Raw genomic sequence first — 57,671 nt, 5'->3', positions numbered from 1 at the left:
GAGTTCCTTCTATAACAACGGCAAATACACCCGAGTGCCTTTGCCCGCCTATCCTTTTAGAGGGGAACGCTATTGGCTGCCCAAAACAGAGCGACCGGATCGCTTGCCCAATACCCATCCCGAATTGTGGAAGGAGATGGACAAGCTTCTCGCCAAGCTGTTATGGGCGCAAATGCAGTCGATCGGGTGGTTTACTGCCAAGAGTGTGAATGTCGCCGACCTCAAGGCAAAAACAGGCTTCCCTCCGCGTTATGAAAAATGGATGGAAGAAAGTATAGCGATGTTAACTCGTCACGGCTATCTCGATGGCTATGATGGAGAGCAATGCCTGGTGGTCGATCCGACTTTGATCGAGGTAGACGCAGTATGGGAGGAATGGGATCGACGTAAGGTGGCATGGCGAGAAGATGCCAATCTGGAAGTGCGGATAAGATTGCTGGAAGCTACGATGAAATCTCTCCCGCACATTGTTACAGGCAAGCGACTTGCTACAGATGTCATGTTTCCGGGTTCGTCAATGGAATTGGTTCAACATATTTATAAAAATAACCCGGTGGCAGATCACTACAATGAAGTGCTCGCGGAAACAGTCGCAACCTATGTGGAAGAACGGGTGAAAAAAGAACCCTCTGCAAAAATTCGCATCCTAGAGATTGGTGCGGGGACGGGTGGAACGAGCACCTTTGTTTTTGAAAAGCTGAAGCCTTATCAGGAGTTTATCGAAGAATATTGCTATACGGACATCTCCAAAGCATTTTTGATGTTCGCACAAAAGGAATATGGACCGCATGTTCCGTATCTGACCTATCAAATTTTTAATGTGGAAGCGCCTTTTGCGGAGCAAGGAGTACGAGAGGGCTATTACGATCTGGTGATTGCGGCGAATGTGTTGCATGCCACCAAAGATATTCACAGAACCTTGCGCCATACCAAAGCGGTTTTACGAGAAAACGGATTGGTTCTTTTAAATGAGATTAGCAGTAATTCCTTGTTCCTTCATCTGACCTTTGGACTTTTGGAGGGATGGTGGCTGTCTGAAGATACAGATGTACGTATTCCTGGTTCTCCTGCCTTAACCCCGGCATGTTGGCAAACGGTACTGGAAAAGGAAGGATTTCACACGATCTCTTTTCCAGCTCGGGAAGCGCATGATCTGGGACAACAGATCGTCATTGGAAAAAGCGATGGCGTCCTTCACCCTGGTGTTCGTGTCGGAGCGACTGTTTCGCCTATCGCGCGCGAGACTGAACAGCAGGCAAAACCAGAAGGAAAAGTCTCTTCGCAGCCAGCGCCGCAATACATTCCAAGCGAGTCTGTGGTGACCGAGCAGACGGTGACGGATTATGTGAAGGATATGATTATTGAAAAGCTGGTTACCGCATTGGAAGTCGAGGTCGATTCGATCGATGTGGACGAGCCTTTCAGAGATTATGGATTGGATTCGATTCTTGGCGTTCGATTGGTGCAAGAGATCAATCAAGCGTTGGTGATTGAAATTGAGACGACGATTCTTTTTGATTACAGTACGGTAAATCAACTTACAGGTTATATTTTGTCAGAGTACAATGAGGTCATTGCTCGAGCGTTAGGGCAGAAGATCAGTCTATCCGAGCAGAGGGAAGAGTCCGTCTCTGCTATTCAGACCGAGCCATTCATTCAAGCAGCTCCAATGCTTTCAGCGGAAACAGGGAGCATGTCAGAAAAAGCTTCGTACCTCACTGAACCCATTGCCATTATTGGGATGAGCGGTACGTTTGCCTCCGCTGGCAACGCTGACGACTTATGGGAGCACTTGGTGAACGGATCGGATTTACTTACGAAAGTGAGACGCTGGGATTTATCGGCGTACGGCCTGGACGACGCGGAAGGCTATCAATACGGCGGACTTGTTGAAAATATTGATTTGTTTGATCCGCTGTTTTTCAACATATCCGGTCTGGAAGCTGACTATATGGACCCGCAGCAACGCTTCTTTTTGGAGGAATCCTGGAAAGCGTTGGAGGATGCTGGCTATGCGGGTCAAGGGGTGCAAGGAATCCAATGCGGCGTCTACGCAGGATGCGCCAAAGGTGATTACGACCGTCTCGTGGGAGAGAATCCTCCTGCCCAAGCCTTCTGGGGTAATATGGAGTCCATTGTGCCAGCTCGGGTTGCTTATCACCTGGACTTGCAGGGACCTGCCGTCACGATTGATACCGCTTGCTCCAGCTCCTTGGTGGCGATTCATATGGCGTGTCAAGCCTTGCGGACAGGTGAGGTCGACATGGCATTGGCAGGTGGTGTCTTCATTCAATCAACGCCGGGATTCTATTTGTCTGCCAAGCGCGCAGGTATGCTGTCACCGACGGGACGCTGCCATACGTTTGATGAGCGGGCTGATGGTTTTGCAACGGGGGAAGGCGCTGGTGTCGTTGTACTGAAACGTCTGTCGGAAGCGATGGCTTGCGGTGACCATATTTACGGTGTCATTCGAGGCTCGGGTATCAATCAGGATGGGACGACGAATGGGATTACTGCGCCGAGTGCGAAATCTCAGGAGCGCTTGGAACGCAAAGTCTACGATACATTTGACATCAATCCTGAGCAAATTACGATGGTCGAGGCTCATGGAACAGGAACCAAGCTGGGAGATCCGATTGAGTATCAAGCGCTCACTCGCGCTTTTCGGGCCTATACGGATAAAGAAGGATTTTGTGCGATTGGATCGATCAAGACGAATATTGGTCATACACAGATCGCAGCAGGCGTTGCAGGGGTCATCAAAATCCTTTTGTCATTGAAACACAAACAAATCGCACCATCCCTGCATTTTGAAACAGGGAACGCAAACATTACGTTTGATGGCAGCCCGTTTTATGTCAATACAAGCCTGAAGGAATGGTCGGTGGAGCCGCAAGTCAAACGTTGTGCGGCGATCAGTTCCTTTGGAGCCAGCGGTACAAATGCGCATATGGTAATCGAAGAGGCGCCTCAAGTAGAGCGGATTCACGCGAAAAGGCCGGGCTATTTGCTTGTGCTGTCGGCGCGCACTTTTGAGCAGCTACGCCAGCAGGTTGTCCAATTGCTTTCCTTTTGTGAAAAAGCACCGGAGACGGATTGTGGAAATATCAGCTATACGCTGCTAGTAGGAAGAAAGCATTTCCATCACCGCTTTGCTTGCATTGCTCAAAATACAGCCGAGCTTGTCCAGCTTTTGAAAAAGTGGTTGGAAACAGGAAGAGCATCTCAGGTTTTTGTTTCCGAATTAAATGAAAAAGATCATCGTGAACAAACCGCCTTGAAACGTTATGGAAATCAAAGCATCGAGAATCTGCATGTGGCGAGTCAGGCGAGCGAATATTTGGAGCAGCTATCTGTGATCGCGGAATTGTTTGTGCAGGGATATAGATTAGACTATGACAAGCTGTTTGCGAACGATCAGTATTCTCGTATTCCACTTCCTACGTATCCTTTTGCCAAGGAACGGCATTGGGTACTGGAGAGTGAAGCAAAAGCAAATGCAAGGGGAGCGGCAACTATCATCACAGCGTCCGTGATCCATCCCATGCTACATCAGAACACTTCTACTTTCTCCGAGCAACGGTTTAGCTCCACCTTCACGGGAGAAGAGTTTTTCTTGGCAGATCACGTAGTCAAAGGGCAGCGGGTGTTGCCGGGAGTTGCCTATCTGGAGATGGCAAGAAGCGCGATGGAGCACGCAATAGGAGAAAACATCCATGGGGACACGGCGATTAACCTACACAATGTCGTATGGGCTCGTCCAATCGTTGTAGGCGATCAGCCTGTTCGGGTACATACGGGACTCGTACTCGAAGAAGACGGTGAGGTATCCTACCAAATTTATAGCGAAGCAGAGGGCAGTGATGCCGAGATCGTGGTACACAGTCAAGGAAATGCTGTGCTTGCTCCGCGCTCGGAGTTGCCCATGCTTGACTTGCCCGTTTTGCAAGAGCAGTGCGGCGAGCAGGTGATTTCATCCGAGGAATTCTATGAGTTCTTCAGAGCGATTCAAATTGATTATGGACGCGGACATAAAGGAATAGACAAGGTATATGTCGGGCGTGGACAAGTCTTGGCAAAGCTGGTTTTACCGTTATCGGTCACCGGGTCAGAGGAGCAGTTTGTTTTGCATCCAAGTTTGATGGATTCAGCTTTGCAGGCGTCTGTAGAGTTGACGCTCTCTTCCCGCCACGTGATGTCGTCCGACAGTATGGCAAAACGCAAGCCAGTGATGCCTTTTGCCCTGGAGGAGATTGAAATCATCAGCCCGTGCACAACCGAGATGTGGGCATACGTGCGCTACAGTGACGGCAGCCAAGCAGGGGATAAGGTAGAAAAATATGATATAGACCTATGTGACGACAGTGGAGCGATTTGTGTACGGATGAAGGGATTCACATCCCGGGTACTGGAAAGAGAGATCCAAACCGATCCTACAGCAATAAAGGTGCCGGTTGAAACCTCCAGCGAATCGCTGATTGGAACTATGCTGCTCAGCCCTGTTTGGGAAGAGGTTGTAGTGAACCGTGGTTCGGAAACGCCACTTGCAACTGATCGTATTCTGATTGTTTGTGCGGATGACGAGAACCGAAGCCTTGTTCAACAACGCTATCCTCAGGCAGCTGTTATGGAGATTACGCCCGCGGAAAGTATAGATGAATTAGCGATAAAGCTGGAGCAGGTTGGTTCGATTGATCATATCATCTGGATTGCTCCATGGATTGATTTGGAGTACCTGGCAGAAGAGGCCCTGATCATCGAGCAGGAGCGCGGTGTATTTCATGTGTTTCGCTTGCTGAAAGCGCTGCTCAAGCTGGGCTACGATACCAAGGAGCTAGGATGGAGTCTCGTAACCTTCCAGACGCAACCGATTCATCAAAACGATGTGGTCAACCCTATTCATGCCAGTCTTTACGGATTAGTCGGTTCGATGGCAAAAGAATACACCAACTGGCGTATTCGACTTGTTGATCTGGAAGCGGATCGTGCTTGGCCAATGGAGGAGGTTTTCACACTTCCGCCAGATGCCGAGGGGAATGCAACGGTTTATCGCGGAGGGAAATGGTATCGTCAGGAATTGATTCCACTACGTCAACCGCAATGGGAACAGGCCTCTTACAGGCAGGGTGGTGTCTATGTTGTGATTGGAGGTGCTGGCGGTATTGGAGAAGTCTGGAGCGAATACATGATCAGCACGTATCAAGCGCAAATCATCTGGATAGGACGCCGAGAAAAGAATGCAGAGATCCAAGCCAAAGTGGATCGACTTGCCAAGCTCGGACCTGCTCCTGTCTATATTGCGGCGGACGCCACGAATCGCAAGTCCTTGTATTTTGCTTATGAAGAGATCAAAAAGCGATACAAACAAGTGAACGGAGTCATTCACTCCGCAATTGTCCTGCTAGATAAAAGTCTCGCGAATATGGACGAAGAGCGCTTCCGTGCCGGACTTTCGGCCAAGGTAGATGTTAGCGTGCGGATTGCTCAAGTATTTGATCGGGAGCCGTTGGATTTTGTGATGTTCTTCTCATCGATCAATTCATTTACCAAGTCGCCTGGACAAAGCAATTATGCGTCAGGTTGTACGTTTAAAGATATATTCGCGCACCAGCTTTCGTTGCATAGCCTCAGTGCAGTGAAGGTGATGAATTGGGGATACTGGGCGAACGTAGGCATTGTTGCCACCAAAGATTATCAGGAGAGGATGGCACAGGCAGGACTAGGCTCTATTGAACCTCGTGAAGCAATGACGGCTTTGGAAAGCCTGCTTGCTGGACCGATGAATCAAGTCGCGTTGGTGAAAATCACGAAATCACAGGCCATGCTTACGATAAATCCGGATAAATCCATTTACATCTATCCAGAAAAACTGGTATCCCACATCGAACGTGTAAAGAATGATATGCCCAAACTGGAGTTTTCGTCTCAACGCAGACAATCTGAAATGGAGGCTTATAAATGAATACAATGGATAAGCTTCTCAGTGAACTACTCTATGGTCAATTACAGTCAATCGGGCTGTTCACGGTAAAAAACCAGACAATAGCAGAATGCAAAGCCAAATTGCATGACAGGTACGGCAAATGGCTGGAAGAAAGTATAGCCGTTCTCGTGCAACATAAGTATCTTGCGTACGATGGAGAGTCACTCCTCGCAAACGATACCACCCCTATTCATCTCGATTCAGCATGGAAAAAATGGGAACAAGAAAAAACAGCATGGCTCAACGATCCGAATAGTAAAGCTCAGGTGATTCTCGTAGAGGCGACCATGCGCGTACTGCCAGAGATTTTGTTAGGAAAGATTCCAGCTACAGAGATCATGTTCCCGAATTCCTCGATGGAACTGGTGGAAGGGATCTATAAACACAATGAAGTGGCGGACTACTTTAACGAAGTTCTCGCCAATACGATTGTTACCTATGTGAAGCAGCGTTTGGAGCAAGATGCTTCCGCCCGGATTCGAATTTTGGAAATCGGGGCAGGTACAGGTGGAACCAGTGCGATCGTACTGCCAAGGCTAAAACCCTTTCAGAAACATATCGAGGAATATTGTTATACCGATATTTCGCAAGCCTTTTTACTTCACGCCGAAAAAGAATATGGAGCCGAAAATCCATATCTCACATATCGGATTTTTAACGTGGAAAAGCCTGTTGAGGAACAGGGGATCGCTGCGGACTCCTATGATCTGGTGATTGCCACAAACGTATTGCATGCGACGAAAAATATTGGTCAAACCTTGCTACACGCCAAAACAACGTTACAGAAAAATGGCTTGCTGATTCTGAATGAGTTAACGAGCAATACCTTGTTTGCTCACTTGACGTTTGGTTTGCTGGATGGCTGGTGGCGCTATGATGATCCAGAATGGCGTATTCCCGGCTGCCCTCTGTTAACAGTGGAAACATGGCAAAAGGTGTTGAAAAAGGCAGGGTATCGATCTGTTTTCTTGCCAGCAGAAGAGCATCTGGATTTATGCCAGCAGATTATTGTGGCAGAAAGCGATGGGGTGATTCGTCGCAGTAGCCAACCGAGGCAGTCGGCGGGAACAGTTGCGTATTCGCCTGCAAAAAAGCAAGCCTCAAATTTGAAGGCGAAGCCACTCAAAAAACAAGTGCCAGTACGCACAACACCAGCGAAAAAGTCAGGTGGAGTCACGGAGGAATGGCTTCGCGAAAAAAGCACAGCTTATATCAAAAAGTTAATTAGCGAAACGCTCAGAATTCCAACCCAACAGATAAAATCATCGGCACCATTAGAGCAATATGGAATTGATTCGATTCTGGTTGTGCAATTGACCAATTCGCTTCGTAAAGATTTTGCGAATATGAGCAGTACGATATTTTTCGAGTATCAGACGATTGATGCCTTGGTAGAGTATCTCATAGAGACGCAAAAAGAAGCGTTGCTCAAGGTAACAGGAGTAGAAGCACAAGAAGCAATTGACGAAGCTTACCCGAACGAGCTAGAGAATGAGGGTATGACCGACTCTGCTTCAACTGCGTACACCAATCTTCCTGTGAGAAAAACGAGACGCTTTTTATCCGTTCGCGAACAAGCGGGCAAGGAATCCATTACGCATTCATCTGTAGTGCGGGATGTGGCGATCATCGGACTTTCCGGGCGTTATCCCCAGGCGAAAAATGTGGATGAATTCTGGAATCGTTTAAAAGAGGGGAAAAACTGCATTTCTGAAATTCCTAAGGATCGCTGGGATTGGAAGAGCTATTTTGACGAAGAAAAAGGCAAACAGGATTCGATGTATACAAAATGGGGCGGATTTATCGAGGATATGGATAAATTCGATCCCTTATTTTTTCAAATCTCTCCCAAAGAAGCCGAGGAGATGGACCCGCAAGAACGGTTATTTTTACAAGAAGCCTATGCGAGTATTGAAGACGCTGGATATACGCCTGCAACTCTGTGTGAAAGCAGAAAAGTAGGCGTTTTTGTCGGCGTGATGAATGGCAATTATCCGACGGGAGCCACTTATTGGTCGATCGCGAATCGTCTCTCTTATCTATTAAACTTCCAAGGTCCAAGTGTGGCGGTCGATACCGCTTGCTCCGCTTCTCTTACAGCGATTCATTTCGCCTTGGAAAGCTTGTATAGCGGAACAAGCGAGTGTGCAATCGCAGGGGGAGTCAATCTCATTGTCGATCCTGTCCACTATATGAAATTGTCAGCCTTGACGATGCTCTCTCCTTCGAATCAATGCAAGTCCTTCGGCGATCAGGCGGACGGCTTTGTGGATGGAGAGGGTGTGGGCGCAATCGTCTTGAAGCCTTTGGATAAGGCGATTGCCGATGGCGACCATATTTACGGAGTCATCAAAGGAAGCATGATGAATGCCGGTGGGAAAACGAATGGCTATACCGTCCCGAATCCGCAGGCGCAGGCGCAGTTAGTGGCAGATGCCTTGCAACGTGCCAAGGTACATGCAAGAACGGTCAGTTATCTGGAAGCACACGGAACAGGAACGGAGCTGGGTGACCCGATCGAGGTTGCTGGACTTACTCGCGCCTTTGAAAAAGACACCCAGGACAAGCAGTTCTGCACATTGGGATCGGCGAAATCGAATATCGGACATTGTGAGAGTGCGGCAGGGATTGCTGGCGTAACGAAAATATTGTTGCAGCTAAAGCACGGGCAATTAGTGCCATCCTTGCATTCCAGCACGCTCAATCCGAATATTGATTTCAGCAAGACTCCGTTTGTGGTTCAGCAAGAGTTGGCGGAATGGAAACGACCGATTGTTGAGATTAATGGCACAACCAATGAATACCCGCGAATTGCAGGGATTTCCTCGTTTGGTGCAGGAGGAAGCAATGCCCATGTGATTATTGAAGAATATATTCCGGAAGAGCAACAGCGATCCAGCTTGAAAATCACACCCCAGAACCCGGCTATTTTTGTTTTGTCAGCAAAGAATGCGGAAAGGCTGTATGAAAAAGCACAGCAGTTGTTAGCTTTTATCCAGAAACACGGATTAACCGATGCGGACTTAGCCGACATGGCGTACACGCTTCAGGTAGGACGTGTAGCTATGGAAGAGCGTATTGCTGTCATCGCAGGTTCTGTGAAGGAGTTGCAACAAAAACTAACAGCCTATGTAGATGGGCAAGAGCATATTGGTGATTTGTACCGTGGTCAGATAAACCGAAATCAGGAAATGCTGGATATTTTGACGTCCGATGATGAATTGGAAGAAACGATTGCGAGATGGATGGAACGCGGTAAATACAGCAAGCTTCTCGACCTGTGGGTGAAGGGCTTATCGATCGATTGGAACAAGCTTTATCAGGAAGAGCAACCGAGACGTATCAGTTTGCCGACGTATCCTTTTGCCAAGGAATCTTATTGGATCGAAGCCAAGTCTCCTGGTAACAGCAGCGCAGGGGTGGGGGCGATTCATCCTTTCTTGCACCAGAATACATCGGATTTCATGGAGCAGCGGTTTAGTTCCACGTTTACGGGACAGGAGTTTTTCCTGAGTGACCATGTCATCAAGGGTCAACGTATCTTGCCAAGTGCGGCTTATCTGGAGATGGCACGAGCAGCCATACAGGTGGCGGCGGGAGGTCTTGATTCAGAGCAAAAACAGGAAGGACTTCGTTTTAAAAATGTGGTCTGGACGCAACCTTTGGCTGTTGGTTCAGAGCCTGTTCAGGCTCATATCGAACTCTATCCTGAGGCGAATGGTGAAATTGTTTTTGAAATTTACAGTGAGAGCAAGGAAGATCAAAATCAAACGGTAGAGACTGTACACAGTCAAGGGAGTGCCGTGTTGTGCCCCGTTCCAGATATTCCTCCATTCGATCTCAACGCACTGCGGGAACAGTGCAACCTAAACATACTCAGCGCGGAACAATGCTATGAGGTTTTCAAAAAGATGGGAGTCGACTATGGGCTTGCACATCGTGGGATCGAGCAAATTTTGATCGGTCAGGGGCAGGTGTTGGCGAAGCTGTCTCTGCCTTCTTCCGTTGCGAAAACTCAAGGACAATTTGGTCTGCATCCGAGTTTGATCGACGCAGCTCTACAGGCGTCGCTTGGCTTGATGATGGCAACCAGTGATTTTTCGCTCATACTTCCCTTTGCTCTTGAGGAATTGGAGATCGTCGGTGCTTGCTCCGCTTCCATGTGGGCACTCATTCGCTACAGGGAGGGCAGTAAAGCTGGAGATAAAGTGGAGAAGTTTGATATCGACTTGTGCGACGAGAACGGGAATGTCCGGGTGCGGATGAAGGGCTTTTCTACGCGCAAGATCGCAAATGAATCTGTTAAATCAGAAGGAGAAGCGCCAAAAGCTTCCGTTTCTTTTGCAGAGGAGAAGGCCGTAGATTCCACCTCACTGATGGAACAGGCAACCCATTATTTTAAAAAGCTGCTTTCCTCCGTCATCAAATTGCCAGTTGCTAAAATGGAAGCAGACGCCTCGTTGGAAAAATACGGTGTCGACTCCATTGTGGCTATGCAGATGACCAAGGAGTTGGAAAAGCAATTTGGTTCGTTACCCAAAACGCTATTTTTTGAATACCAAACGATAAAAGAGTTAACAGGGTACTTCCTTGAAAACCATCGTGAAAGCCTGATGCGCACACTGGGGATGGGGGAAAATGCGGAAGCCCCTCTCACGCTCGCGCAAGAGCCAGAAGCAACGATTGCGGATGAGAGGACAGTACAGCAGCCAGGGCGTAGGAACAAAAAGCGCAAGTCTCAACGGTTTGCGTCCCTTCGTATGGAAACCCAACGACAAAATGGAGCGTTGGACATTGCCATTATTGGTGTTTCTGGACGCTATCCGCAAGCGTCGAATATACATGATTTTTGGAAAAATCTGCGCGACGGCAAGGATTGTATTACCGAAATCCCAAAAGACCGTTGGGATCACAGTCTCTACTTTGATGAGACGAAGGACAAGATCGGTAAATCGTATTCCAAATGGGGCGGCTTCATAGATGGTGTCGATCAGTTTGATCCGCTGTTCTTCCATATTTCCCCACGGGAAGCAGAGCTGATGGACCCACAGGAGCGGTTATTTTTACAGTGTGTCTATGAAACGATAGAGGATGCAGGGTATACGCGCGAAACGCTGGGCAAGCTCGAAGGCTTGGGGGGGAATGTAGGTGTTTACGTAGGCGTTATGTACGAGGAATACCAGCTCTATGCGTCCGCTGAACAGGCGTTGGGCAGAGCGCTTACGATTGCGGGAAGTCCGGCTTCCATCGCGAACCGCGTCTCCTATTTTTGCAATTTCCACGGTCCGAGCATGGCGGTCGATACGATGTGTTCGTCTTCGTTGACGGGGATTCATTTAGCTTGTCACAGTTTACAGCGCGGCGAATGTGAGGTTGCGATCGCAGGTGGTGTGAATGTTTCTATTCATCCAAACAAATATCTGTATTTGTCGCAGGGCAAGTTCGCCTCCAGCAAAGGACGATGCGAAAGCTTTGGAGAAGGTGGCGACGGATATGTACCTGGCGAAGGAGTCGGAGCCGTATTGCTCAAACCACTGGCAAAAGCAATCGCCGATGGAGACCACATCTATGGCGTGATAAAAGGAAGCGCCATTAATCATGGTGGAAAAACAAACGGCTATACGGTTCCCAATCCTCATTCTCAATCAAGGGTGATTCGCCGAGCTTTTGAAGAAGCAGGCATTCATCCGAGAACAGTCAGCTATATAGAGGCACACGGTACTGGGACTTCATTGGGAGACCCCATTGAAATTGCCGGATTGACGAAGACTTTTCAGGAATACACAAAGGAGAATCAGTTCTGCGCGATTGGTTCGGCCAAGTCAAATATCGGGCATGGTGAGAGTGCGGCAGGGATAGCAGGGTTGACCAAGATATTGCTGCAAATGAAATACAAGAAGCTAGTCCCATCCCTCCATTCCAGCACACTTAACCCAAACATTGATTTCAGCAAGACTCCATTTGTGGTGCAGCAAGAGCTGGCGGAATGGAAGCGTCCCGTGATTGAAATCAACGGGGTAACGAGAGAATATCCAAGGATTGCGGGGATATCCTCTTTTGGCGCGGGAGGAGCAAATGCTCATCTCGTAATCGAAGAATACAGGGAAGAGGAACAACGCCAACCATTCAGCATCTCGGCAAAAAATCCAGCAGTCATCGTATTGTCAGCGAAAAATAAAGACCGTCTTCGGGAGCAGGTGCAACGGTTGTTGTCTGCTATTCGGGAGCAAATGCTGACGGACGCTGATCTAGCAGAGATTGCCTACACGCTCCAAGTAGGACGTGAAGCGATGGAAGAGCGGCTCGCTGTGATCGTCAAGTCGATCTCCGAGCTTGAAGCGAAGCTAACGTTTTATTTGGAAGACGAGGATGACAGACAAGACCTGTTCACGGGTCAGGTAAAGCGGAATAAAGAAACGATGGATGTTTTTGCCGCAGATGAGGATTTACAACAGGCAATCGATACATGGATCACTAAAGGGAAATATGCAAAGATTTTGCAGATGTGGGTACAGGGACTGATTTTTGACTGGAACAAGCTCTACGGGGATACGAAGCCTCGTCGAATCAGCCTACCTGCTTATCCTTTTGCAAGAGAGCGCTATTGGCTGCCAAAGGTGAAGTCACAAGCCATTGGTTATATCGGGGCAGGAGCACTGGGTACCCTTCATCCCATGCTGCATGAAAATACATCTACACTTTCGGAACAACGGCACAGCTCGACGTTTACAGGGCAGGAGTTTTTCCTTAGAGATCATGTCGTGAAGGGGCAAAAGGTATTGCCAGGGGTAGCTTATCTGGAGATGGCACGAGTGGCTGTGGATTTGGCAACAGGTGTCCGATCTGATAACCAGTCGGCGATTCAATTGAAAAATATCGTGTGGGCGAAACCAGTAATAGTGGAAGATGCGCCGATCCAAGTACACACGGGACTATACCCGGAAGAGAATGGTGAAATCGCTTTTGAAATCTACAGCCAGCCAAGAGAAGCCGAGGAGAATCTAGTAGTACATAGCCAGGGAAGAGCAGTACTACGATCAGCTATGGAGGCGCCAGCGCTCGACCTTTCTGCCATTCAAGCACAGTGCACAGAGAGTAGTTACAGCTTTAGCCAATGCTACGAAACATTTCAAGGGATAGGACTGGCATACGGTCCATCACACCAGGGGATTGAGGAGCTGTTTGTCGGGAAAGAACAAGTGCTGGCGAAGCTGGCCTTGCCTTCTTCTGTTACGGATACAGCAGGAAAATTTGTCCTCCATCCGAGTATAATGGACGCCGCATTACAGGCATCGCTTGGTTTCATGATGGGCACTTCCGACCTTCAGCCATCCCTGCCTTTTGCCTTGGAGCAATTGAACATTTACAGTGCTTCTACAACCGCTGTATGGGCGTTGGTTCGCTACAGTGACGGCAATGCAGTTACGCAAAAAGTACAGAAGCTCGACATTGATTTATGTGATGAGCAAGGCAAGGTTTGTGTAAGTATGAAGGGATTCACAACAAGGATGCTCGAAGGTGAAAAAGCTGCCGGAGGTGCAAAAAGCAAAGGTACAGGTGAAGCAGGCAAAATCACAAGTACGCTGATGTTGCAGCCTGCTTGGATCGAAAAAGCCATTCCTAAGGAAGCCAATGCTCCTGAATATGAACAGCATGTGGTGATGCTTTGCGAACCTGGGAAGATTTCTGGAGAAAGCCTTTCATCTCAGATAAACAGTGCAAGAGTCCTCGTGCTGCAATCCGATCAGCAAGGCATAGCGGAAAGATTCCAAGCGTATGCAGTTGAGGCGTTTGAAGAAATAAAAGCCCTTCTTCAAGCAAAACCAAAGGGGAAGGTGCTGATACAGATTGTGGTTCCTCTCCGATCGGAACAACGATTGTTCGCTGGATTAGCTGGTCTTTTGAAAACGGCACAGATCGAAAACCCAAAAGTAATCGGACAATTGATCGAAATCGATTCGACAGAAGATTCAGCGGGATTGGCGGAGAAGCTGAAAGCAAACAGCCTTTGCCCTGCAGATTGCCAGATTCGCTATCAGTTAGAGAAAAGATTTATTGCGGGATGGAGTGAAGCTGCGGCCGCACAGCATAAAGCAAGCATGCCGTGGAAAGACAACGGGATATATTTGATCACGGGCGGAGCAGGTGGCTTGGGACTTATTTTTGCCGAAGAAATGGCGGAGCAAGCCCGTGGCATCACCTTGATTTTGACGGGACGCTCTGCGCTGACTGCACAGAAGCAAGCAAAGCTGCGCAAGCTGGGGGACAACGGGGCAAGAATCGAATATCGCCAAGTGGATGTATCGCAGAAACAGGCCGTAGAGGATTTGATCCAAAGCATTCAAACAGAGTTTGGCGATCTTCACGGGATCATTCACGGGGCGGGTGTGACTCGAGACAGCTTTATCCTGAAGAAAACGAAAGAAGAGGTACAAGCCGTTCTCGCGCCAAAGGTTGCGGGACTCCTTCATTTAGACGAAGCGACAAAGGGACTGAATCTGGATTTCTTTGTGCTCTTTTCTTCAGCGGCTGGAAGCTTGGGCAATATGGGCCAAGCAGATTACGCGACGGCCAACGCCTTTATGGATAACTTCTCCGCTTACCGCAACGAACAGATCCAGCAAGGAGAACGGCAGGGTCAGACCCTCTCCATCAATTGGCCTCTGTGGAAAGAGGGCGGAATGCAGGTAGACGCAGAGACAGAAAAGAGATTGTGGGACGACCTGGGCATGGTGGCTATGCGGACGGCTTCGGGTATCGACTGCTTGTATCGGGGGTTAGCTTCTGGACAAGATCAGTTGATGGTCATGGAAGGTGACCGTGTACGGATGAAGCAAAGGCTGATGGGAGCAACGGAAACCTCCGTGATCTCAACAGCTCATTCGGACAGCTTGCAAAGCGAGGTCCAAGCGTCGTTGCTGAAAATGGTCGCTGATTTGCTCAAGGTTGAGAAAGAGGATATAGAAATCCACGCTGAGCTCAATGAATACGGCTTTGACCAGATAAAGCTAACCGAATTTACAAACAAGCTGAATCAAGCCTATGAGCTTGAACTGACTCCCTCTGTATTGGTTGAGTACCCGACGCTTTTTGCTATCTCGCAACACTTGATGGATGCCTACACTGATCGGTTCATCCGACAGTTCCAACGAGCAAAGAGTGCAAGCACCTCCGCAAAAACGGAGAAAGAACAGCCTGTTTCCATTGGGCAACAAGATGTGCTTCGGGCAAAAGTAAGGGAGTATTTGAAAAAGGAAATTTCTGCTGTAATCAAGCTCCCCGCATATAAAATCGATGAGGATGCTTCATTGGAGAAATACGGAATCGATTCGGTTATGGCGATGCAATTGACCAACCAATTGGAAAAAGCATTCGGATCGCTGTCGAAAACATTACTCTATGAATACCAAAACATAGAGGATTTGACAGACTATCTTTTTGCCCATCACCGGGACAAAATTATTGGAATCATGGGGGCTGGGAAAACCGCAGAGACAGGTGCAGTAGAAAATGTTTCTCATGTACTGCCTGCAGCTGACTCCATAACAGACCATCGCCGTCGTTTCTCACGGTTTGTTACGCATGAGCAGGCAAATAAACAAACAACATCTGAACGCGACATTGCCATTATTGGTGTTTCGGGTCGCTATCCGAAGGCTTCCCATATACAGGAGTTCTGGAACAATTTGCGGGAAGGCAAGGATTGCATTACAGAAATTCCGCAGGAACGCTGGGACCACAGCTTGTATTTTGACGGAGATAAAAACAGCCCAGGAAAAGCATACAGCAAATGGGGCGGCTTCATTGACGGTGTCGATCAATTTGATCCGCTGTTCTTCCATATTTCTCCACGGGAAGCGGAAGTGATGGACCCTCAAGAACGTCTTTTCCTAGAAACCGTGTGGAATCTGCTCGAAGAGGCAGGACACACACGAGAAGTATTACAACGTCAATATGAGAATCGAGTAGGCGTCTATGTAGGTGCAATGTATCAGCCCTATCACGCATTTGATACGGATATGGAAAAGGGTTCGATCATTTCTCTGTCTTCCTATCATTCGATTGCCAACCGGGTCTCTTACTTCTTTAATCTGCAAGGTCCAAGCATGGCGATTGATACAGCGTGTTCTTCATCTGCCATTGCCATTTATCATGCCTGCGAGAGCTTGATGAAGGGAGAAAGCTCGCTCGCAATCGCGGGTGGCGTGAATGTATCGATCCATCCCAAGAAATACCTGGGCTTAAGTCAGGCACAAATGATCGGAAGCCACGCGGACAGCAGAAGCTTTGGCGATGGAGACGGATATTTGCCAGCAGAAGGCGTAGGCGCTGTACTATTAAAGCCGTTAGCCAAAGCGATAGAAGATGGAGATTCCATCTTAGCCGTCATCAAATCAGTCGCTACTAATCATGGCGGACGTACCAATGGGTTTTCCGTGCCTAATCCCAACGCACAAGCCCAATTGATCGAAGAAAATTTTGCTAGAGCGGGTATCGACCCACGAACGATCAGTTATGTGGAAGCCGCCGCAAATGGCTCGCTGCTGGGAGATCCGATTGAGTTGAAGGCGTTAACGAATGCTTTTTCAAAGCAGACGGACGATGTCCAGTTTTGTGCGATTGGTTCGGTGAAATCAAATATCGGTCACGCCGAGGCAGCTTCTGGGATTTCCCAGCTGACCAAGGTGATTTTGCAGCTACAGCATCAGGAGTTGGTTCCCTCTATAAAAGCGGAGCCGTTGAACCCGCATGTCCATTTTGCAGAAACGCCTTTTTATCTGCAAAAAGATCGACAAAAGTGGGAGCGACCCGTAGTGAGAATCAATGGGGAAGAACGAGAGGTTCCGCGCAGGGCGACAATTAGTTCGTTTGGAGCAGGAGGGTCAAATGCTCATTTGATTCTCGAAGAATATATTCCACCACAGACAGAGATGAAATCCATTTCATCTGCCGCCTCACCTCAGATCGTGGTTTTCTCGGCAAAAAATGCTGACCGATTGCGTGCTGTTGCCAAGCAGATGCTTGCTTTTGCCCAGCAGCAAGCGTTTTCCTTGGCGGACTTTGCCTATACGCTCCAAGTGAAACGAGAAGCCATGGAATGCAGGCTGGCTATGGTGGTTCAGGATCAAGATGAACTGATTCATGGATTACAGGCGTATTTGGAAGCGGTCGAACAAGGCAGCGAGCCAACTGCATCGATTCCTATCTATACAGGGGATCTCGAAGAAGACCTTGCAGGAGTGAGAAATCTTCTTTCAGGCAAGGTAGGAGATACGGTGTTGCAGGTTCTTTTAGCAGAAAATAATCTGGACAAGCTTGCCCTTCATTGGACGCAGGGAGGTAAAATTCCTTGGGAATCCTTGCATCCACAAGAGCGTCGCATGCTATCTCTGCCTACCTATCCTTTTGCCAGAGAACGCTATTGGCTATCCACTTCCGAGGGTGAGCAGCAGCAGCTCGGAACTGAAATGATCAATCAGCCTACGGAAAAAGCGACGTTAGCGATTGATATCAACCCGGACAGCCCAACGGAGGAAAACATCCAGCGGGATATGGCACAATTTCTCTCGCGGGAATTACACCTTTCGGAAGGGCAAATCAAGCCAAACAAATATTTCCTGGACTATGGCATGGATTCGATCATGGTTACCAAGCTGATTCGTCATTTAGAGCAGCGCTGGAACATCAAGATCAGAGGGCGGGAAGTGCTGGAGAACCCGACGATGAAGTCCTTGGCTCATCTACTTGCGATAAAAATAAAAGAGTGGAGTCATAAAGAGATTGCTTCCACTACAGATTTCGAAACATCGTCTCAGGATAGCGGTGAACCGACGGAGAATCTCGCAGTTGATATGCTGCTGCAAAAATTCAAAGATGGCCTGCTAAGCTTGGAAGAGATCGAACAGTTAATCGACAAAGGAGGGATGATATGATGCGACGGGAAATCCTCATGGCTTACAAAGAAGGTAAGCTGTCTGCTGCGGAAGTGCAAGAGAAGCTTCTGGAGCTGGAAACCCCATCGTTTACAAGTCCTCTGTCCGTCGGGCAGCAAGGATTGTGGATGTTGCAAAAAATGTCTCCTACAATGAGTGCTTATAATGTTCCGTTATGCTTTTGCATCCGCCAGAAATGGGACGTAGCCTTATTGAAACAGGCTTGCCACCTTGTAAGTAAACAGCATCCGATTTTACAGAGTTCGATTATGGAAAAGCATGGTGTTCCGTATCTGCTTCAACGACTGGAGCAATCGCTAGCCATTGAGCAGGAGGACATCTCCAGCTTAACGTCTCAGGAAGTATTGCCTTATCTCAGGCAAAAAGTAAAAGAACCCTTTTCTTTGGAAAAGGGTTCTTTACTCCGCATTCATCTATTGTCGCGTTCGGAAGAAGAGCATTATGTCCTGATTACAGTCCATCATATAATCTTTGACGGACATTCCTCCTTGCTATTCCTACAAGATTTGGTCCAAGCCTATATCGAGCTGGTTGAAGGAAAACAGTCGAAAGTAACACAAAATTCAACCGTCTACGCTGACTTCGTAAAATGGGAACAGGACATGATGACAAGCGAGGAGGGTGGGGAACATCGTGCTTACTGGCTGGAGCAATTGTCAGGGACACTTCCGCAGCTGGAGCTCCCTGCCGATCGCCCGCGTTCTTCTGCACCAAGCTTTGAGGGGCAGGTTTTTACGCATGTATTTTCACGAGAATGGAGTCAGCAGGTGAAGCAGCTCTCCAAGCATTACCGCATGAACCCATCTGTTCTCTTGTTAGGGATTTTTAAAGCCTTATTGTATCGCTATACAGGTCAAACAGATGTGATTGTCGGCATGCCGACGATGGGACGTCCAGAAGAGAGATTCGATTCTTTGATCGGTTATTTTGTCAATATGATCCCCATTCGCAGTCAGGTAACGGGGGATAAGTCTTTCTCCCAGTTCATTCGGGAATTGCAGCTTACGCTGATTGACGGGATGGATCACGCTGTCTATCCTTTTCCAGCGATGGTTCGCGAGGCAAATATTCCTCGACTTCATGGAAGTTCACCCGTTTTCGATATCATCTTTACGTACCAAAATTTTCTGCAATCGCAAAACCTGCAGCGATTTTATGATAAATGTCAAAACAAGCTTGCCATCGAATTGATTGAGGGTGTTCATCAAGAGGGGGAGTATGAATTTGAGTTAGAAGTGTTTGAGCAGGAAGCTGAGTTTGTGTTGAATCTGAAATACAATCCGCATGTATTTGATCAAGCAACGATTCAACGGATGGCAGACCATTATCAGAATATCGCAAACGAAGTCATCAAAAATCCTGACATCGCTTTGGATGAGATATTACTTATCTCTGCTGAAGAACGACACATGCTGCTCGTTGAGTGGAATGAGACTGACGCGGCATTCCCACAGGCTTTATGCATCCATGATTTGTTCGAGAAGCGAGTTCAACAAACGCCAAATGCCGTGGCTGTTGTTTATGAGAACCAGTCTTTGACCTACCGTGAACTGGATGAGCGGGTGACCAAGCTGGCGATCTATTTGCAGGCCGAGGGCGCAGGTCCTGAAGCAACAGTAGGAATTTGTGTCGAACGTTCTTTGGAAATGGTCATCGGCATTTTAGGCATTCTGAAAGCTGGCGCAGCTTATGTTCCATTGGACCCAACCTATTCCACAGAGCGGTTGGCATACATGCTGGAAGACAGCAAGAGCATTTTGTTGCTTACCCAGGCTCGCCTTTTGAAACAGTTATCTTCAGCCGCAGGAGAAAATACGAAATGCATCGTGTTAGACAGAGATTGGGAAGAAGTTGAGCAGACAGCCCAGCGACAAAAAACGCTTAACCGGGTAGTAAACCCAACCAATCTTGCTTATGTGATTTATACATCTGGAAGCACAGGGAAACCCAAAGGGGTCATGGTGAGTCATGAAAGTATCATCAACACCCTCTTTTTCCTTGAATCCCGTTATCCGGTTATGGAGAACGATGTTTATCTGCTGAAAACCAACTATGTGTTTGATGTTTCGTTGTCCGAGCTGTTTGGTTGGTTCATCGGTAGAGGGCATCTGGTCATTCTCCCGCCACATGGGGAGAAGTCTCCAGAGATGTTAGCGGAATCGATCGTGAAGCATCGGGTGACTCATGTCAATTTTGTTCCAGCGATGCTGAATGTCTTCGTCAACGGTGTTGCAGCGAATCAGCCATTCCTGCAGCATTGTCCGCTAAAATATGTGATGGTTGCAGGCGAAGCCTTTCCAAAAGAGCTGGTGAAAAGGACGGTTGCCACTTTTCAAAAGGCGAAGATCGAAAATATTTACGGACCAACGGAAGCCTCTATTTATGCGGCATGGTTCTCCTGCTCTGAAAATGAACTGGTCAGCAGCAATACACCGATTGGTAGACCTGTCGCAAATACGCAACTCTACATCGTAGATCGCCATATGAATCCCGTGCCGGTCGGTGTATCAGGAGAGCTTTGTATTGCAGGAAAAGGTTTGGCTCGCGGGTATTTGAATCGCCCAGAGCTGACCGCAGAGAAGTTTGTAGATAACCCGTTTACACCGGGAACCAAGTTGTACAAAACAGGTGATTTAACACGTTGGCTCCCTGATGGAACGATTGAGTATTTAGGCCGAATCGATCATCAAGTAAAAATTAGAGGCTTTCGAATTGAATTGGGTGAGATCGAGAGCCAATTAATGGCTCATCCACAGATCCAAAGCGTTGTCGTGTTGGTGAAAGAAGAGGGCGATCACAAACGGTTGGTTGCTTATTATGTTCCGAAAGCAGGTGCCAACCATGAACAGCTTGAGCCCTCAAAATTACGGGAGTATTTGAGAAGGAATTTGCCAGAGTATATGCTTCCGGCATTTTTTGTTTCCATGGATAAAATCCCGTTAACTGCTAATGGAAAAGTGGATCGCACAGAGCTGCTGAGTCAAAAGCTGGTAGTTACACAGGCGAAGAAGCAGGGTCTCCCGCAATCTGATATTGAACAAAGGACTTTGAAAATTTGGCAGGATGTCCTGAATGTTGAGGGGATCAGTACAGAAGATGGCTTTTTCGATGTGGGCGGAGACTCGATTCTCGCTACCATGGTTGTTGCCAAAATGACAGAAGAGTTTCAGTGCGATCTAAATGTGACCACTCTGTTTAAGTACGTCAATATTCGAGAGATTAGCGAATATATCGCAGCAAAGAAAGAGAAGGAATTAGATGAGCAAACGGATTTTGTCAATCCGAACCAGGAAACGGCGCATAGCGTTGCACAGGTGGAGGAGACTTATCCTGAATACTATGAGGATAGCATCGCGATTATTGGAATCTCCTGCCACTTCCCGGGAGCGAAAAATCATAGGGAGTTCTGGGAGAATTTACGAAACGGCGTAGAAAGTGTACGTTTCTTTTCTGATGAGGAGATCGATCAATTACATCTGCCTGATGAATACTTACAGAACCCGAACTTTATCCCGGTACAGTCCACCATAGAAGGAAAGGATCATTTCGATCCAGGATTTTTTCACCTATCAGCCAGAGACGCAGAATTTATGGACCCGCAATTTCGACTGTTATTGACCCATTCATGGAAAGCGTTGGAGGATGCAGGGTATACAACGAAGCAGGTACCGCAGACGGGTGTATTTATGTCGGCGAGCAATAGTTATTATCAAGCGCTCTTGCCGCATTTCACCAAGGAATCACCGAATGTCATGAAAGATCCCAATGAATATGTCTCGTGGGTTTTGGCGCAAGGTGGAACGATTCCCACGATGATTTCTCATAAAATGGGGCTAAAGGGGCCGAGCTTTGCCGTCCATTCCAATTGTTCCTCCTCATTGGTTGGCTTGCATCTGGCTTATCGCAGCCTGCAATCGGGAGAATCAAAAGTGGCTTTGGTAGGCGGCGCAACTATTTTCCCTACGACTTATACAGGGTATGTCTATCAAGCTGGATTGAACTTTTCCAGTGATGGTCACTGCAAGACGTTCGACGCGTCGGCAGACGGCATGATCGGTGGAGAAGGAGTCGGCGTGGTTGTTCTCAAAAAAGCTTCCGATGCGATCAAGGACGGCGATCACATATATGCCCTCATGAGAGGAATTCGCATTAACAATGACGGGGCAGATAAAGTCGGCTTTTATGCGCCAAGTATAAAAGGTCAGGCTGAGGTGATTCAGCAAGTATTAGATGACACCAAGGTTCATCCTGAAACGATTAGCTATATCGAAGCGCATGGGACGGGCACTTATTTAGGCGATCCGATAGAATTCGCGGCGCTCAATGAAGTGTATACCCAATACACATCCAATAAACAGTACTGCGGACTTGGCTCGGTGAAAACCAATATTGGCCATCTCGATACAGCCGCAGGGTTAGCAGGCTGCATTAAAGTAGCGCTGAGCTTATACCATAATGAAATTCCTCCGTCGTTAAACTATGAAAAGCCGAATCCGAATATCAATTTGGATCAATCGCCGTTTTATGTCGTTGACACGCTCAAAAAGTGGGAGGATGCGCCTGTTCCCCACAGAGCGGCGTTAAGTTCATTTGGTCTTGGCGGGACGAATGCTCATGCGATTTTTGAACAATGGAAGGTTGAGACAGAAGCTAAGCGCGTCAGCGTGAGTGATGATAACAACCATCGCGTTTATTTCGTGCCATTATCAGCCAAAAACGATGATCGTGTTCAAGCGTATGCCCAGCAGCTCGTTGATTTTCTTAGAGGGAATCAGGAGCGAGTCCATCTAGCAGATTTGGCCTATACTCTCCAAGTAGGAAGAGAAGCAATGGAGAGCAGGGCTATTTTTATTGTCAAAAATACAGCGGAACTCATTCAAAAGCTGAGTGACTTTTTGCATGGAGAGGAACAAATAGCGGGTAGCTTTAGAGGAAACGTAAAACAAGCAAGCCATGAAGTCTCCCGATTGAAAAAGAATGGGACGAATCGTGAGCTGATTACCAAGCTGTTTGCAGAAGGCAAAGGAGAAAAAGCAGCCGAGCTGTGGAGCAAGGGTCTGGATATCGAGTGGGAGGTCCTGTACAACGATGCAAAGCCGCGTCGTATCAGCCTTCCAACCTATCCATTCGCTGAGGAGTCCTATGGGGTTCCTGAGAATGTGTTCAAAGAGTCGGGAGTGGCTAGTGTCCAGATTTCGCCAATCCCTTCAACAACTCCAAAGACAGAAACGCTTCTTCTCCAACCGTGCTGGAACGAACAGGAGATCAGTCAAAAAGCTGGTTCACCTGCTTTTGCAGAGCATCTTGTGATCCTTTGTGAATGGGCAGAGGAATTCCAACAGCGTATCGAATCCGAAATGAACGGAGTGCGTTGCCTGGTCTTACAACCACAATCACAGCAGGAAAGTATCGCAGAACGGTTCCAAACCTACACCGTCCACGTATTCACGGAAATCCAGCGAATCCTTGCCAGTAAACCAAAGGGAAAAGTCCTGATTCAGCTTGTTGTGCCTGCCAAAGAGGATCAGCAATGCTTCTCCGCCCTCTCTGGTTTGCTGAAAACGGCGCACTTGGAGAATCCCAAGCTGATTGGACAGCTCATTGAAGTGCAAGCAGAGGACAAACCAGCAGAACTGGTCCATAAGCTCCAACAAAACAGCAACGATGAGAAAAGTAAGCACATTCGTTATCAGGATGGCAAGCGATGGGTGAGCGGCTGGACAGAAATGAAAGCTTCTGGGCAAGCGGAGCATGTCTGGAAAGATGATGGGGTTTATCTGATTACGGGCGGTGCGGGCGGATTAGGCTTGATTTTTGCCAAGGAAATCACCCAGCAAACGAAGGGAGCGACCGTAATTATCACGGGTCGTTCTTCTTTGGATGAAGAAAAGACAGCCTTATGCAATGAATGGAAGACACTGGGAGCCAATATTCAATATCGTCGGGCTGATATCACACAAAAGCAGGCGGTAGAAGACTTATTCCAAGCCATCAAGCAAGAGTTTGGCAGTCTCACAGGCATTATTCATAGTGCGGGAGTCATTCGCGACAGTTTTATCATGAGAAAAACAGCGGATGAACTGGAACAAGTGCTGGCGCCAAAAGTTACTGGACTGATGCATCTCGATGAGGCAAGCAAGGATATGGCACTTGACTTCTTTATTCTCTTCTCCTCTGGCGTGGGATGCTTTGGTAATGCGGGGCAAGCTGATTACGCTGCTGCCAATGCCTTTATGGATCAATACGCCAAGTATCGTCATGGTTTGGTGAAAGCAGGCGAACGACAAGGTCAAACACTCTGCATCAACTGGCCGCTGTGGAAAGAGGGCGGTATGCGTGTTGATGAAGCGACAGAGAAGATCATGGAGGGTAGGGGCATGATCGCGATGCCGACTGCAAGCGGCATACAGGCGCTGTATCAAGGGGTGGCTTCCGGCACTGTGCAGATGCTGGTTATCGAAGGCAATCTGCCAACACTCAAGGATCAGTTGCTTGGTACTTCTGTCGTGTCACAGCTCGATTCCACACCGGTGCACGATGCGAAGCTGTCAGTCGATGCAGGCGTGTTAAAAGAGAAAACGCTCTATCAGCTAAAGGTGATGTTCGGACAAGAGACCAGACTGGGAGCAGGTAAAATCGCTGTCGATGAACCGTTCGAGACATACGGAATCGATTCGATTATGGTGATCCAGCTGAATAAAAAGCTGGGGGATGTTTTTAGCGAATTGTCCAAGACCATTTTGTATGAATATCAGACTCTTGACACCCTTGCAAATTATCTCGTCGCTGATCATAGGCAGGAATGCATGAAGTGGACGGGGCTTGATCGTCAGGGTGCGGCCAATCGCGGAACTTCAACACCACTGGTGCGTAACGAACGTGATACAGCCAGCCATGAACCGATTCGCAGTACAGCCGTGCAATCAGGAAAGCAGATAGCGCGGGAGCCGATTGCCATTATCGGCATGAGCGGACGTTATCCAAAAGCGCGATCACTGAACGAGTATTGGGAGAATCTGAAGTCTGGAAAGGATTGCATTACAGAAATTCCGGAAGAGCGCTGGTCACTGGATGACTTTTTCGAGCCTGATCCAGACAAAGCTGTGGCAGAAGGAAAAAGCTACGGCAAATGGGGCGGCTTTGTAGACGGATTCGCTGAATTCGACCCGCTCTTTTTCAATATGTCTCCGTGGGAAGCGATGCATTTCGATCCGCAAGAACGGTTATTTATGGAGTCTTGCTGGGAAGTGCTGGAGGATGCTGGCTATACGAGACAACAGCTTGCGGAAAAGTACAATCGACGGGTTGGAGTGTTTGGAGGGATTACCAAAACAGGGTTCAGCTTGTATGGACCTGATTTATGGAAGCAGGGTGAATTGATTTACCCGCACACCTCGTTTAGCTCACTGACGAATCGTGTTTCCTATTTCCTCAACCTCCAAGGTCCGAGTATGCCGATTGATACGATGTGCTCCGCTTCGCTTACGGCGATTCATGAAGCATGCGAGCATCTGTATAACGGGGATTGTGAACTGGCGATTGCCGGCGGAGTCAACCTGTATCTGCATCCTTCCAGCTATGTCTTTTTGTCAGCGCTGCATATGCTTTCCGTAGATGGACAATGCAAAAGCTTTGGGCAAGGCGGAAACGGTTTTGTACCGGGAGAAGGAGTAGGTACAGTACTGCTCAAACCACTGTCAAAAGCAATTGCGGATGGCGACCATATCTACGGATTGATTCGTGGTACCAGCGTGAATCACGGCGGAAAAACCAATGGCTATACCGTACCGAATCCAACTGCTCAAGGAGAGCTGATTCGCCAGGCGCTGGATAAGGCAGGTGTTCATGCCAAAACCGTTAGCTATATCGAAGCGCACGGAACAGGCACGGAGCTGGGTGATCCGATTGAAATTACGGGTCTCATCCAGGCCTTCCGCAAGGATACGCAGGATACAGGATTTTGTGCGATTGGCTCCGTTAAATCCAATATTGGTCACTTGGAAGCGGCGGCTGGAATCGCAGGAGTGGCAAAAATTTTGCTGCAAATGAAGCATCAACAGCTGGTTCCAAGCCTGCATGCGCAAGAGTTGAATCCGAATATTCCGTTTTCGAAAACACCTTTTGTCGTTCAGCAGGACTTGGCTGAATGGAAGCGGCCGCTTATTGAAGTGAACGGCGAAAAGAGAGAATTCCCGCGAATTGCCGGGATTTCTTCTTTTGGTGCAGGTGGGTCCAATGCACATGTTGTGATTGAGGAATATATTCCTGCGGTCAAGGAACGCCCGACGATCACGGTCAGTCCGCAAAATCCGGCGATCATCGTCCTGTCGGCGAAGAATAAGGAGCGTCTCGTTGAACAAGTGCAGAGACTGTTAGCGTCGATTGAGGAGCAAGCATTTACAGATGTGGACCTTGCTGATATTGCGTATACGCTCCAAGTGGGACGCGAGGCGATGGAAGAACGCCTGGCCCTGATGGCGAGTTCGCTTTCAGAGATGGTAGAGAAGTTGCAAAGCTTTCTTGCAGGTGATGACAGCATTGCCGACCTCTATCGTGGTCAGGTAAAGCGCAGCAGAGAAACAACAGACATCTTCGCAGGCGATGAGGAATTGCAAGAAGCGATTGAGAAATGGATGCAACGCAAAAAATTCTCCAAGCTTCTCGATTTCTGGGTGAAGGGCTTGAATATGGACTGGAATAAGCTCTATGACGAAATCAAGCCTCGTCGGATCAGCTTGCCTGCCTATCCTTTTGCCAGAGAGCATTACTGGCTGCCCAAACCGAAGACACAGCCGTCCACTCGCATAAAAGGTGCGCATGGTCTGACTGCTTCCCTGCATCCTTTGCTGCATCAAAATACTTCAGATCTCCGTGAGCAAAGATTCAGCTCTACTTTTGATGGTCAGGAATTCTTTTTATCGGATCATGTTGTAAAAGGAAAGAGAATCCTGCCTGGGGTTGCTTATCTTGAGATGGCTCGAGCTGCTGCGGATCTAGCAGCAGGAGCGTTGGAAGACGAGCAATACGTGATGGAGCTGAAAAATGTAGTATGGGCGCAACCGATTGTGGTGGAAGATACGCCTGTTGAGGTACACATCGGCATCTATCCTGAGGATAACGGCGACCTTCGCTATGAAATATACAGCGAACCGCAGGACGAACAGGCCGAATCGGTGGTACACAGTCAAGGGGGTGTGGTGTTTGCAGGGATCACTGCTGCACCCACGCATAATCTCGATGCGATCAAAGCCCAATGCAGTTATCGCACGCTTCATGCAAGTGAGTGTTATGACGCCTTTCAAACAATGGGACTTGTCTATGGGCCAGCTCAGCAAGGAATTGAGCATGTGTACGTGGGAGAGGGGCAAGTATTGGCCAAGCTAGCCATGCCTTCCAAAGTTGCCGAGACGCAAGGAGAATTCGTCTTGCATCCGAGCATGCTGGATTCGGCCTTACAATCCTCTATCGGATTATTGCTTGGCACAGGCGATACAGCGAATCTGAAGCCAATCCTGCCTTTTGCACTGGAGAAGCTGAGCGTTTTTAGCCAGACTTCCTCACGGATGTGGGTATGGATTCGACAGGCTAGCGCCAATAGCTCGGGAGACAAGGTACAGAAAGTGGATATTGATTTGTGTGACGATCAAGGAACGGTTTGCGTACGTATGCAAGGCTTCTCGGCACGAGTGCTGGAAGGCGAAGTAGCGACGATGGATTCCAAAGGCAAGCTCGGAGCACTGCTGGTTCATCCAGAGTGGAAGGAACTAGCGGTTGCGAGCAAGGCCGAAGCCCCTGACTATACACAGCGAGTCGTGATGATGGTAGAACCGGAGCACGATTCTTGGAACAATCTCCAGGCCAGCTTGAATGGCGTTCATTGCATTCCTTTGCGATCCACGCAAAAAGGCGTTGCCGAGCGTTTCATTGATTATACGACGCAGGTAGTTGAGGAAATTCAAGGGATTTTCAAGCAAAAAGTACGCGGCAAGGTATTGGTTCAGATTGTCGTTCCCTTGCAAGCGGAGCTACCGTCTTTCACCGCTTTCTCTGGTTTGCTGAAAACGGCAAACTTGGAGAATCCCAGCCTGATTGGACAGGTAATCGAGATAGAATCGGGCGACGACGAATTCGGGATCGCTGAAAAAATAAAGGAGAATGTACGCTGCCCATTGGATGTTCAGATTCGATATCAATCTGGAAAGCGATATGTAGCTGAGTGGGTAGAACTCGATGCTCCACAAGAGACGAGCATTCCGTGGAAACACGGTGGGGTTTATCTCATCACTGGCGGGGCAGGCGGACTGGGTTATCTTTTTGCCAACGAAATTGTACAGAAGGTTCAACAGGCGAATTTGATTCTGACAGGACGTTCCCCATTGGATCAAGAGAAGCAAGGCAAACTTCAGGAATTGAAAGAATCGGGAGCAAGTGTTGAATACCGCCAAGTTGATGTGACGCAGAAACAGGAAATGGCAGAGTTGATCCGCACGATTCAACAGGACTATGGTCGACTACATGGCATTATTCATAGTGCTGGCGTGCTTCGTGACAGCTATATCCTCAGAAAAAACAGGGAGGAGGTCCAAACGGTTCTCCATCCGAAGGTTACGGGTCTCATCAATCTGGATGAAGCCAGCAAAGATGTAGAACTGGATTTCCTGGTGCTGTTTTCCTCGGTGGCTGGCAGCTTGGGGAATATCGGTCAAGCTGACTATGCGTGTGCCAACGCCTTTATGGACGGATTTGCCCACTATCGTAATGGTTTGGTTGCGTTACAGCAACGTCACGGACAGACGTTGTCCATGAACTGGCCATTGTGGAAAGAGGGCGGAATGCAGGCTGGCGCAGAGGCCGGTGACATGCTGGAGCATAGCAGGGGAGTAGTCGCTATGCAGACTTCGACGGGTATTGGAGCTATGTACCAAGGCTTAGCCTCTGGAAAAGCTCAGGTCATGGTGATGGAAGGCGATCTGGCGAAGCTCAAGCAAACACTGGTTTTGCAAACACCAGTCAACCGTTCTCAATCGAAGCATGCTCCTGTTCGATTGGAAGCTTCGGAAACAGCGGATACGAGCAATCTGTTGCAAAAAGTGGAATTTGCTTTGATGCAAACCGTGTCGGATCTGCTACAGGTTCCTACCACGGATATTGATGTCAGAGTGGAGCTGTCTGAACTCGGATTTAATCAGGTTCTACTGACTGAATTCGCCAACAAGCTTAATCAGCAATATCACATTGGGCTGATTCCTAATGTATTCGTGGAGTGTCCGACGCTACAGCAGCTTGCGTCCTATTTACTTGAAGAATTTGAAGAGATGCTGGTAAAACAGATGCAGCCAGTGGCATCGATCACACCAACCAGGGAAGAGAAAAAAGAAAAACAAGCGACCGCCACTGTAGAACAAAATGTGCTCCGCGAGAAAGCGACTCATTTTGTGAAAAAGGAATTTGCCGAGGTGCTGCAACTGCCTGTGAATCGAATCGAAGAAGATGCCTCGATGGAGACATACGGAATTGATTCGATTCTATCCATGAAATTAACCAACCAATTAGAGAAAAGCTTTGGCTCGCTGCCGAAAACGTTATTTTTTGAGTATCAAACGATTCACGAAATAATTGGTTATTTCTTGGACTCCTATCGAGACAAATTCATTGAAATCTTGGGCCTTACAGAACAGCAGGAAACAGTTGTTACCAGAGAAACAGCATCCGTGACAAAAGAAGAGAACACGTCGAAAAGGCAAAGGAACAGCCAGCGCGGAAGCAGTCGCAAAGGCTCGCGGTTCATTTCGACACAGAAGGAAACCCAACCAGCCAAAGGAGCTTTGGATGTTGCGATCATTGGGGTTTCTGGACGTTATCCGAAAGCGCGGAATACGCAAGAGTTTTGGAACAATTTGCGCGATGGCAAGGATTGCATTACGGAGATCCCCAAAGACCGCTGGAACCACAGTTTGTATTTTGATGAGGATAAGAACAAACGGGGGAAAACCTATAGCAAATGGGGCGGATTCATCGATGGTGTTGATCAATTCGATCCGCTGTTCTTCAACATTTCGCCTCTGGAAGCAGAAATCATGGACCCGCAGGAACGTTTATTCCTGGAGTGTGTGTATGAAACCTTAGAGGATGCAGGCTATACCCGCGAATCTCTCGGATCGTCTAAAGGGTTCGGACTTGGCGGTAATGTCGGTGTTTATGTGGGCATCATGTATGAAGAGTATCAACTGTATGGTGCACAAGAAACCTTGATGGGCAGACCAATGGCCCTTGGTGGAAGCTTCTCATCTGTAGCGAACCGTGTTTCTTATTTCTTTAATTTCCATGGTCCTAGCGTAGCTGTTGATACCATGTGTTCCTCCTCGCTAACGGGCATCCATTTTGCCTGCCAAAGCTTGCTGCGCGGTGAATGCGAGGCTGCAATTGCGGGTGGTGTCAATGTTTCCATTCACCCGAATAAATATTTGATGCTCGGACAGGGAAAATTTGCTTCCAGCAAGGGACGATGCGAAAGCTTTGGACTTGGCGGCGACGGCTATGTGCCTGGAGAAGGTGTCGGAGCGGTACTGCTTAAGCCTTTGGCGAAAGCAATTGCCGACGGAGATCAAATTTACGGTGTGATAAAAGGAAGCGCCATTAACCATGGCGGCAAAACAAATGGCTATACCGTACCTAATCCGAATGCACAAGCGAGTGTAATTGGGCGTGCCTTGAAGGAGGCAGGAATTGATCCACGGACGATTAGTTATTTGGAAGCGCACGGTACAGGTACTTCTTTAGGAGATCCAATAGAGATCGCAGGTTTGACCAAAGCCTTCCAGGCGTACACAACTGACAAGCAGTTTTGCTCCATCGGATCAGCGAAATCCAATATCGGGCATTGTGAGAGTGCAGCGGGAATTGCCGGGATCACGAAGATCCTGCTGCAGCTCAAATACGGACAACTAGCACCATCCTTGCATGCGGAGGTGCTAAACCCGAATATTGATTTCAGCGCAACTCCGTTTGTCGTCCAGCAAGAGCTGGCGGAATGGAAACGTCCTGTCATTGACGGTCAGGAGTTTCCAAGACGCTCCGGTGTGAGCAGCTTTGGGGCGGGTGGCTCGAATGCTCATATCGTTTTGGAAGAATACATTCCAGACCATGAGAAACGTCCAGCGATCCATGTAAGTCACGCAAATCCAGCGATCATTCTCCTGTCAGCAAAGAACGAAAGCCAGCTCCACGAACAGGCACAGCGATTGTTAGCTGCGATCAAGGATCAGTCCATTTCTGACCTGGACTTAGCAGATATTGCTTACACGCTTCAAATTGGGCGAGAAGCCATGGAAGAACGCCTGGCTGTGATGGCCGGCTCCATTCAAGAGCTTCAGGAAAAGCTGACGCAATTTGTAGATGGACAGGAAAGCATCACAGATGTATTCCGAGGACAGGTAAAAGGTAACAAAAAGACAATCGCCGTGTTTGAAGCGGATGAAGATTTGCAAAAGGCAATCGATGCCTGGATAAGCAAAAGAAAATACGCCAAGCTGCTTGATCTGTGGGTCAGTGGAGGCGTGGTTGATTGGCATAAGCTCTACGGTGAGAAGAAACCTCGTCGCATTAGCTTGCCTACGTATCCGTTTGCAAGAGAACGTTATTGGATTCCACAGATGGATACGCAATTTGCGCGCGAAGTGGCAGCCACATCAGAAGGGACGCTCTTCCTTCACCCATTGATCCAGAAAAACACGTCTGAATTGTTGGAACAGCGGTATAGTTCTACCTTCCGTGGACAGGAATTTTTCTTGGCAGATCATGTAGTGAATGGACAGCAGCTCTTACCGGGTGTTGCTTATCTCGAAATGGCACGCGCGGCAATCGATCAGTCAGCGGGAGCCCTAAAAGCGGGACAGAATGGCTTGACGCTCAAAAATATGGTGTGGGCCAAGCCAATTGCTGTCGATGATCAGCCTGTCGATGTTCACATTGGTCTTCAACTGGAAGACAGTGGAGAGATTGGCTATCGCATCTATAGTGAGCATACAGGAAATGAAGCAAAAGAGATTGTGCACAGTCAGGGAAGTGCCGTATTCCATACGGTTGCCGAGACGCCCGCGCTTGATCTCGCTATGCTACAAGACGCGTGTAGCCATAGCATTTTGAGTGGCAGCCAATGCTATGAATTTTATAAAGCAATGGGAATGCAGTATGGTCCAGCGCTGCAAGGAATTGTGGAAGTGCACAAAGGCACGGATCGGGTGTTGGCAAAGCTGTCTTTACCTTTCGCTGTTTTGGGGACAGAAGAACAGTTTGTGCTGCACCCCAGTATGATGGATTCGGCTTTGCAGGCGGCGATTGGCTTATTTATAGGGGCTGATGACAAGAGTCTCGCTAACAATTTCGATACGCTCAAGCCAATCTTGCCTTTTGCGCTGGATGAGCTGGAAATCTTCAGTCCATGCACGCGACAGATGTGGGCGTATATTCGCTACAGCGATGGCAGCAACGCTTCTGATCATGTACAGAAGCTGGATATTGACTTATGTGACGAGCAGGGAAATGTTCTTGTCAGAATGAAGCGCTTTTCGTCTCGCAAGTTGGATGGTAAAGCGGCAGACTTCGAAGCTACAGAGGGCCAAGGAATGTTGATGGTGCATCCTTGCTGGAAGGAACAAGCAGTTCTTCAGGAAACGGAGACTCCTGCCTATGCACAGCATATCGTGATGATGGTGGAAGGTTTTGCAGCGTCGCTTGCAAGTATTTCAGCACAGATGAACGAAGTGCGCTTGATTCCTTTGCAATCCCAACAGGAGGACATTGCCGACAGGTTCGAGGCCTATGCTTCCCAAGTATTTTTGGAAATCCAAAGCCTCTTCCAACAAAAGATACTTGGCAAAGTGTTAGTGCAGGTCGTCGTTCCCGACAAAGCGGAACAATCATACCTAAGCGGACTTTCTGGCTTGCTGAAAACAGCGCAGCAGGAGAATCCTAATCTAATCGGCCAATTCATTGAAATAAACCCAGGTGAACGTGCGGCAGAAATCGCAAGCAAGCTGCAAGAGAATGCGTGCCATCCTATGGATGACCGAATTCGCTATCAAGAGGGGAAACGTTATGTACTGGGCTGGTGTGAAACCAAGCCATTGCATGATGAGGTCACTATTCCGTGGAAAGATCAAGGAACCTATTTGATTACGGGTGGAGCAGGCGGTTTAGGGGTGATTTTTGCAAGGGAAATCGCGAATCAAGCGAAACGGGCAACCTTAATTCTCACAGGACGTTCTCCTCTGCGTGAAGATAAACAAGCGATGCTTCATGAATGGGAAAAATCAGGTGCAAGGGTTGTCTACCGTCAAGTTGATGTGACGGACAAGCAGGAAGTAATCCAGCTCATCCAAAGTATTCAACAGGAATTCGGAGGTCTTCACGGCATCATCCATAGCGCGGGTGTCGTTCGAGACAACTTCATCCTCAAGAAAACGACAGAAGAATGGGACCAAGTGATAGCGCCAAAAGTGGCCGGTCTTACAAATTTGGATGAGGCAAGTAAAGATCAGCCTCTCGATTTCTTCGTCCTCTTTTCTTCGATAGCAGGAAGTGCAGGAAATAGTGGTCAGGCAGACTATGCTTGCGCGAATGCCTTTATGGACGGCTATGCGAAAGATCGGAATGAACGGGTGCAGGCAAAGCAACGTCAGGGTCAAACAGTCTCTATCAACTGGCCGCTCTGGAAAGAGGGCGGGATGCAAGTAGATGAAGCAGTTGAGGAGATGGTGAAACAAAGGCTCGGAATGATCGCCTTGCACACCGCGACGGGCATTCGCGCTTTTTATGAAGCCGTAGCTTCTCGAAAAGATCAGGTGATGGTCATGGAAGGAGATTTACAACGCCTCCACGCAGCGGTGGTGGGAAGACAGAAGACAACAGAACAAGAAGTCAAAGCTTCAACCGTCATACAACCAGCGAGTCATCATTTGCCAAAGGAAAAAGCGATCTATTACTTCAAAAAGCTGGTCTCTTCCGTGATCAAGCTGCCAATAGACCGCATCGAAGCAGATGCCTTGTTGGAAAAGTACGGAATTGACTCGATTATGGTCATGCAATTAACAAACGAATTAGAAAAAACGTTTGGTTCGTTGTCGAAAACACTCTTTTTCGAATATCAAACCATCGAAGAAATTGCAAAATACTTCCTGGCAGCGCACGGGGATCAAATGATGAGTATCCTTGGGATGGATGAGAAAGAAGCACCGACGGCATCCCCTGTGAAAAGGTCGAGCGTTGCTCAGACGATGGTTGCTGCAACGGCAAAACCGATCATCCACAATCGCAGGAGCAGGGGAAACGTGTTGAAGGAAACGACGAGTGAAACCAAACCAGCAAATGACGCCTTAGACATTGCGATTATTGGGGTCTCCGGTCGTTATCCGAAAGCTAGAAATATGAGCGAGTTCTGGCGTAACCTGCGCGATGGCAAGGATTGTGTCACAGAAATTCCCGAAGAGCGCTGGGATCACAGCCTGTTCTTTGATGCAGATAAGAAAAAGCAAGGAAAAACCTACAGCAAGTGGGGAGGTTTCCTGGACGGTGTTGATCAATTTGACCCGTTATTTTTCAATATCACACCAAGAGAGGCTGAAATCATGGACCCCCAAGAGCGTTTGTTCCTGGAGTGCGTCTATGAAACGTTAGAGGATGCAGGGTATACGCGTGAATCGCTCGGCGCGACACCTGGCATGGGTCTAGGCGGTAATGTCGGGGTTTACGTCGGAGTCATGTACGAAGAATACCAGCTCTATGGAGCCCAGGAAACGATGCTCGGTAGACCGATGGCGCTGGCAGGAAGTCCAGCCTCCATTGCGAATCGGGTTTCTTATTTCTGCAACTTCCATGGACCTAGCATGGCGGTCGATACGATGTGTTCCTCTTCCCTGACAACCATTCATTTGGCTTGCCAAAGCCTACAGCAAGGGGAATGTGAGGCTGCTATCGCAGGTGGTGTCAACATTTCCATTCACCCCAACAAATACTTGATGCTTGGACAAGGCAAATTCGCATCCAGCAAGGGACGATGCGAAAGCTTTGGAATCGGCGGCGACGGGTATGTACCTGGCGAGGGGGTGGGAGCAGTCCTGCTTAAACCTCTGGCGAAAGCGATTGCCGATGGAGATCAAATTTATGGTGTGATAAAAGGAACCGCCGTTAACCACGGAGGAAAAACGAATGGATACAATGTGCCTAGCCCGAATGCCCAAGCTCGGGTTATTGGACGTGCTTTTCAAAAAGCCGGAATCGATCCACGGACGATCAGCTATCTGGAAGCACATGGTACGGGTACCTCTCTGGGTGATCCAATTGAAATTACGGGCCTAACGAAGGCTTTCCAAGTGTACACAAATGACAAACAGTTTTGTGCCATTGGATCGGCGAAGTCCAACATCGGGCATTGTGAGAGTGCGGCGGGAATCGCTGGGGTGACGAAGGTCTTATTGCAACTTAAGCATGGACAATTAGCACCATCCCTGCATGCTGAAGTACTCAACCCGAATATAGATTTCAGCGTGACGCCGTTTGTTGTTCAGCAAGAGCTGGCGGAGTGGAAACGCCCTGTCATTGACGGACGGGAAGTTCCACGCCGCGCTGGTGTGAGCAGTTTTGGTGCGGGCGGATCGAATGCCCATGTCGTGATTGAAGAATACATTCCAAAAATGCAAGAGCAGGCTACCATAATGGCAAGTCCGCAAAATCCTGCCTTGATTCTCCTGTCGGCCAAGAATGAAGATCAGCTTCAACAACGGGTACAACGACTGCTCGAATACATTGCAGAACAGGGATTGTCTGATGCGGATTTAGCTGAAATGGCCTATACCCTTCAAGTGGGACGAGAACCGATGGAGGAACGTTTGGCTGTGATTGCGGGCTCGATGATGGAGCTTGAAGAGAAATTGAAGCAATTCATAGGAAGACAGAAGGACATTGAAGACCTTTACCACGGACAGGTAAAACGTCATAAAGACACCTTGGCAATCTTTGCAGCCGATGATGATATGCCGCAAATGATTGATTCCTGGATGAACAAAGGAAAATACAGCAAATTGCTGGACGTTTGGGTGAAAGGGCTAAACATTGACTGGAGCAGCTTGTATGGGGAGAGAAAGCCTCGGCGGATTAGTCTTCCAACCTATCCGTTTAGCCGAGAAGCTTATTGGGTGCCTGGTGGACATACGTCATTTACAGGTGCAGCATCCCGATCCACATATGAGCAGATTGCGGTTCAGCCAGACATGCGCATTTTGAAAAAGCAATGGAAGGCTTGCCCAGCGATGCCAACCAAAACAGCTCATCGAACGATTGGTATTTTCACAACGGATGAGACGAAGCATTTGGCGATTCAACTGTCCAACCATTTCGCCAAGTGTGAAATTCTGGAACTGAATGAGCTCGAATCACGATTTCACCAGGATGAGACGGAGTGGAAAAACTATGATGGCATTATCGATTTGATCGGTTGTGGGCGTCAGCATCCCGATTCGCTGGCTTGGATTCCATGGCTGCAACAACTCATTGAGAATGGTCATAAGGAAGGCTTGACGCTATTGGGTGTGACAAAAGGCTTGGAATCCTTCCAGAATGACTCAGTCAATTTGACGGGGGCCTCACGTGTTGGGGTATACCGCATGCTGCAAAGTGAATACAAGCATCTGCAATCACGTCATGTGGATTTGGAGCCATTGGCTGATGGAGAAGAACTTGCGCAACAGATTGCAGCAGAGTTTCTTATCGATGCTCAGGAAACAGAGGTTTGCTATCGAGCGGGTGAGCGTTATAGGGCTTATCTTCAGGAAGAGAGGGTAGCAGACAGTCAGGAGCCAGCGTTTGTTTTCCCTGAGAACCATGTTCTGTTGATCACAGGCGGCACCCGAGGGCTTGGATATCTATGCGCCAAACATTTTGTAGAGCGTCATGGTGTCAAAAAACTGGTGCTCACAGGGAGAGAAAGTCTGCCGCCACGCGAGCAATGGGGAGCCTATGAGACGCAAAGCACTTCCGCAGCAAAGAAAATTCGGGCGGTACAAGCTTTGGAAAAGCAAGGCGTACAGGTTGAAGTCCTCTCTGTATCCTTAACCGATGAAGAGGCTTGGCAACAGCATTTGCGCGAGTTGAAACAGACGATGGGGCCGATTGGCGGGGTGATTCATTGCGCTGGTTTTAGCGATGATCAAAATCCGGCGTTTATTCGGAAAACGACGGATGGAATTCAGCAGGTATTACAACCGAAAGTGGCAGGGCTGCATGCGCTATACGAACTCTGCAAGGACGAGCCTTTACAGTTCTTCGTTCTCTTTTCATCTGTTTCGGCAATCATTCCGTCCTTAGCAGCGGGGCAGAGTGATTACGCGTTAGCCAATGCCTATATGGATTTTTTTGCAGCGGCACATGCAGATTTTTGCCCGATCGTCAGCATTCAGTGGCCGAGCTGGAAGGAAACCGGGATCGGTGCAGTTACGACCAAAGCCTATCAACAAACAGGACTCGTACACATCACTGACGAGCAAGGACTGCGATTACTGGATCATATTCTTTTGAAAAAAATTGGTCCTGTAGTGTTCCCGGCAGCCATTAACGAGGAACTATGGGAACCCCAGCAATTGATGCAACACAAAAAGCAAGAAGCTCCTGTTGTGAACCTGTCGCCTCATCGTCCACCAGCAGGCAAGCCGACGCAAAGCTCAGTGGGTCTTGAGAAGACAGCACAAAAAAGACTGATTGAGCTGTTTGCGAAGGAACTGAAAATAGATCCTGCCAGATTGGAAATAGACAAAGAGTTTCCAGACTACGGGATCGATTCGGTGTTACTGGCTCAAGTGATGAATGAGATCAGTAAATGGTTGGGCAAGGACTTGGACCCGACGATTTTATATGAATATCCCACCATCGAAACACTTGCAGAATGGCTAACCAGCAATCACGGCGATTCCATCTCTGACGAACTGACGCTGACTTCTCCTGAAATGAGCGACCATCCGAAGAGTCAGCCTATCCGCAGGGAAACTAAGAAAAGCCAGATGGTGAGTAGTCAGGCTCCCCCATATAATCAGGCAAATCCGTCTGACATCGCGGTAGTGGGGCTCTCTTGCCGTTTTCCGGGTGCTCGTAACGTGGATGAATATTGGAAGTTGTTAGCGGAGGGCCGTTCAGCCATTGGGGCTGTGCCAAAGGAACGCTGGGGGTATGAAAATTCCTATCATGCAGGACTTCTGGACAACATAACTGCTTTTGACCCTTCTTACTTCCTGATTGCAAAAGAAGATGCCAAGGCCATGGACCCGCAAGCCTTATTGGTATTGGAGGAAAGTCTTCACCTATGGCATCAGGCAGGATACACATCGAACGACATCAAGGGAAGGGCGGTAGGCGTCTACATCGGGGCAAGAAGTAATCACCGCCCAAGTGAAGAGCGTCTTCATCAAACGCAAAATCCGATTATGACTGTGGGACAAAACTATTTGGCCACAAATATTTCCCAGTACTTCGATCTTAGAGGACCGAGTATGGTCATCGATACCGCATGCTCTTCGGCGCTGGTCGGGATGAATATGGCGATTCATTCCCTTCGCAGTGGAGAGATTGAGGCTGCTATCGTCGGCGGGGTAAACGTATTAAACGGTGATGAAGCGCATCGGATGTTCCACCAAAGAGGGATTTTAAGCGAAGAGCCAGTCTTCCATATTTTTGATAGGCGTGCGGGCGGCCTCGTATTGGGAGAAGGCGTAGGAATGGTTCTATTGAAGACCGTGGAGCAAGCACTGGCTGATGGTGATGAAATACATGCCGTCATCAAGGGAGTAGCGGTCAACAATGATGGACGAACGGCAGGTCCTGCCACCCCGAATTTGCAAGCCCAAAAAGAAGTTATGCAGTCGGCACTGGCGAAAGCTGGCGTGAATCCAGAACAAATCAGCTATATAGAAGCGAATGGTTCTGGTTCAGAGGTTACAGATTTACTTGAACTCAAAGCCATTCAGTCTGTCTATCGCTCATCTCGTATGGCCGCTTGCGGATTAGGATCGATCAAGCCAAACATCGGTCATCCATTATGTGCAGAAGGGATTGCCAGCTTGATAAAAGTCGTGCTGATGCTCAAACACCAACAATTGGTTCCGTTCTTGTCAGGGCAAGAGCCGATGACCCATTTCCATATGGAGTCAACGCCGTTTTATTTTCAACGACAGCTTTCTGAATGGAACGATTCACCCAGAATAGCAGCGATTAATTGTTTTGCGGATGGGGGAACGAACGCCAACGTCGTTTTACAATCCTGGGAGGAGGCAGTCTCACGTCCGAACAAACGACATTCGATTGCACCTCCAACGTTAAACCGATTTGACGTTTACCGTGAAGAGGCAGGGCGTCCAACAAAAACACTGACATATGTGAGTCAGAAACCCAACCATACGACCAGTATTTGGAAGCGACAAATAGTGGAGGGATAAACGTGCATGATCAGTTTCTCTTAACGATCAACCATCCAATCCTCAAAAATCATAAAGCGCACGGTCAGGAACTGTTGCCCGGATTAGCCCATATTGATCTGTTGTATCAAATGTTTCGGGAAAATGGTCATGATTACCGCGAGCTTGAGCTTCGCAATCTAACGATCTATCATCCGATCATGGTGGGACAAGATTATGATGTCATGCTGAGCATTCAGTGCACGCAAGGCAAAACAGGGCAGTGGCAGATTCGGATGGAGGGTCAGACACAGCGCAACGGCATTTTAGACTTGGAGAAAAAGCTGTATGTCACTGCTGAAATGCATCAAAGTGCCTCTGCGCAGTTCGATGAGACGCTGGATCTTCCCATGCTAGAGCAAGCGGCAAACAAAAAGATCAATCTTCATGACGTATATGAGCAATGCCGTCGTCAGGAATTGGTGCATACAGGTTTTATGAAGGCAGAAGGAACGATTTACGAAACAGATTCTACGGCGGTAATGGATATTTCACTCGGTAAACATGCCCTTCCCAGTGCGGAAGGGTTCATGTTTCACCCGACCTTGATCGATGGGTCTGCGATCGGCTCGATGGTATTGTTCACTTCGGTAGTCCAAGGAGAGCAACGGCTATTTTTGCCGCTTTTTTATGAATCTTTTCGTGCCTCCGCTCTATTGCAGCACCATTGCTTTGCCAGAGTACAAACTTCATCCATCCAAAGAAAAAATGAACTGATGTATATGACGATGGAGTTCTTTGATCGTTCAGGCAAAAAAATTGCGCATTTGCAAAATTTTGCAGGCAAGCTCGTTCGTGATCCTGGCCTGATCCATTCCAATAGAAAAGAAGTACCTCCGCTTCGAGCCGATTTCCAACCATCGAAGCAAACGGTGTCTCTTTCGAAAGGACCCGTTCATGAGGCGAATGAATCGCAATCTGCCGTCGTAAGTAAAGCACAAACTTTTTTACAACAACTGCTGGCAGAGCGATTACAAGTTCCGGCTGCGTTGATTGATACGCAGATTGGTTACTATGAAATGGGGTTGAACTCACCAGGCTTGTTGGAAGTGGTGAAGGCTGTCGAAGCGAAAGTAGGAGTGTCTTTGGCTCCTACTTTATTGTTTGAGTATACGAATATCGCTGAGTTGGCCGCCTATCTGGCCGAGAATCATGCTTCCGTATTCAGTGGGCTTGATTTGACGAAACAGGAAGGCAGGCAAGAGTTGCCGCAACCTGCAAAAGTTGGAGCTTCATCAGCAACCTCTGAGAATCACGCAGCGATTCCCAATGAAGAAATTGCAATCATCGGGATGGCAGGTCGCTATCCAGAGGCAAGAAATCTCCATGAATTCTGGATGAATTTAAAAGAAGGCAAAGACTGCATCAAAGAAGTCCCGAAATCTCGCTGGGATTGGCAGCAGTTTGGAGAACTCAAATCCCCTTCTGGGAAGCAAATGTCCAAATGGGGAGGGTTTATTGAAGACCCCGATTGCTTTGATTCTCCCTTTTTCAGAATATCGCCGCGGGAAGCAGAAACGATGGACCCCCAGGAGCGTTTGTTTTTGGAAACATGCTGGGAAGCGATGGAAGATGCAGGCTATACGCCGAAGACGATTGTTCCGCCTCGGGGGAGCAGTAACAGGCGGCAGGTTGGTGTCTTTGTTGGCGTGATGCACAAGGATTATTCCCTCATCGGAGCGGAAGCGATGTCGCGGGGCGAAATGTTCCCGTTGTCCTTGAACTATGCGCCGATTGCCAATCGCGTTTCTTATTTCTGCAATTTTCATGGTCCGAGTATGGCGATTGACACCGTATGCTCCTCCTCGCTGACGGCTGTTCATTTGGCGTTGGAGAGCATCAAGCGAGGAGAATGTGAGGTAGCATTGGCGGGTGGGGTCAATTTATCCTTGCATCCCGGCAAATACTTGTCATACGGCATGATGGATATGCATTCGAGTGATGGTTATTGTCATACCTTTGGCAAGGATGGCGACGGGTATGTTTCTGGAGAAGGCGTCGGTACGGTCGTATTAAAGCCATTGCGCAAAGCGATTGAGGATGGCGATCATATTTATGCCGTGGTAAAAGGAAGCAGTATAAACCACGTCGGATCGGTGAGCGGGCCTTCTGTGCCAAGCCCTGTTGCTCAGGCAGAGGTCATTACAGCATGCCTGGAAAAGAGCGGTGTAGACGCGAGAACGATCAGTTATGTGGAAGCGCACGGGACCGGAACTTCTTTAGGCGATCCGATTGAAATTCAAGGATTGGTGAAAGCGTTTCGTCAATATACAGAGGATCAGCAGTTTTGTTCCATAGGCTCAGTAAAGTCAAATATCGGACACGCTGAATCTGCCGCAGGTATCAGCGGTTTGCAAAAAGCTGTTCTTCAGCTCTACCATAAAACGCTCGTTGCTTCCTTACATGCCAAGGAAGTGAATCCGTTTATTGATTTTGCGCAGTCTCCTTTTTATGTACAGCAGCGGACAGAAGAATGGAAATCAGTGATCATGGTAAATGGTCGAGAAGTGTCCGTTCCGAGACGTGCAGGGGTAAGCTCGTTTGGCGCTTCGGGGTCCAATGCCCATATAATTTTGGAAGAGTACATCCCAGTTGAAACAAAGCCGAAAGCGCAAGCCATTGCCCGTAAAAATCACCCAGTGATGATTCCGCTATCTGCCAAGAATAAGGAACGATTGCTAGTCTATGCGCAAAAAGTAGCGGACTTTCTAAAAAGGGCATCATCTGGCAATCACCCTCAACCAAGTGAGGAAGAGAAGCGAAAACAGCTTCAAGAAATGCTGGAGAAGAAGCTTCGCAGAATGTTATCCACTATTATTCATGTGGCAGAAAGCAGCATTGAGCTCGAACAAGAGTGGCATGAATACGGAGTGGACCTCGTTCAAATCACACAGCTCAAGCAAGAACTGCAAGAGGAGCTGCATATTCAGCTTGATCTCAAGGAATTCGATCAAGGCAGCTCCATTGCTTCTGTCATCGCTTCTCTCATGGATAGCCATCGAGACGAGATAGAAGTGGAAATTCAGTCTTTTGCTGATCGAGAGACGCGAATCGATCTGGAAAATGTGGCGTATACCTTGCAAGTTGGACGAGAAGCGATGAAAGAACGAGTAGCCTTTGTCGTCGAGGATATACCCGAGCTGATCGGAAAATTGGAAGCTTTTTCGCGAGGCGAGAATATGATCGATCATTGTTGGATAGGGAGCTTGAAGCCGAACAACGACCAAGACTCTCAACAGCTTATCCAAAGCTGGATTGCAGAAGGCGACATCAGAAAAATAGCGGAATGTTGGGTGACAGGCTATGAAATGGACTGGGAACAGCTATACCAGAATAACAAACCTAGACGTGTGCCCTTGCCGACGTACCCATTTGCGAAGAATCGTTATTGGATTCCAGAGAGCAAAAGTAAATCGGTGAGCCGCAAGACAGCAGCTCCATTTATGAGCGAAACTGCCATTCATCCACTTTTGCAGCGGAATACTTCTGATTTTTCTGAACAAAAGTTCAGTTCCACCTTTACAGGTCAGGAGTTTTTCTTATCAGATCATGTCGTGAAGAATCAGAGAATTTTGCCGGGAGTCGCCTATCTGGAAATGGCGAGAGCAGCAGCAGAGCAAGCAACGGCTGCCTTGACTGAAGAACCAGCCCAGATTCAACTCAAAAACGTGGTTTGGACACGGCCAATTGTTGTGGGTGACCAACCTGCACAGATACATATCGGTCTTGTTCCCGAAGAGAATGGTGAGATTACTTTTGAAATCTATAGCGAGTTGGAGGCGATGGATGCAGAACCCGTCGTACACAGTCAGGGCAGCGTCATGCTTCATGCTGTTGCTGAGAAACATGCCTTGAATTTGCCATCCTTACAAGCAGAGTGCAATCAACGAGCGTTTTCATCCGAACAATGCTACAGCATTTTTCAAGCAATAGGGATGGATTATGGTTCGGCTCATCAAGGAATTGACACCTTGTATGTAGGGGAGGGTCAAGTTTTAGCCAAGTTATCCTTGCCAGCCACCGTCTCCGAGATGGAAAACCCTTTTGTCCTGCATCCAAGCTTAATGGATTCGGCTTTGCAGGCATCGATCGGGCTCATGATGGTTGGGGAAGAGACACCATCAGCGGATGGTCATTCGAGCCGAAAGCCGTCCTTGCCTTTTGCCATGGAGGAAGTGGAAATCTACGGCAAGTGCACATCCTCGATGTGGGCGTACGTTCGTTACAGTGCCACCAGCAGCGCAGACGACAAAGTGCAGAAGCTGGATATTGATTTATGCGATGAAAAAGGAACGGTTTGTGTACGAATAAAGGGATATTCCATGCGAGTGCTGGAGGACGGGAAGCAAGCGAGCCATGTTTCTTCGAAAAGCGCTTCTTCCGCAACTTCTCTGGAGCCTCCTGTGGGGAATCTCATGCTGTCTGCTGTGTGGGATGTGACTCCTGTTGAGAAGGGACAGCTTTTCCCCACTGCTGATGAGCAGGTTGTCATTGTGGGCGGAAATGAAGAGAATAGGATCGCCATTCAACAATACTATCCACGAGCAAAAGTATTGTCCATTCAGGCTGAGAATACGATGGAGGAAATCGTATACCGACTGGAAGAGCTTGGTTCCATCGATCATCTGGTGTGGATCGCTCCTTTTGATGCGATAGACTCCTTGGCGGATCATCGATTAATCGCGGGGCAAGATCTGGGAGTGATTCTATGCTTCCGAACGATTAAAGCCTTGCTTCACTTGGGATATGGAAGTAAGGAGTTGGGGTGGAGTGTCATCACGGTTCAAGCCCAGCCTATATGCCATACAGATGTTGTGAATCCTTGCCACGCCAGTATTCATGGATTAATTGGTTCGATGGCGAAGGAATATCCAAACTGGAAGATTCGACTCATGGATGTAGAGGCCGAATCTGAATGGCCGCTGGATGATATGTTGAGGCTGCCAAGAGATCGTCAGGGTCGTCCGTGGGTTTATCGTCAGGGTGAATGGTATCGTCAGCAGTTGCTCACCGTCGATCATCCTCCGATTGATCAGACACGTATGAAGCAGAGTGGTATTTATGTGGTGATTGGCGGTGCTGGTGGCATCGGCGAAGCATGGACCGAATATATGATACGTACCTATCAAGCTCAGATTATATGGATTGGTCGCCGTCAAAAAAATGAAGAGATTCAAGCCAAGATAGATAGACTTGCCGCTTTTGGACCAGCACCAGACTATATAGCAGCGGATGCAACGCAGCAGAACGCTTTGCAACAAGCTTATGAACAGATCAAGCAAACGTATCAACGGATTGACGGAGTTGTTCATTCTGCCATGGTCTTGGTGGAGGAAAGCTTGGAAAACATGCAAGAGGAAGGTTTCCGAGCAGTGCTTTCGTCTAAGGTGGATGTGAGTGTGAACATCGCTTTGGTGTTTGAGAAGGAGCCGTTGGAGTTTGTCTTGTTCTTTTCATCACTCATGGCAGTTACGAAAGCTCCGAAGCAAAGCAATTACGCGGCTGGTTGTACCTTTAAAGATGCCTATGCTCATCAATTGATGACTCAAGCATGGCCATGTGCGGTGAAACTGATCAATTGGGGATATTGGAGCAGTGGGCAAGTAGAAGATGCTCATCAGGAGATGGTAGAAACCTATCGTCGTTTGGAGCAAATCGGCATTGGGCTGATTCAGCCGCAAGAAGCAATGCAAGCCATAGAGACACTTCTCGCAGGAGCCATGGATCAAATTGCTTTCATGAAGATCACGAAGCCTGTTGTCATTGAAGGGATGAAGGTAGAGGAATGGGTGGATATTCACTCTGCAATATACCCGTCCACGCTACAGCTGTCTGCCCATGAAAATGAAGGGCTTGCTGATGTAGTGGCTGCCTTTATCAAGGAGAGATTGAAGCATGACCAATCAGAGGGAATACGGATTCTCGAACTTGGAGCAGGTACAGAATCCACCAGTTCCTTGCTTTCACAAAAATTACATGCCTATCAATCTTTTGTGAGCTTCCAAGCTTTTGATCCAGAAGCGGCGTTAAGTGAACAAGGATTGGATGCTGGTGAGTACGACCTGATTATCACAGCGAATAACCTGCACACCGCTCAACAAATTCGCCAAACCCTGCGTAACTGCAAGAATCTCTTAAAAAGGAATGGTCTGCTTCTAGTAAAAGAGATGTCCGATCAAAACATACGTAAAGACCTCACAGAAGGTCTTACACTACCTCTGGAAGGTTGGCAGAAAGGATTGAGAGATGAGGGCTACCGAGTTGTCTCCTATCCACAGTTGATAATTGCGGAAAGTGACGGCGTTGTCCGCAAGTCCAAACAACAGCAGAAATCAATGGGGACCTCAGCCTCTTCTTTACCAACTCCTTCAAATGCAGACAGAGGAACAAGCACGGAGGCAATGCTTCGGGAGAAAAGCGTAGCCTATTTCAAGCAATTGGTCGGAGAAACACTGAAAATTCCATTTGACCAGATCGATTCTTCTGCCGCCCTGGAGGAGTATGGCATTGATTCGATTATGATTGTGCAAATGACAAATGTCCTACGGAAAAAAATGCATCAGATCAGCACGACCCTCTTTTTTGAATATCAAACGATTGATGCGCTGGTCGAGCATTTCATGACAACACAAGCGGATGATTTACTAGCATTAGTAGGAATGGAAGAACAAGAACCTGTTCAAATGCAACTAACCAACTCAGCAGCTTCTGGAAAGACAACCCAAGAGCAAGCTGGCTCGACATTTCGAAAGGCAAAGTCTCGCCGATTCCTGCATGTTCCTGATCCAGAAGCGGAAAAAACAACAGCGCCGTCCAGACAGGATGTGGCGATCATTGGTCTTGCAGGACGTTATCCGCAAGCGGGGGATGTCTGGGAGTTTTGGACTCGGCTGAAAGAAGGGAAGAATTGCATCACGGAAGTGCCGAAGGATCGTTGGAATTGGCAAGAATTTTTCAGCGAAGAAAAAGGGAAAAGAGGATACATGTACACCAAATGGGGCGGTTTCATCGAGGATATCGATAAATTCGACCCGCTCTTTTTCCAAATTTCGCCTAACGAAGCAGAGCAGATGGACCCTCAGGAGCGCCTATTTTTACAAACGGCATACGCCAGTATGGAAGATGCGGGCTACACTCCTGCCACTTTGGGAGAAAGCAGAAAAATTGGTGTGTTTGTTGGTGTCATGAATGGAAATTACCCAGCAGGAACGAGCTACTGGTCGATTGCGAATCGAGTTTCCTACCTGTTCAATTTCCAAGGACCGAGTCTAGCAGTCGATACGGCGTGCTCCTCTTCTTTGACGGCGATTCATTTGGCATTGGAAAGCTTGTACAGTGGTACAAGTGAATGTGCCATCGCTGGCGGGGTCAATTTAATTGTCGATCCGTTTCACTATATTCGACTGTCTGGAGCGACGATGCTTTCTGCTGGTGACCGCTGCAAGTCGTTTGGCGATCAAGCGGACGGTTTTGTAGATGGAGAAGGTGTGGGAGCTATCGTTTTGAAGCCTCTGCAAAAGGCGATTGCCGACGGAGACCACATATACGGCGTCATCAAGGGAAGCATGCTCAATGCAGGCGGCAAAACGAATGGTTACACCGTTCCCAACCCCATCGCACAGTCGCAGGTAATCCACGAGGCATTACAGCGAGCGGGAGTGGATGCTCGTGCCGTCAGCTACATCGAAGCGCACGGTACAGGTACCGCTTTGGGCGACCCAATCGAGATTGCGGGACTGACTCGCGCATTCGGACAACACACGAAAGACAAGCAATTCTGCGCGATTGGCTCGGCCAAGTCGAACATCGGACATACGGAGAGTGCGGCAGGAATTGCGGGATTGACCAAAATATTGCTTCAAATGAAGTACGGTCAAATCGCACCATCCTTGCACGCTGAGGTCATGAATCCAAACATTGATTTCAGTGATACACCATTTGCGGTTCAGCAAAAGCTGGCAGAGTGGCAAAGACCAATCATTGAAATCAACGGAGTAACCAAGGAATATCCGAGAATCGCTGGGCTATCGTCGTTTGGGGCGGGAGGAGCCAATGTCCATATTGTCATCGAAGAGTATCGCGAAAAAGATAGACAGCCAGAGAATAGCTCGCAGCCACAGCATCCAAAAGTGATCGTGCTCTCTGCAAAAAACGAAGAGAGACTGTTGGCTCAAGTGAATCGATTATTGAAGGCCATCAAGGAAGAATCATTCACTGATGCCCATTTGGCTGATATCGCTTTTACGCTTCAGGTAGGACGGGAAGCGCTGGAGGAACGCTTGGCTGTCCTCGTCAGATCAGTTGATGAGCTTGCGGAAAAACTAACGCATTTTGCAGAAGGTGAAGAGAACATTGCCAAGCTGTATCGTGGGCGAGTGAAACGCAACCACGACACGGTAGCTCTTTTTGCTGATGAAGATATGAAACAAACAGTGGAGACATGGATTGCCAAAGGGAAATTCGCAAAACTGATGAACCTTTGGGTCAAGGGCGTCTCTTTTGATTGGAATAAGCTATATAGCGAAGATAAACCGCGGCGCGTCAGCTTGCCTACTTATCCTTTTGCCAGGGAGCGTTATTGGATAGACGTTGAGAAGCCAAAGGCAGCAGGTATGAACGAATCATCTTCGGTTAGAGGGGATATCCTCCATCCATTGCTTCACAAGAACACTTCTGACCTCTATGAGCTGAGATATAGTTCCATCTTCACAGGGCAGGAGCCGTTCTTGGCTGACCATCTTGGAAACGGGCAGCGCTTCTTTCCACTCACTGCTTATTTGGAAATGGCACGGGCGGCAGTGAAGCAGGCAGCGGGAGATAGAGAGGGGACTTTATCTGGAATCCGAATGTCTCATATTGTCACAGACCAACCGCTATTGGTGGGCGACGATTTGGTTCAGGTACACCTGGGGATCCATCCAGAGGATACTGGAGAGCTTTCCTATGAAATCTACAGCAAATCGAATGAAGATGATACCGAGTCTGTGGTACACAGCCAAGGTATGGTCGAATTCACTTCGTTCGTTGAAGCACCAATTTTGGATCTACCTGCCTTGCAAGCCGAGAGCAGTGAGATGCTTACTGCCAGACAATGCTGCGAGCTGTTAAAAGAACGTGGAATGGCTGATCATCTGAGTTTTGAAGGGATTGAAGAGGTATACAGGGCGCGGGAACAAGTTCTGGTAAAACTCTCCTTGCCCTCGATTGCCATGGAAACAGCAGGACAATTCGTTCTCCATCCTAGCCTGCTAGAGTCTCTGTTGCAGTCATCTCGTTATCTCATTACGGAGGCTGCATCATCTGACAGCATCAGCTTCATCCGACCTGATGGTTCTTTTGTCCTTGAAGAGCTGGAGATTTACGAGAATCATCCTGCTGTGCTGTATGCTCTGATTCGATACAGTGAAGATACCCAAGCGGAGAATAAGAAAATCGATATCGATCTATGTGATGAGGCAGGCAGAATAGGCGTGAGGATGAGAGGCTTTTCAATGGGGAGTGAAAAACGAGGTGCGACGGTGAAAGAGACTCAGGAAACCGTGACTCAGGAAACAGTGACTTCCGCTCCCGCACTGATGGGAACCACGATGCTCACTCCAGTATGGAACGCCGTGTCTGTAGAAAATGGGGAAGTCATTCCATCAATGAGTGATCAAGTAGTCATCGTTTGCGCCGAAGAAAAGGACAGAAGTCTCCTTCAACATCATTACCCTCAAGCTACTGTTTTACCGCTTCAGTCAGATGATTCTATTGAGGTCATCGCAAGTAAGCTGGAAGAGCAGGGTGTGGTCGATCACATCATGTGGGTTGCTCCCGATAGCTGTGTGAAATCCGTAAAAGAGGAGTCCGTGATGAACGAGCAGGAGCGGGGCGTTATTCAAGTTTTCCGCTTGATCAAGGCTTTGCTTGCGCTGGGGTATCAGACGAGAGACTTGGGCTGGACGATCATTACTGTCCAGGCACAGGCTATCTACCAAAAAGAGAAAGTCCATCCAACGCATGCCAGCATCCACGGATTGATCGGGTCGATGGCGAAGGAATATCCGAACTGGAAGGTAAGACTCGTCGATTTGGAGGCGCATGCCGAGTGGCCGCTCCATGATATTTTTACTTTGCCTGCCGATGCTCAAGGAAACGCTTGGGCATACCGTGGACACACGTGGTATCGCCAACAGTTGATGCCGGTGCAGAGACCTTTCACGAAGCAAACCGTCTACCGGCAACATGGCGTCTATGTTGTGATTGGAGGCGCGGGCGGTATTGGACAGGCGTGGAGCGAATACATGATCCGAACCTATCAAGCCCAGGTGATTTGGATCGGTCGTCGCATGAAAGATGAGTCGATTCAGAACAAAATAAATCAACTTGCTGCCCTGGGACCTGCACCACTCTACATCGAAGCTGATGCTACGGATCGCGAGTCGCTGCAATCTGCTTATGAGGAGATCAAAAAGCAACATGGCAAGATTAACGGGGTGATTCATTCCGCCATTGTCCTCCTGGATAGAAGTCTGGCGAATATGGACGAGACGACCTTCCGAGCCGGACTGGTACCAAAAGTAGAGATAAGTGTGCGGATGAGCCAAGTGTTTGGCGAGGAGCCATTGGATTTCGTCCTGTTTTTCTCCTCGATTAACTCGTTTACGAAATCGCCTGGACAAAGCAATTATGCTGCCGGCTGCGCCTTCAAAGATGCTTTCGCTCATCAGCTTGCCAAGGAATGGACATGCGCGGTGAAAGTAATGAACTGGGGATACTGGGGCAGTGTTGGAATCGTTGCGTCCAAGGGCTATCAGGAAAGAATGGAACAGATCGGCATTGGCTCGATTGAACCTTCAGAAGGGATGGAGGCATTGGAAGCCTTGCTAACAGGTCCCATGAATCAATTGGCGCTGATGAAAACGACCAAGCCACTCGAGATGGAAGGAATCAATACACAGGAATCGGTTACAGTCGTTTCAACCAAAATTTCCTCCAGCATGGCAAGCATTAAAAACAAATTAAAAGTAAAAGAGATGCCCAAAGCAGCCTATTTTGCATCAGAAGCAGGTACGGGCACGGACAGCTTGTTTGAGAACGTACAAGCAACGATCATTCAGCTCGCCTCTCAAATCCTGAAGGTAGAGAGCGAAGAAATCGATATGGATAGTGAACTAAAAGAATACGGATTCGACCCAGTCAAGCTCACGGAGTTTTCTACCAAAATCAGTCAGACGTACAAGCTTGATCTGACACCTGCTGCGATGATGGACTATCCAACGCTTAAACACATTACTGAATTTCTAGTCAATACCACTCAGAAATCTCAACCAGCAAGAGAACAGGACAAACCGGTTCTATACGTGTAAGCCGAAGGAGTGCCTAGTATGAACAAAATGGACGAGCTTCTCTTAAAGTTACTGTGGGGTCAAATGCAGTCGCTTGGCTGCTTTGCAGAAAAGAATCAGACGCTCAGCGATCTCAAAAGAAAAAGCGGCCTGCTTGACTTATATGACATGTGGCTCGAAGAAACGGCTTCTGTTTTAGCCCGGAATGATTATCTCGTTTACGATAGCGAAACATCTACCGTGATCGATACTGCGCCCATTTCCAGTACGGCTGTCTGGCAGGAATGGGAACAAGAAAAAGGAGTCTGGCTAAAAAATTCGGATACGCATGCGCAAGTCAAGCTAGTCGAAGCAACCCTGCGTGTATTACCGCAAATTCTCACTGGAAAAGTGAGGGCTACAGAGGTCATCTTTCCCAATTCATCGATGGAATTAGTTGAAAAGGTATACAAAAATAACAGAGTTTCCGACTACTTCAATGAAGTGCTCGCGGATACAGTGGTTGCTTTTGTCGAGGAACGGCTCAACCAGGATTCTGCGGCCCGAATTCGCATTCTTGAGATTGGTGCAGGTACGGGAGGAACCAGTGCCGTCGTTTTCCAAAAGGTAAAGGCGTATGAAAAGCATATCCAGGAATATTGCTATACAGACCTCTCCAAAGCTTTTTTCATGCATGCAGAAAAAGAGTATGGCCCAAGCAATCCGTATTTGACCTATCGGATTTTTAACGTAGAAGACGCTGTGACGGGACAAGGAATTGATTTGGGCGGATATGATATCGTCATTGCAGCAAATGTCCTGCACGCCACCAAAAACATTCGCCAAACCGTGCGTAACGCGAAAGCCGTTCTAAAGAAGAACGGCTTGCTTTTGCTAAATGAAATGAGTAAAAACACACTCTTCCTCCATCTTACCTTTGGTTTGCTGGAGGGCTGGTGGCTGTACGAAGACCCAGAGCTGCGCCTTTCAGGCTGCCCTGGGTTATCTTCGGCAACGTGGCAGAGAGTATTGGAGGAAGAAGGATTTCAGTCGGTCTTTTTCCCAACAGAAGAGGCGCACGCGATGGGACAGCAGATTATTGTGACCGAAAGTGACGGCGTGATCCGCCAACAGCAAATAAAACAACCGCCTAAACCTAAGACGAGCGTAAATGCTGAACAGCCAAAAGCCAAGAGAGTGGAAATACCTTTCGCTCCTGAAGGAAGGGCAAGCCAAGATGTCCTGCGCGAAAAAAGTACGGAATACATCAAACAGCTGATCGCTGAAACACTGAAGATGCCGAGTAACCGAATGGATGCTTCTGAGCCTTTAGAGGCATACGGTATGGATTCCATTTTATCTGTTCAACTGATCAATCAATTTCGGAAAATTTTCGGCGAAACCATCAGCGGTACTTTGTTTTTTGAATATCAGACAGTAGATGACTTAGTCGAGCATTTACTCGAGACACAAAGAGAAGCGCTGATTTCGCTCACAGAATTAAATGATTACAAGCAGGAGCCAAATCAAACGGAAGATCAGGTTGAGCTTGCCCCATTGCCGAAAACCGGAGAGAAACGAAACCCTAGAAAAACAAGATCCTTTGCGCCAGCTGTTCGTTCGCAAAGGACGGCGTCCAAGCCTGCGTCCTCCGGTAAAATAGCGATTATCGGCATGAGTGGGCGTTTTGCTCAAGCTAACAACCTGGAAGAGTTTTGGGAAAACTTAATTCAGGGTAAAAAGTCTATCTCAGAAATTCCAGCTAAGCGTTGGGATTGGACAACGTATTATCATCCAAATCGGGAGGATGCCATTTCCCAAGGAAAAAGCTATAGCAAATGGGGTGCCTTCTTAGAGGAATTTGATCAGTTCGATCCGTTATTTTTTCATATGACTCCGCGAGAAGCAGAAAATATAGACCCCCAGGAGCGCCTTTATTTAGAAGAGTGTTGGAAGGCATTAGAAGATGCAGGCTATGCCTCGTCGAAGATGTCTGCGGAGCTGCGGAAGCGAACAGGGGTTTTTGGTGGCATTACGAAACAAGGATTTCATTTGTATAGCACGGAAACCACCCAGCACTTTCCGACAACCTCGTATTCGTCGATGGTAAATCGGGTTTCGTACTACCTAAACTTACAGGGGCCGAGTATGCCGATCGATACGATGTGTTCCTCAGCTCTCGTAGCGATTCATGAAGCATGTGAATACATCCGAAACGGGAAGGGAAGCATGGCGATTGCTGGTGGAGTGAATCTGTACACCCATCCGCTTACCTACTTCGGTCTGACTGTGGGACAGCTCATTTCGCATACTTCTGACAGTGCTGCCTTTGGGAAAGGTGGAATAGGTTTTGTGCCAGGCGAGGGAGTAGGTGCTGTTGTTCTCAAGGATTACGATCAGGCTGTGCGGGACCTGGACCATATTTATGCGGTGATACGCGGAACCGCTGTCAACCATAAGGGCAAAGCCAACAGCTATATGACACCAAGCCCCAATCCTATTGCAGATGTGATGGAAGAGGCGTTGGAAGAAAGCGGACTGGACCCTCGATCCATTAGTTATCTGGAAGCTTCCGCCTATGGATCAGACATAGTCGATGCCGTCGAAATGACAGCAGTGACGAAAGCTTATCACAACCGTCAAGGAGCAGAAGGGGACTATCGACTCGGTTCGGTCAAGCCGAATATCGGGCATTGTGAATCGGCTTCCGGCATGTCGCAGCTAATGAAAGTGATTTTGTCCTTGCAGCATCAGACGCTGGTTCCAACCCTGATTCCTGACGAATTGAATCCGAATATTCATTTTGATCAACTCCCCTTTCAATTGCAGCGAGAGGTATCAGAATGGAAGCAGATCACAGTAGATGGGCAAACAGTCCCCCGACGAGCAGGCATTACCAGCTTTGGCGGCGGTGGAGTGAATGCCCATCTTATCGTGGAGGAATACAACCGCACTCCATCATCAAGGAGAGTAAACGATTCAGAACCTGCGCTGTTTGTCTTTTCGGCCAAGAATAAAGAGAGATTGCAAGCTTACATTCATCGCTGGATTGCTTATTTACATAAGAACAGGCATATGGATGTTGCGAATACAGCCTATACTCTTCAAATCGGAAGAGAAGAAATGCCTTGCCGTTTGGCAGTTATCACCCATAATCAAACAGAGCTTTTAAAGCAACTGGAACGCTGGTTGGAACACCAAGAAGAGACGGAACATTGCTTTTTTGGCGATCTCAAGGAAAACAAAGAATTGATGGCAGACCGGGTTACGCTGGCAATCGAATCAAAAGATGTAGGGGAACTGGCAACATTATGGGTTCTAGGCAATCCCATCCCTTGGCAGAAGCTGCATGAAGGGAAGGCGTTATCCCGAGTAGCTAAGCTCCCAACCTATCCATTTAAGAGGAGAACGTGCTGGATAGAACGCAATCAAACGAATCGTACTAGGAGGGAGACGAGCATGACATCCGCTCATCCAGAATTCGAAAACAAAGCCGTTGAAATTTACACATATAGCGCCAACAGCAGCGAAGCGGAGTTTTCGGAGGATTACCTGACCGTATGTCCATTTGAAAGGAAGATTCCAGGCTTTTCAATGAGCCGTGTCATTTTGAACCCGGAAAAATACCCGTTGGAAAGAGAAATGGTGAGAGAGAAGCAAGTAGAGATGCGCCAGGTACTTTTTTGCAAAGAAAATTTCTCTCGTGTGAAAAAAGTATTGGACTTCGGATGCGGTCACGGGACAGATGTGATTCAAATAGCAGAGCTTTATCCACATATCGAAACCCACGGATTTACGATTACCAAGGCGCAAGCAGAGCTTGGCAATCAACGAATCGCGCAGAAGAATCTGGGGGCTCGTGCGAAAATTTTCAACAAAGACAGCTCCAAGGATGCCTTTCCCGACCTTTACGATATTATCGTCGGGATTGAAGTGAGCTTCCATATTCGAAATAAACAGGGACTATTTCACAATATCTCTTCTGCACTCAACGAAGAGGGAACCGTTCTGTTGATCGATTACATAGCCAATACGCGAGGACCAATCGTAGACCAGAACGTAGAAGTCAGCATTCCCACCGTGCAGGAATGGATTGAGCTTTTGGCGGAGCATCAGTTAGTGATCGATGAAATCATCGACGTATCGCCGCAGATTGCTAACGCCTTGCATGATCCTGACGTGGAACAGTACATCAAGCATCTGCCTAAAGCCGTTCAAGATTTGTATATCAACACGGTAAATCAATCCATCTCTCTCGAACGAGGGTGGATCAGCTATTGTTTGTTTAAGCTGAAAAAGGCTCCGCATCTTGCGTACCCGAAGCGTTGTGAATGGAATGCCAGCAAAATATCAAAGAAAAGACCGTATCCAGAAGCATTAGCGGAAATGGTAAACAGCGGTTATATTCCTTATCCGAAACAGCAAATGAGAACTCTCCCGAATCCGAATCAGTATGATCACAGCTTTCCTTGGAATAGAGAAACCATCAAAGAATCCTTGGTGGAGGCTTTTGCCACCGTTTTAGGACTTCAATCTGAAGAATTGGATGAAGTAGTAACCTTGAAGGATATGGGAATTGGCTCTCTTAACGCCGTTGCCTTATCCGAAATGATTAATAGCAAATTTAATCTGAAATTACCGACCAGCGTTGTGTTTGAACACGATACATTAGATTCATTGGCAGGCTATATTGCTTTACAGCAAGGCGAGCCTAGCCAGCTCCGTTCAAGTAAACCATTCGCGTCGGATGCTCAAAATCAATCAGTTTCATCTGAATATTCTGAACCAAAACATAATTTGTCGGCAGATCAGTCTATTCCAGATCGGACAAAAATCAAGACGGGCCTGATTGAGGCTTTTTCTGCCGTTTTAGGCTTGAGACAAGAAGAGCTGGAAGAAGTGGAAACTCTAAAGGATTTGGGGATCGGCTCTCTCAATGCCGTTCAATTATCCGAAGCTATCAATAGCCAGTTTCATCTGAAACTACCGACCAGTGTTGTGTTTGAACATAATACCCTGGAAGCATTGGCGAGCTACATCGCGACGCATTTACCAGAGCACCAATCAGCGCAGACAATCAGACATTTTGAAGAGAAGCCTGTATATACAAAGAGAGTCCCAACCCGAAATATTGCCTTCGAGCCGGCTAAAGCAGCTTCCAATGATATTGCGATCATTGGGATTTCCTGCCGCACAGCAGGTGCTCAGGGGCAGGATGAATTCTGGGAGCTCGTCAGTCACGGCAAAGATTGCATCAAAGAAGTGACCAACCCAGACTGGCGCGCCTTTTTCAAAGAAAATGGGCTCGTTGATATTCCGATTAAATACGGGGCGATGGAGGATATTGAATATTTTGATCCGGCGTTTTTCAAAATTTCTCCTACTGAAGCCCAATCGATGGATGTCACGCAGCGCATCCTTTTGCAAGAAAGCTATCAAGCGTTAGAGGACGCAGGTTACACCCCGTCCATGCTGAGAGGACAACCCGTTGGAACTATCATTGGCGCGATGGCGGGAATGACAGTAGAACAAGATTTCTCTCATTTTGGCATGCTCGGATCGGATACGAGTATACTTGCTTCGCGCATCGCCTATTTCCTTGACCTGAAAGGACCAGCATTGGCTGTGAATACTGCTTGCTCATCCTCATTGGTTGCGATCGATATTGCTTGCCAAAAGCTAAAGACGGAAGAAGTCAATCTGGCTATCGCAGGGGGAATTACGATTTACTCCCACCCTGCTCCGTTTATCTCGATGAGTAACGCAAGAATGCTTTCTCCTACAGGGGAGTGCCGCCCGTTTGACAATGGTGCGAATGGGATTGTCGTTGGGGATGGCGTTGGCGTCGTGATCTTAAAAAGATTGCAAGATGCATTACGGGATAACGACAGCATCTATGGTGTCATCCGTGGCAGTGGAACCAATCAGGATGGACGGACATTGGGCATTACCGTACCTAGCTTCCAAGCACAAAGCGACCTGCAAAAATCCATTTACGCGAAAAAACAGATTGATGTGGAAGACATTCAATATATCGAGGCACACGGAACGGCGACAAAATTAGGGGACCCTGTAGAGATTCATGCACTGAGTGAATCATTCCGCCACTTCACGCCAAAGAAACGATTCTGCGCAATTGGTTCTTTGAAAGCCAATATCGGTCATACCACAGCGGCGGCTGGGGTGTTGAGTGTCATCAAGGTTTTACTCAGCATGAAAAACAGGAAGATGGCCCCTTCCATCCATTTTGTCAAAGAGAATGAACACATTGATTTTGAAAACAGCCCTGTTTATGTGAATACCAAGCTGCAAGACTGGCAGACCAATTCCAAAGGCTCTCGATTGGCTGCGGTCAGCTCTTTTGGCTTCAGCGGCACCAATGCTCATCTGGTAATTGAAGAGTTTGATCGATCAAAGGTAAGATCCGTTGCTCCTGTTGAAGGTCAAGAGATAGCGACGGGAGTCTTCGTGCTGTCAGCTGAATCACGTGAGCAATTAGTGGCCTATGCCAAGAAAACAAAGGTATTTGTAGAGAAGCATCCTGAGGTGAAACTGGCGGATTTCCTTTATACCTATCAGACTGCAAGGGAATCCATGGCACATCGAGTAGCAATCGTAGTTCACAGCAAAGATCAGCTCATTGCGCTGCTGGAGCAATTCATACAAGGGAATGGGACAAAAACGGCTGATCTGTTTATCGGAGAAATAAACAAAACGGGTGGAATCAAGATCGGCGATACAGAAGAGGGAAGGGATTTTATCCGCAATCTTGCTCTGAACAAGAAAATCAAAAAGCTGGCGGAGCTATGGGTTCATGGTAATGAAATAGAGTGGGAAGCGCTCTATCCAAAAGGAATGGTGAGCCGTCTATCAGGTCTTCCGAGCTATCCTTTTGCCAAGGAACGCTATCGTTTACCCAAAGTTGTCGTAGGAA

5 protein-coding genes (2 of these 5 cut by a window edge) are annotated in these 57,671 nt (G+C 48.0%); all 5 read left to right on the top strand.

What is annotated here, in order from left to right; translation table 11 throughout:
- Tightly spaced (at most 18 nt apart), the 5 genes in view from KB186_RS12975 to KB186_RS12955 form a layout consistent with a single transcriptional unit that may run on beyond the window.
- Positions 1-5,962 carry the 3' portion of an SDR family NAD(P)-dependent oxidoreductase gene (locus KB186_RS12975; protein WP_232773765.1) on the top strand. 2,252 nt of this gene lie to the left of the window's left edge, so only the last 5,962 of its 8,214 coding nucleotides appear in the window; the start codon falls outside the window, past its left edge; its stop codon occupies positions 5,960-5,962.
- On the top strand, positions 5,959-17,916 hold the full coding sequence (locus KB186_RS12970; RefSeq protein ID WP_232773764.1) for an SDR family NAD(P)-dependent oxidoreductase: 11,958 nt from the start codon (positions 5,959-5,961) through the stop codon (positions 17,914-17,916). Before KB186_RS12975 ends, KB186_RS12970 begins: the two co-directional genes overlap by 4 nt.
- Positions 17,913-39,413 carry a non-ribosomal peptide synthetase gene (locus tag KB186_RS12965; protein ID WP_232773763.1) on the top strand — a complete coding sequence of 7,167 codons (21,501 nt, stop codon included), beginning with the start codon at positions 17,913-17,915 and terminating at the stop codon, positions 39,411-39,413. Before KB186_RS12970 ends, KB186_RS12965 begins: the two co-directional genes overlap by 4 nt.
- A 2-nt stretch (positions 39,414-39,415) precedes the next feature.
- Positions 39,416-50,779, top strand: a complete 11,364-nt coding sequence (locus tag KB186_RS12960; RefSeq protein WP_232773762.1) for an SDR family NAD(P)-dependent oxidoreductase — start codon at positions 39,416-39,418, stop codon at positions 50,777-50,779.
- A gap of 18 nt (positions 50,780-50,797) precedes the next feature.
- Positions 50,798-57,671, top strand: the 5' portion of a protein-coding gene (locus KB186_RS12955) for a beta-ketoacyl synthase N-terminal-like domain-containing protein (RefSeq protein WP_232773761.1). It continues 467 nt past the right edge of the window; 6,874 of the gene's 7,341 nt are visible here — the first part of the coding sequence; the start codon lies at positions 50,798-50,800; the stop codon falls past the right edge of the window.

This window comes from Brevibacillus sp. AF8, from assembly GCF_021270385.1.
In the GTDB taxonomy this organism is placed as follows: Bacteria; Bacillota; Bacilli; order Brevibacillales; family Brevibacillaceae; genus Brevibacillus.
Note: the sequence above shows the minus strand (reverse complement) of the source record. Positions and strands in the feature narration are given on the sequence as shown.

What these genes read in the sequence shown, in the direction of transcription:
- KB186_RS12965 (WP_232773763.1), top strand. Translation starts at nt 17,913, where the DNA reads ATGATGCGACGGGAAATCCTCATGGCTTACAAAGAAGGTAAGCTGTCT.
- KB186_RS12970 (WP_232773764.1), top strand. Translation starts at nt 5,959, where the DNA reads ATGAATACAATGGATAAGCTTCTCAGTGAACTACTCTATGGTCAATTA.